This is a genomic window from Pantoea ananatis PA13 (genome assembly GCF_000233595.1).
GTDB lineage: Bacteria > Pseudomonadota > Gammaproteobacteria > Enterobacterales > Enterobacteriaceae > Pantoea > Pantoea ananatis.
On the sequence record NC_017554.1, the window covers coordinates 3443448 to 3500327 of the forward strand.

At 54.2% G+C, this 56880-nt stretch carries 56 protein-coding genes and 1 other RNA gene (2 of these 57 running past the window's edge); 25 read left to right on the plus strand and 32 right to left on the minus strand.

Going from position 1 to position 56880, the window contains the following annotated elements; genetic code table 11:
* A protein-coding gene (locus PAGR_RS16355) for a metal ABC transporter ATP-binding protein (RefSeq protein WP_014606429.1) crosses the window boundary here: on the minus strand, nucleotides 1–439 show its 5' portion. It extends 230 nt beyond the left edge of the window; only the first 439 of its 669 coding nucleotides appear in the window; it begins with the start codon at nucleotides 437–439; its stop codon lies off the left edge, out of view.
* Nucleotides 440–793: 354 nt separating this feature from the next.
* On the opposite strand from PAGR_RS16355, the gene PAGR_RS16360 reads away from it, so the two are divergent.
* The 3 genes from PAGR_RS16360 (at nucleotide 794) to hha (ending at nucleotide 1911) form a co-directional block, all read left to right on the plus strand.
* The gene (locus tag PAGR_RS16360) at nucleotides 794–1147 is read left to right on the plus strand and encodes a hypothetical protein (protein WP_014606430.1); all 354 of its coding nucleotides are present in this window, start codon (nucleotides 794–796) and stop codon (nucleotides 1145–1147) included.
* A gap of 146 nt (nucleotides 1148–1293) precedes the next feature.
* On the plus strand, nucleotides 1294–1671 hold the full coding sequence (tomB, locus tag PAGR_RS16365) for an Hha toxicity modulator TomB (RefSeq protein ID WP_014606431.1): 378 nt from the start codon (nucleotides 1294–1296) through the stop codon (nucleotides 1669–1671).
* Between the two features lie 24 nt (nucleotides 1672–1695).
* Nucleotides 1696–1911 carry a hemolysin expression-modulating protein Hha gene (gene hha / locus PAGR_RS16370; protein WP_013024903.1) on the plus strand — a complete coding sequence of 72 codons (216 nt, stop codon included), beginning with the start codon at nucleotides 1696–1698 and terminating at the stop codon, nucleotides 1909–1911.
* Nucleotides 1912–2049: 138 nt separating this feature from the next.
* On the opposite strand, the gene ffs is transcribed toward hha, so the two are convergent.
* Nucleotides 2050–2146, minus strand: an RNA gene (gene ffs, locus PAGR_RS23290) — signal recognition particle sRNA small type.
* 162 nt (nucleotides 2147–2308) lie between these two features.
* On the opposite strand from ffs, the gene PAGR_RS16375 reads away from it, so the two are divergent.
* The gene (locus PAGR_RS16375) at nucleotides 2309–2620 is read left to right on the plus strand and encodes an MGMT family protein (RefSeq protein WP_014606432.1); all 312 of its coding nucleotides are present in this window, start codon (nucleotides 2309–2311) and stop codon (nucleotides 2618–2620) included.
* Between the two features lie 48 nt (nucleotides 2621–2668).
* On the opposite strand, the gene PAGR_RS16380 is transcribed toward PAGR_RS16375, so the two are convergent.
* Nucleotides 2669–3226, minus strand: coding sequence for a YbaY family lipoprotein (locus PAGR_RS16380; protein WP_014606433.1), 558 nt, complete (start codon nucleotides 3224–3226; stop codon nucleotides 2669–2671).
* Between the two features lie 192 nt (nucleotides 3227–3418).
* Between PAGR_RS16380 and tesB the strand changes: the two genes are divergently transcribed.
* The gene (gene tesB / locus PAGR_RS16385; protein ID WP_014606434.1) at nucleotides 3419–4282 is read left to right on the plus strand and encodes an acyl-CoA thioesterase II; all 864 of its coding nucleotides are present in this window, start codon (nucleotides 3419–3421) and stop codon (nucleotides 4280–4282) included.
* A 46-nt stretch (nucleotides 4283–4328) separates the two neighbouring features.
* Here the strand turns inward: tesB and amtB are convergent, their stop codons facing one another.
* From amtB to PAGR_RS16410, 5 genes are all read right to left on the minus strand, one after another.
* Nucleotides 4329–5618 carry an ammonium transporter AmtB gene (gene amtB / locus PAGR_RS16390; protein WP_014606435.1) on the minus strand — a complete coding sequence of 430 codons (1290 nt, stop codon included), beginning with the start codon at nucleotides 5616–5618 and terminating at the stop codon, nucleotides 4329–4331.
* A gap of 34 nt (nucleotides 5619–5652) precedes the next feature.
* Nucleotides 5653–5991: a P-II family nitrogen regulator gene (gene glnK, locus PAGR_RS16395; RefSeq protein WP_013024898.1), complete on the minus strand. Its 339-nt coding sequence runs from the start codon at nucleotides 5989–5991 to the stop codon at nucleotides 5653–5655.
* A gap of 257 nt (nucleotides 5992–6248) precedes the next feature.
* Nucleotides 6249–8024, minus strand: coding sequence for a SmdB family multidrug efflux ABC transporter permease/ATP-binding protein (locus tag PAGR_RS16400; RefSeq protein WP_014606436.1), 1776 nt, complete (start codon nucleotides 8022–8024; stop codon nucleotides 6249–6251).
* Nucleotides 8017–9786, minus strand: coding sequence for a SmdA family multidrug ABC transporter permease/ATP-binding protein (locus PAGR_RS16405; protein ID WP_013024896.1), 1770 nt, complete (start codon nucleotides 9784–9786; stop codon nucleotides 8017–8019). Before PAGR_RS16405 ends, PAGR_RS16400 begins: the two co-directional genes overlap by 8 nt.
* 24 nt (nucleotides 9787–9810) lie before the next feature.
* A complete protein-coding gene (locus PAGR_RS16410) occupies nucleotides 9811–10272 on the minus strand; it encodes an Lrp/AsnC family transcriptional regulator (RefSeq protein ID WP_026021085.1) in 462 nt (153 codons plus the stop codon).
* A 117-nt stretch (nucleotides 10273–10389) separates the two neighbouring features.
* Between PAGR_RS16410 and PAGR_RS16415 the strand changes: the two genes are divergently transcribed.
* Together PAGR_RS16415 and queC are read left to right on the plus strand one after the other, a co-directional pair.
* Entirely contained in the window at nucleotides 10390–11424 is a 1035-nt protein-coding gene (locus PAGR_RS16415; RefSeq protein WP_014606437.1) for a PLP-dependent cysteine synthase family protein, read from the plus strand.
* Between the two features lie 126 nt (nucleotides 11425–11550).
* Complete coding sequence (gene queC / locus PAGR_RS16420; RefSeq protein WP_014593081.1) at nucleotides 11551–12246, plus strand: 7-cyano-7-deazaguanine synthase QueC; 696 nt, start codon at nucleotides 11551–11553, stop codon at nucleotides 12244–12246.
* Nucleotides 12247–12304: 58 nt separating this feature from the next.
* On the opposite strand, the gene PAGR_RS16425 is transcribed toward queC, so the two are convergent.
* From PAGR_RS16425 to bolA, 9 genes are all read right to left on the minus strand, one after another.
* Nucleotides 12305–12703: an acyl-CoA thioesterase gene (locus PAGR_RS16425; protein ID WP_014606439.1), complete on the minus strand. Its 399-nt coding sequence runs from the start codon at nucleotides 12701–12703 to the stop codon at nucleotides 12305–12307.
* Between the two features lie 98 nt (nucleotides 12704–12801).
* On the minus strand, nucleotides 12802–13125 hold the full coding sequence (locus tag PAGR_RS16430) for a helix-hairpin-helix domain-containing protein (protein ID WP_013024891.1): 324 nt from the start codon (nucleotides 13123–13125) through the stop codon (nucleotides 12802–12804).
* 139 nt (nucleotides 13126–13264) lie between these two features.
* Entirely contained in the window at nucleotides 13265–15136 is a 1872-nt protein-coding gene (gene ppiD, locus PAGR_RS16435; protein WP_014606440.1) for a peptidylprolyl isomerase, read from the minus strand.
* Nucleotides 15137–15386: 250 nt separating this feature from the next.
* Complete coding sequence (gene hupB, locus PAGR_RS16440) at nucleotides 15387–15659, minus strand: nucleoid-associated protein HU-beta (RefSeq protein WP_014606441.1); 273 nt, start codon at nucleotides 15657–15659, stop codon at nucleotides 15387–15389.
* A 215-nt stretch (nucleotides 15660–15874) separates the two neighbouring features.
* Nucleotides 15875–18229, minus strand: a complete 2355-nt coding sequence (gene lon / locus PAGR_RS16445; RefSeq protein ID WP_013024888.1) for an endopeptidase La — start codon at nucleotides 18227–18229, stop codon at nucleotides 15875–15877.
* A gap of 185 nt (nucleotides 18230–18414) precedes the next feature.
* Nucleotides 18415–19686, minus strand: coding sequence for an ATP-dependent protease ATP-binding subunit ClpX (clpX, locus tag PAGR_RS16450; RefSeq protein WP_013024887.1), 1272 nt, complete (start codon nucleotides 19684–19686; stop codon nucleotides 18415–18417).
* 132 nt (nucleotides 19687–19818) lie between these two features.
* The gene (gene clpP, locus PAGR_RS16455; RefSeq protein ID WP_006117959.1) at nucleotides 19819–20442 is read right to left on the minus strand and encodes an ATP-dependent Clp endopeptidase proteolytic subunit ClpP; all 624 of its coding nucleotides are present in this window, start codon (nucleotides 20440–20442) and stop codon (nucleotides 19819–19821) included.
* Nucleotides 20443–20776: 334 nt separating this feature from the next.
* Nucleotides 20777–22081, minus strand: coding sequence for a trigger factor (gene tig, locus PAGR_RS16460; protein WP_014593078.1), 1305 nt, complete (start codon nucleotides 22079–22081; stop codon nucleotides 20777–20779).
* Nucleotides 22082–22375: 294 nt separating this feature from the next.
* Nucleotides 22376–22690: a transcriptional regulator BolA gene (gene bolA, locus PAGR_RS16465; RefSeq protein WP_013024884.1), complete on the minus strand. Its 315-nt coding sequence runs from the start codon at nucleotides 22688–22690 to the stop codon at nucleotides 22376–22378.
* A 263-nt stretch (nucleotides 22691–22953) separates the two neighbouring features.
* Between bolA and PAGR_RS16470 the strand changes: the two genes are divergently transcribed.
* From PAGR_RS16470 to PAGR_RS16505, 8 genes are all read left to right on the plus strand, one after another.
* Nucleotides 22954–23532 carry a lipoprotein gene (locus PAGR_RS16470; protein ID WP_014606442.1) on the plus strand — a complete coding sequence of 193 codons (579 nt, stop codon included), beginning with the start codon at nucleotides 22954–22956 and terminating at the stop codon, nucleotides 23530–23532.
* Between the two features lie 46 nt (nucleotides 23533–23578).
* Nucleotides 23579–25066, plus strand: coding sequence for a muropeptide MFS transporter AmpG (gene ampG, locus PAGR_RS16475; protein WP_014606443.1), 1488 nt, complete (start codon nucleotides 23579–23581; stop codon nucleotides 25064–25066).
* A 433-nt stretch (nucleotides 25067–25499) separates the two neighbouring features.
* Nucleotides 25500–26426 carry a cytochrome o ubiquinol oxidase subunit II gene (gene cyoA, locus PAGR_RS16480; RefSeq protein ID WP_014606444.1) on the plus strand — a complete coding sequence of 309 codons (927 nt, stop codon included), beginning with the start codon at nucleotides 25500–25502 and terminating at the stop codon, nucleotides 26424–26426.
* 4 nt (nucleotides 26427–26430) lie between these two features.
* Nucleotides 26431–28413, plus strand: a complete 1983-nt coding sequence (gene cyoB / locus PAGR_RS16485) for a cytochrome o ubiquinol oxidase subunit I (RefSeq protein ID WP_013024880.1) — start codon at nucleotides 26431–26433, stop codon at nucleotides 28411–28413.
* Nucleotides 28413–29027, plus strand: a complete 615-nt coding sequence (locus PAGR_RS16490) for a cytochrome o ubiquinol oxidase subunit III (RefSeq protein ID WP_013024879.1) — start codon at nucleotides 28413–28415, stop codon at nucleotides 29025–29027. The genes cyoB and PAGR_RS16490 overlap by 1 nt, the downstream gene beginning before the upstream one ends.
* Nucleotides 29027–29356: a cytochrome o ubiquinol oxidase subunit IV gene (locus tag PAGR_RS16495; protein ID WP_013024878.1), complete on the plus strand. Its 330-nt coding sequence runs from the start codon at nucleotides 29027–29029 to the stop codon at nucleotides 29354–29356. The genes PAGR_RS16490 and PAGR_RS16495 overlap by 1 nt, the downstream gene beginning before the upstream one ends.
* Before the next feature lie 12 nt (nucleotides 29357–29368).
* Nucleotides 29369–30256, plus strand: coding sequence for a heme o synthase (gene cyoE, locus PAGR_RS16500; protein ID WP_013024877.1), 888 nt, complete (start codon nucleotides 29369–29371; stop codon nucleotides 30254–30256).
* A 132-nt stretch (nucleotides 30257–30388) separates the two neighbouring features.
* Nucleotides 30389–31753: an MFS transporter gene (locus tag PAGR_RS16505; protein ID WP_013024876.1), complete on the plus strand. Its 1365-nt coding sequence runs from the start codon at nucleotides 30389–30391 to the stop codon at nucleotides 31751–31753.
* A gap of 134 nt (nucleotides 31754–31887) precedes the next feature.
* On the opposite strand, the gene adhP is transcribed toward PAGR_RS16505, so the two are convergent.
* Nucleotides 31888–32904, minus strand: a complete 1017-nt coding sequence (gene adhP, locus PAGR_RS16510) for an alcohol dehydrogenase AdhP (protein ID WP_495669473.1) — start codon at nucleotides 32902–32904, stop codon at nucleotides 31888–31890.
* Between the two features lie 53 nt (nucleotides 32905–32957).
* Complete coding sequence (gene exaC, locus PAGR_RS16515; RefSeq protein ID WP_013024874.1) at nucleotides 32958–34478, minus strand: acetaldehyde dehydrogenase ExaC; 1521 nt, start codon at nucleotides 34476–34478, stop codon at nucleotides 32958–32960.
* 273 nt (nucleotides 34479–34751) lie between these two features.
* Between exaC and PAGR_RS16520 the strand changes: the two genes are divergently transcribed.
* Nucleotides 34752–36527 (plus strand): sigma-54-dependent Fis family transcriptional regulator, encoded by a 1776-nt coding sequence (locus tag PAGR_RS16520; protein ID WP_014606446.1) that lies wholly within the window; start codon nucleotides 34752–34754, stop codon nucleotides 36525–36527.
* A gap of 2 nt (nucleotides 36528–36529) precedes the next feature.
* Here PAGR_RS16520 and PAGR_RS16525 read toward each other — a convergent pair whose 3' ends face one another.
* Nucleotides 36530–37021 carry a YajQ family cyclic di-GMP-binding protein gene (locus PAGR_RS16525; protein ID WP_014606447.1) on the minus strand — a complete coding sequence of 164 codons (492 nt, stop codon included), beginning with the start codon at nucleotides 37019–37021 and terminating at the stop codon, nucleotides 36530–36532.
* A 133-nt stretch (nucleotides 37022–37154) separates the two neighbouring features.
* On the opposite strand from PAGR_RS16525, the gene panE reads away from it, so the two are divergent.
* Both panE and yajL read left to right on the plus strand, forming a co-directional pair.
* A complete protein-coding gene (gene panE / locus PAGR_RS16530; RefSeq protein WP_013024871.1) occupies nucleotides 37155–38075 on the plus strand; it encodes a 2-dehydropantoate 2-reductase in 921 nt (306 codons plus the stop codon).
* Entirely contained in the window at nucleotides 38029–38628 is a 600-nt protein-coding gene (gene yajL, locus PAGR_RS16535) for a protein deglycase YajL (RefSeq protein ID WP_013024870.1), read from the plus strand. The genes panE and yajL overlap by 47 nt, the downstream gene beginning before the upstream one ends.
* A 75-nt stretch (nucleotides 38629–38703) precedes the next feature.
* Here yajL and thiI read toward each other — a convergent pair whose 3' ends face one another.
* Nucleotides 38704–40152 carry a tRNA uracil 4-sulfurtransferase ThiI gene (gene thiI, locus PAGR_RS16540; protein ID WP_013024869.1) on the minus strand — a complete coding sequence of 483 codons (1449 nt, stop codon included), beginning with the start codon at nucleotides 40150–40152 and terminating at the stop codon, nucleotides 38704–38706.
* A gap of 232 nt (nucleotides 40153–40384) precedes the next feature.
* Between thiI and xseB the strand changes: the two genes are divergently transcribed.
* From xseB to PAGR_RS16560, 4 genes are all read left to right on the plus strand, one after another.
* Complete coding sequence (xseB, locus tag PAGR_RS16545) at nucleotides 40385–40627, plus strand: exodeoxyribonuclease VII small subunit (protein ID WP_013024868.1); 243 nt, start codon at nucleotides 40385–40387, stop codon at nucleotides 40625–40627.
* Nucleotides 40627–41526 (plus strand): (2E,6E)-farnesyl diphosphate synthase, encoded by a 900-nt coding sequence (ispA, locus tag PAGR_RS16550; RefSeq protein ID WP_014593071.1) that lies wholly within the window; start codon nucleotides 40627–40629, stop codon nucleotides 41524–41526. The genes xseB and ispA overlap by 1 nt, the downstream gene beginning before the upstream one ends.
* 19 nt (nucleotides 41527–41545) lie before the next feature.
* Nucleotides 41546–43411, plus strand: a complete 1866-nt coding sequence (dxs, locus tag PAGR_RS16555; RefSeq protein WP_026021088.1) for a 1-deoxy-D-xylulose-5-phosphate synthase — start codon at nucleotides 41546–41548, stop codon at nucleotides 43409–43411.
* 77 nt (nucleotides 43412–43488) lie between these two features.
* Entirely contained in the window at nucleotides 43489–44463 is a 975-nt protein-coding gene (locus PAGR_RS16560; RefSeq protein ID WP_014606448.1) for an aldo/keto reductase, read from the plus strand.
* 151 nt (nucleotides 44464–44614) lie between these two features.
* On the opposite strand, the gene pgpA is transcribed toward PAGR_RS16560, so the two are convergent.
* The 6 genes from pgpA to nrdR form a co-directional block, all read right to left on the minus strand.
* The gene (gene pgpA / locus PAGR_RS16565; RefSeq protein WP_013024863.1) at nucleotides 44615–45112 is read right to left on the minus strand and encodes a phosphatidylglycerophosphatase A; all 498 of its coding nucleotides are present in this window, start codon (nucleotides 45110–45112) and stop codon (nucleotides 44615–44617) included.
* Nucleotides 45099–46076: a thiamine-phosphate kinase gene (gene thiL / locus PAGR_RS16570; RefSeq protein ID WP_014606449.1), complete on the minus strand. Its 978-nt coding sequence runs from the start codon at nucleotides 46074–46076 to the stop codon at nucleotides 45099–45101. The genes pgpA and thiL overlap by 14 nt, the downstream gene beginning before the upstream one ends.
* 54 nt (nucleotides 46077–46130) lie before the next feature.
* A complete protein-coding gene (gene nusB / locus PAGR_RS16575) occupies nucleotides 46131–46550 on the minus strand; it encodes a transcription antitermination factor NusB (protein WP_013024861.1) in 420 nt (139 codons plus the stop codon).
* Nucleotides 46551–46569: 19 nt separating this feature from the next.
* Nucleotides 46570–47040, minus strand: a complete 471-nt coding sequence (ribH, locus tag PAGR_RS16580; protein ID WP_014593064.1) for a 6,7-dimethyl-8-ribityllumazine synthase — start codon at nucleotides 47038–47040, stop codon at nucleotides 46570–46572.
* A 90-nt stretch (nucleotides 47041–47130) separates the two neighbouring features.
* Nucleotides 47131–48234, minus strand: coding sequence for a bifunctional diaminohydroxyphosphoribosylaminopyrimidine deaminase/5-amino-6-(5-phosphoribosylamino)uracil reductase RibD (gene ribD, locus PAGR_RS16585; RefSeq protein ID WP_014593063.1), 1104 nt, complete (start codon nucleotides 48232–48234; stop codon nucleotides 47131–47133).
* Between the two features lie 3 nt (nucleotides 48235–48237).
* Nucleotides 48238–48687, minus strand: coding sequence for a transcriptional regulator NrdR (gene nrdR, locus PAGR_RS16590; protein WP_006117986.1), 450 nt, complete (start codon nucleotides 48685–48687; stop codon nucleotides 48238–48240).
* Between the two features lie 528 nt (nucleotides 48688–49215).
* Here nrdR and PAGR_RS16595 point away from each other — a divergent pair.
* On the plus strand, nucleotides 49216–49773 hold the full coding sequence (locus PAGR_RS16595; RefSeq protein ID WP_014606450.1) for a SadB/YajI family lipoprotein: 558 nt from the start codon (nucleotides 49216–49218) through the stop codon (nucleotides 49771–49773).
* A gap of 55 nt (nucleotides 49774–49828) precedes the next feature.
* Here the strand turns inward: PAGR_RS16595 and secF are convergent, their stop codons facing one another.
* From secF to queA, 5 genes are read right to left on the minus strand one after another with little or no spacing between them, the layout of a single operon-like run.
* On the minus strand, nucleotides 49829–50797 hold the full coding sequence (secF, locus tag PAGR_RS16600) for a protein translocase subunit SecF (RefSeq protein ID WP_014606451.1): 969 nt from the start codon (nucleotides 50795–50797) through the stop codon (nucleotides 49829–49831).
* Between the two features lie 10 nt (nucleotides 50798–50807).
* Nucleotides 50808–52655 carry a protein translocase subunit SecD gene (secD, locus tag PAGR_RS16605; RefSeq protein WP_013024855.1) on the minus strand — a complete coding sequence of 616 codons (1848 nt, stop codon included), beginning with the start codon at nucleotides 52653–52655 and terminating at the stop codon, nucleotides 50808–50810.
* 25 nt (nucleotides 52656–52680) lie between these two features.
* Nucleotides 52681–53013 (minus strand): preprotein translocase subunit YajC, encoded by a 333-nt coding sequence (gene yajC / locus PAGR_RS16610; protein WP_006117993.1) that lies wholly within the window; start codon nucleotides 53011–53013, stop codon nucleotides 52681–52683.
* The gene (gene tgt, locus PAGR_RS16615; RefSeq protein WP_013024854.1) at nucleotides 53013–54161 is read right to left on the minus strand and encodes a tRNA guanosine(34) transglycosylase Tgt; all 1149 of its coding nucleotides are present in this window, start codon (nucleotides 54159–54161) and stop codon (nucleotides 53013–53015) included. The genes yajC and tgt overlap by 1 nt, the downstream gene beginning before the upstream one ends.
* Before the next feature lie 44 nt (nucleotides 54162–54205).
* Nucleotides 54206–55276, minus strand: coding sequence for a tRNA preQ1(34) S-adenosylmethionine ribosyltransferase-isomerase QueA (gene queA / locus PAGR_RS16620; protein WP_014606452.1), 1071 nt, complete (start codon nucleotides 55274–55276; stop codon nucleotides 54206–54208).
* A 101-nt stretch (nucleotides 55277–55377) separates the two neighbouring features.
* Between queA and PAGR_RS16625 the strand changes: the two genes are divergently transcribed.
* Both PAGR_RS16625 and PAGR_RS16630 read left to right on the plus strand, forming a co-directional pair.
* On the plus strand, nucleotides 55378–55959 hold the full coding sequence (locus PAGR_RS16625; RefSeq protein ID WP_014606453.1) for an acyl carrier protein phosphodiesterase: 582 nt from the start codon (nucleotides 55378–55380) through the stop codon (nucleotides 55957–55959).
* Between the two features lie 220 nt (nucleotides 55960–56179).
* A protein-coding gene (locus tag PAGR_RS16630; protein WP_014606454.1) for an inositol monophosphatase family protein crosses the window boundary here: on the plus strand, nucleotides 56180–56880 show its 5' portion. It continues 112 nt past the right edge of the window; only the first 701 of its 813 coding nucleotides appear in the window; the start codon lies at nucleotides 56180–56182; the stop codon falls past the right edge of the window.

Below are 56880 nucleotides of genomic sequence, written 5' to 3' on the forward strand. Positions count from 1 at the left end.
GTTGCAGCATCAGCCGGGCAAACAGCACACGCTGCAGCTGTCCGCCGGATAAAGTGGCAGGTTGAGCATCGGCATAGTCGCTCATCTGCACCGCCTCCAGGGCCTCGCTAATTTCTTTACGCAAGCGCCGGTTGATTCCGCCAAACCAGCCACAGCGCGGCCAGCAACCTATTGAAACCAGCTCGTACACGGTTAAAGGAAAACGTGTTTCCAGCTCGCTTCGCTGAGGCAGCCAGCCAACTTCCCGGCGCGGAAGATGCAGTTCACACTGCCCCTGCACTGGCGGCAATAAGCCAGCGATGGTTTTAATCAGTGTGGATTTTCCGCTTCCGTTCGCACCAATCAGCGCGGTCATGCTGCCCTGGGGCAACTGGGTGGTCAGAACGGGTGAGACAGATTGCCCCTGATAACCCACCTGTAGATTTCTCAACGCTATCACGGCTGCATTCCCCACCACATCGCTGTTGCCAGAACAGCGATTAACAGGAGAGCCACCGCTAACCGTCCTCCGAGTGACATTAACAGTCCACTTTGATTCATCACCGCACCAAAAAAAATGTTATAACATAACAACTATGATATCCGATGTTGTCGCGTTATCACCACGGCAATGTGTTTCAAAAAATAAACCAGCGCACGATTTGCCATAAAAAGGGCTATAGAGAAGCAGCAACGAATCAACCACTTGCTTAAATTTGCCCTCAACGAGGCCTTATTATGTGTGGCGGACTACTTGCAAACCGCCACAAGAACATCAATGATGGGTTTATAAGTTGTTATTCATGAGCAGACTATGTCAGTAAGAATTGAATGCGATGTCGCGCAGGATGAAACGGATTGCGCAAAATTAGCCACAATTATAGAGCGGAATATTCTCAAAATAACAGATTCACTTGTTGGCGATTTACAATGGTATTCAGCCAATGCCATCTTAGTGCCAGGCAGTTTACGTGTTATTGCTGTTGAGATGACAGAGACGAATAGATTTAAGTTACTTTACGATTTTCAGTGGAATTTATTTAACCCGTGTCTCGATTTAAATGAAATCGTTACGCAAAATGAACAAGTCAGCTTCCGTATCCGCCCTGCCGCGCTTGTATTTGAGCCGATTGAGAATCAGCGCCCCTCACCTGGCGATGAATTGTAATATTTAGTAATGGAGGTGAGCAGAACTAATGATTTTACACTATTCTTAACTCAGTCCGTTATTTAAAAACCCGATAACCACTTCCTGGCCGCTTCACCTAATCGCGCCGCTTTGCGGTAACTTTGCTCGCTACGGAGGGGAAAAAGATGGACGAATACTCACCGAAACGGCATGATATTGCCCAGCTTAAATACTTGTGTGAGAGTCTGTTTGACGACAGCATGGCGACATTAACTGACAGTCATCATGGCTGGGTTAATGACCCCACTGCCGAAAGCAACTTACAGCTAAACGATTTGATTGAGCACATCGCCTCTTTCACCATGAATTACAAAATTAAGCACGTTGAAGACGAAGCACTGATTACCCAAATCGATGAATATCTTGATGATACCTTTATGCTGTTTAGCAACTACAGTGTAAATACTCAGGATCTTCAGCGCTGGCAACGCTCAGCGAAACGTTTATTTAATGTGTTTACTGAAGAGTGCGCTTTTCTTCAACAGCCAAGCCATTCATTATAGTACTGACGTGAGAACGGTTTATTTATGAACAAAACCCTAACTAAAACTGATTATTTGATGCGACTGAGGCGCTGTCGCTCTATTGACACGCTGGAACGCGTGATTGAAAAAAATAAGTACGAATTACCCGATGAAGAATTAGCAGTATTTTACTCAGCAGCCGATCACCGCCTGGCTGAACTGACGATGAACAAGCTCTATGACAAAGTCCCGGTGTCAGTCTGGAAATTTGTACGCTAACCTATTTTGTATTACGTTTGATCTGATTTCACCAGCCCGTTTTTGCACAACTCGCCTGCCGGCAATGGAACGGCCCAGGCGAGATTCGCCTGTTTATCATCTGGGAAGAGGGATGTTTACGAGATGAAATGGTGGAGGCCCCGCCAGCTACATCCCGGCACACACGTCACCTGCTGCGGCTGCTTCCTTCCGGACCTGACCGAGTTCACAAGCTAGCATTGCGGGAGAACCAACAGGGCCCCCATTGACTAGCCCTCATTTCGAGAGCGCAGGCATTATCGGGGATGCCCCCGGCAATTGCAAGCCTGGTCGGGATGACCGTTGGTTTCTTGTACGATCGCCGATAATTAACCCTCAATGTGATAAAATTATCGCCTTTTCTCGGGCAGGTAAGTTTATGGACAGCTCTGACAGCTTCAAACAGCGAATCTGGCAAATCGTTGCCGCAATTCCTCCCGGCCGCGTCACGACCTATGGTGACGTCGCCCTGCTGGCGGGCTCGCCAAGAGCAGCGCGCCAGGTCGGTGGCGTCTTGAGTCGCTTACCTGAGGGCAGTACGCTTCCCTGGCACCGGGTGATTAATCGCCACGGTACTATTTCGCTGCAGGGCGATCGGTTATTTCGTCAGCGAGATGCGCTGGAGGCGGAAGGCGTTGAGGTGAGTGACGCCGGTGAGATTGATTTAGACCAATATCGCTGGCGATTTTAAGGCGTCAGGGCGGCGGCAATGCCGCCCTGGTAAGGTTGCCCTGAGACCTTACATGGTCGTCGGTGCCGGGACAGCGGCTGACGGTGTAACCTGCGTCGGTGACGTTGCCGGTACGCTCGTGGCTGCGCCAGGCTGCGTTGGCATCGCCATAGAGGGGACCGGTACTAACACCAGATCGGTTTTTGTTCCGCCCTGATTGATCACCGGTTTAACCTCTTCGGTAATGAAGGCCATCTTGCCATCAACCGTAATGGCAGCGCTTAACAGGATGCGCGCATTGGGCTGAATGTCGGCCGGGTTGAAAGGCAGCACAAAATGGAATGGCGCCTGCTTCCCTTCCGTGCGCACGACGCGCTGGGACAGCACTTTCGACGGAGCATCCGCAACCGATGCATCTGACAGCGTCACGGTCAGTGCAGCATTCGGCGGCAGCGCAATGCGCTGACGAATATAGACGGATCCACTGACGTTAGGCTGAGCAATCGTTGCTGTTTGTCCTGCAACCGCTGACCCTAAAGTCGGGGTTGGAACCGGTTTGCCTTTGTGCGCACAACCCGCGAGAGCCATCGCCATCGTTACGCCACTTAACACATGCCAGAATTTCATTGATGTCGTCTCCTTTTGATCAAAATGATTTTTAGCAGTGAATCTTCATTACAGCGTTTCACTCGCCGTATGTCTTTAATGTTGGCACAAAATCAAAAGTTTGCCTGGTCGGATGAAAGACCGAAAGTCTGATTGACGGAAACTGGTCGGATCTTTCACACTTAGGCAAATACTTATTATCAGGAAAGCGTCATGAGTCAGGCACTCGAAAATCTGCTTAATTTAATCCATCTGGAAAAAATCGAAGAAGGCCTCTTTCGCGGCCAGAGCGAAGATCTTGGCCTTCGTCAGGTCTTTGGCGGTCAGGTAGTGGGACAGGCACTTTTTGCGGCCAAACAGACCGTGCCGGAAGATCGCGTCATTCACTCATTCCACAGCTATTTTCTCCGGCCCGGCGACAGCCAGAAACCGATTATTTACGACGTGGAAAGCCTGCGTGACGGTAAAAGTTTTAGCGCCCGCCGGGTCAGCGCCATTCAAAATGGTCAGCCTATTTTTTATATGACGGCCTCTTTCCAGTCGCCGGAAAGCGGCTTTGAACATCAGAAACCCATGCCGCAGGTGAAAGGGCCTGATAATCTCCCCAACGAGCAGCAGATGGCGCAAAAAATGGCCCATATGCTGCCAGAAAAGCTGCGCGAGAAATTTATCGCCGAGCGTCCGCTGGAAATCCGCCCGGTGCAGATCCACAACCCGTTACGAGGCCACGTTGATAAACCGCAGCGTCAGGTGTGGATTCGGGCTAACGGCACCCTGCCCGACGATTTACGCATCCATCAGTATCTACTGGGCTACGCTTCCGACCTTAACTTTTTGCCCGTGGCGCTGCAGCCCCATGGCAAAGGCTTTCTGGAATCCGATATGCAGGTGGCAACGATTGACCACTCTATGTGGTTTCACCGTGAGCTGAATTTTAACGACTGGCTGCTCTACAGCGTGGAGAGCACCTCTGCATCGGGCGCGCGGGGCTTTGTACGCGGTGAGTTTTACAACCAGCAAGGGGAACTGGTGGCGTCAACGGTTCAGGAAGGTGTGATGCGCCAGCGCAGCGAATAGTAAAAAGGGGCGAAATCGCCCCTTTTCTCTTATCGTTACAGATGCATTAATGGTTGTATGCGTTCTCGCCATGGCTGTTGACGTCCAGGCCTTCGCGCTCCTGCTCTTCCGGCACGCGCAGCCCTACAATCATATCCGCCAGTTTAAAGCCAATGAAGGCCACCACGGCAGACCAGACGATAGTCACCCCTACGCTGAACAGCTGAACGGCAACCTGATGCCCCATAGTGACGCCTGGTGCATAGCCTACGCCGCCCAGAGAAGAGGACGCGAACACGCCCGTCAGGATACAGCCGATGATGCCACAGACGCCGTGAACGCCGAATACGTCACAAGGATCGTCAACCCGCAGCCATCTTTTCAGCGTTGTTACGCCCCAGATGCCCGCCAGACCACCGGCTAAACCGATAATTAACGCGCCACCGACGCCGACATAACCACAGGCTGGCGTAATGGCAACCAGACCCGCAATAAAACCAGAACAGGCACCTAACAGAGAAGGTTTACCACGCAGCGCCCACTCGCCGAAGGTCCATGCCAGCACAGCAGCGGCAGTCGCCACAACGGTATTCAGGAAAGCCAGTGCGGCAATTTCGTTAGCTGCCGACGCCGAACCTGCGTTGAAGCCAAACCAGCCGACATACAGAATCGCGGTACCGGTAAAGACCATTGGCAGGTTGTGAGGTTTAAATGCCTCTTTGCCGAAGCCTGCACGTTTGCCCACCAGGTAAGCACCGACCAGTCCGGCAACCGCCGCGTTAATGTGCACAACCGTGCCGCCAGCAAAGTCCAGCGCGCCATCCTGAGCCAGTAAGCCGCCTGCCCAGACCATATGCGCGATAGGCAGATAAGCCAGCGTCAGCCATACCGCCACGAAAATCAGCACGGCTGAGAAACGAATACGTTCCGCAATGGCACCGACGATCAGCCCCACGGTAATACAGGCAAAGGACGCCTGGAAAGCCACATGGATGTATTGATAAAAGCTGCCCATTACCGCTGTCAGCGCAATGTTTTTCAGCATCACCCAGTTGAAGCTGCCAAAGAAAGCATTGCCTTCGCTAAAGGCCAGTGAGTAGCCATAAATCACCCACAGCACACATACCAGCGAAAAGGTGACCGCCACCTGAGTGAGCATAGAGAGCACGTTTTTACCGCGGATCAAGCCGCCGTAAAACAGCGCAATCCCGGGAATTGACATAAACAGCACCAGCGCAGTGCAAATCATCATAAAGGCGTTATCGGCTTTGTCTGCAACGGCAGGCGCAGCAGCCATTGCCAGCGACGGTAACAGTGCCAGGCTGGTGAGGCCCAACTTGGTCAGCATTTTATTCATTTTTTTTCCATCCCATCACATTACTGAGTCTTGTTTACAGTGCGGCTTCGTCGGTTTCGCCGGTACGTATGCGAATCACGCGCTGCAGTTCAGCAACGAAAATCTTGCCGTCGCCAATTTTTCCGGTGTAAGCCGATTTACTGATTACGTCCACCACTTCGTCCAGTTGGTCGTCTGCAATGGCGATATCAATTTTGACCTTGGGCAGAAAGTTCACGCTGTATTCCGCACCACGGTACAGTTCGGCGTGCCCTTTCTGACGTCCAAAACCTTTCACTTCGGAGACGGTCAGTCCCTGAATACCAATGGAGGATAATGCCTCTCGCACATCTTCCAGCTTGAACGGCTTAATTACGACGGTAACCAGCTTCATAGCCTCTCCTTAAGGAATTGAAATAAGTAAGTCTCATGGACACGCAGAGACTTAAGCAAAGGCTGTGCCAGATGTAAGTATTGTGCGAAATCCGTTATCAGGCCGCGACGGAATAAGGCTCAGGAAATGCTGAATATCGGTCTGGGAAAAACTGGGGGATTAATAAACGAAGCGGATGCACTCCTTTGGTGCTGTTACGCTCAAAGGCGTGCATCCTGACGGAACAATGGAGAAAAAGATGCGCAAAAAAGGTGCAATCACCCTGCACTGACTAACGGTGCTGCCGATTCCAGTTCATCGCCAACCTGTTGCAACTGATACATTTGCCAGTAGCGCCCTTCCTCTGCCAGCAGCTGCTGGTGCGTGCCCTGCTCGACAACATGACCACGGTGCAGCACCAGTATGTTGTCTGCTTCGGTAATGGTGGAAAGACGGTGGGCGATAACCACCAGCGTCGTATGCTGACGCAGGGTGCGCAGCGTGTGCTGGATGGCCTGCTCTGTACCGGAATCGATATTTGCGGTGGCTTCATCAAGGATGAGAATCTGCGGCAGTTGTACCAGTACGCGTGCCAGCGCGAGTAATTGCTTTTGCCCCACCGACAGGTTATTCCCCTGTTCGCCCAGTCGGGTATGAATACCAGCAGGCAATGCCCGGGCCAGCGGCGCCAGCTGTACCTGCTCCAGCGCCGTCCACACGGCTTCTTCGCTGATATCCCGACCCAGCCGCACGTTGGCCAGCAGCGTGTCGGCCAGTACGACCGGATCCTGCTGTACCATCGCGATGCTGCGTCGTAGCGCCTGGTGGGAATATTGCCCCAACGGACGATCGTCCAGACGGACTTCACCGCGCGTCACCGGATAGTAGCCCATTAACAGGTTTGCCAGCGTGCTCTTGCCGCTGCCGGTATGACCGACCAGAGCGACAAAGCCGCGTGAAGGCACATCCAGCGAGATGTTGCTTAGCACGTCACGATCATCGCGATAGGCAAAGCTCAGGTTATCCAGCGTAATGCGTCCGGACGCCATGGGTCGATCGCTGTCACCATAGTGCTGCTGGGGCGCATCCATCAGTTCAAAAATACGCTCGCCCGCGACAACCGCCTGCTGCAACATCGACTGCTGCGTAGTGAGTTCGATTAAGGGCTCGTTAAGCCGGCCCAGATAGGTGATAAACGCGTACAGCACCCCGACTTCGAAAACGCCGGGCATTGAGAAACTGAATAACAGCAGCAGCCCGCACAGCACCAGCGCCGAAAACAGGCTTAAAAGCGGCCGTAACAGGAAGCCATCGAGCCGCAGGGTTTCCATGCGCGCCAGATAGTGAGAGCGGCTGGCTTCCCCCATGCGTTCGCCAAAACGTGCCTGCTGGCGGAACTGCTGAATCACGCTCATCCCGCTAATCACTTCGTTAAAACCGTTGTTGATATCGGCCAGATAGCTGCGAACGCGACGCGCTATCGGTGTACTGAAGCGCTGATAAATCAGCATGACGATGAGCACCATAGGGAAAATCAACATCGCCACCAGCGCCATGCGCCAGTCCAGGCTGAACATGGCCACCATCATTGCGCCCACCAGCGCGGCGCTGCGCAGGACCGTCGCGACAACGGTCACATACAGATCCCGGACGACTTCCGTGTCGTTGGTGACCCGGGAAATCAACTGACCCACCGGCTGGGTATCAAACGCAGCGAGCGGCTGACGCAGCGCCGCGTTCATGGCATCGGTGCGTAAACGCTGCACCACGCCAATCGCAGCCTGGTTAAACAGTAACGCCTGCCCGTAATGCAGAGCGGCGGCCAGCAGCTGCAGCAGAATAAAACTCACGACCAGTCCTGCCACGATGCCCCAGGGCATTTGATGCTTCGCCACCAGATTATCGATGAAATAACTCACCAGAACCGGGCCGGTGACTTCGGCGGCGGCGGCAATCCAGAGCATCAACACGGCCAGCGACAGCGATTTGCGCCACGGTTTACCGTAGCTCAGCAGGCGTTTAAGTGTTGGCCACATACGTTGTGACTTAGCCATGCGGCACTCCTTTTTCCGTTTCATCATCATCCAGTGCGGCTTCCAGTTGCTGATAGCGATACATATCCCGATACCAGCCCGCCGCGTTCGTCAGGGCAGCGTGGTCGCCTCGCTGCGCCACGGTGCCCTGATGCAGCACCAGAATCTCACTGGCTTCCGTGAGTGCCGACAGGCGGTGGGCGCTGATGATCAACGTGCGCCCTTTGCCCCACAGGCGCAGATTATGCAAAATTTCGTGTTCTGTGCGTCCGTCCACGGCCGACAGCGCATCGTCCAGAACCAGGATCTCCGCATCAAGCAGCAGGGCACGGGCGATTGAAATACGCTGTTTCTGACCGCCAGACAGCATGACTCCGCGCTCCCCGACTTCGGTTTCGTAGCCTTGCGGCAGGCGTAAGATATCGTCATGGACGCAGGCCATTTTTGCCGCCTGCTCAATATCCTCCTGACTGGCATCCGGCCTGCCCAGCGCAATGTTATTGGCCACGCTGTCGGAAAACAGAAACGGCGTCTGACTGACGACGGCGAGACGGCTGCGCCAGCTGTCCAGCCGCAGCTGTGGCAGCGGGATGGAATGGTAGCGGATATCCCCCTGCTGAATATCGAAGTGACGCTGAATCAAACTCAGCAAGGTCGTTTTACCACTGCCGGTCGGGCCGCACAGGCCCAGCATATCGCCTGGCTTGAGTTGAAATTCAACCTGGCTCAGTATCGCACCTGAACTGGCGGGATAGCTGAATTCGCGAATCGAGACCTGTAACGTTCCGGCCCTGTCAGGCAAGGTTTTATCACCGTCTTCAACGACCGGTGCCTCAGAAAGCAGCGCACGAATTCGGCTCCAGGCAGCACTGCCACGCTCAACAATGTTAAACATCCATGCCAGCGCCAGCATCGGCCAGATCATCAATCCCAGGTACATGACAAAGCTGGTGAGCTGCCCCAGCGTCATTTGATCATGCCACACCAGCCAGCTTCCGCCGCCAATCGCCAGCAGGTTGGCAAAGCCAATCGCGATATAAATGGTGGGATCAAAACGCGCATCCACTCGCGCAACGCGCAGGTTTTTCTCTCCGGTATCACGTGCAATATCGGCGAACTGCGCCGACTGATGTTGCTCCAGCCCAAATGCCTTAATCATTCGGATGCTGGTAAGGCTCTCTTGCGTCTGATCGTTCAGGCTGGAAAAGGCCGCCTGCGCCAGTTTGAAACGGTTATGTAGCTGCTCGCCATAGCGGTGAATGACCAACGCCATGAATGGCATCGGTATTAGCGATATCAGCGTCAGCTGCCAGCTGATTTGTGTACTCATGGCAATTAACACAACGCATCCCATGACCAGAGAATCCACCAGCGTCAGCACGCCTTCACCGGCAGCAAAAACCACCCGATCGACGTCGTTGGTGGCGCGGGCAATGAGATCGCCGGTTCGGTGACGCAGGTAAAACGCCGGCTGCTGACGGCTGAGCTGACGATAAAAATCCTCTCGCAGCTCAACGGCCAGTTGGTAGGATGCGCCAAACAGCAGCACGCGCCAGACATAGCGCAGCAGATAAACCACCACGGCGGTCAGCAGCATAATGCCAATCCACATCAGGATGCGCCGGGCATCCATGTTTTGGTGGGTCACGCCGTCCACAATCACCCCGACAATCCACGGCGGCAGCAACTGCAGAACGGCAATAACGATCAGTAAGGTGACGGCGCCCAGATAACGCCGCCACTCACGGATAAAATACCAACTTAACTGGCTGAATAATCGCACAAGGCTGCTCTCAATCTCAGATACTCAGGGGCCAACAGGCAGGGCTGTCGTGTATTTAATCTCTTCCATCGCGAAGCTGGAGGTCACATCGATCAGGCCTGTTACACCATTAACTAAACGCTTATAAAAGGCATCATAACTTTTCATGTCGGCAACCTGAATACGCAGTAAATAATCGTACTCACCGGCCATACGGTAAAAGCCCATCACTTCCGGCATGCTCTGCACCACCGAGACGAACTCCTGATACCAGGCTTTGCTGTGCTGGGTGGTTTTGACAAACATAAAGGCCGTGAGACAGAGGCCAAGCTTTTCATTATCCAGCAGAGCGACCCGTCCGCGAATAATGCCGTCTTCTTCCAGCTTTTTAAGGCGCTTCCAACAGGGCGTCGTGGTGAGATTAACCGCATCTGCCAGTACCTGGAGTGAAGTGGTGCAGTCCTGCTGCAGCATAGCCAACAGTTTAAGGTCAATTTTATCTGGCATACGGCCCTCCGGTAGAAATATTTTCTCCATTACCGCCATTTTAACGCAAAACCAGCAAGCTCTTTTTCCTACACGTGCCTTAAAATAATGACTTTCATCCGACCGGAAATGAACGCCATGTCAACATGCTGGGTACGCCACGCGATTAACGAAATTAACGCTGATTTTCAACGCTCAGCGGACACACACTTAATTCGCTTCAGTTTGCCGGATTTTCCGGGCATCAGGTTCTATCTCAAAGATGAAAGCACGCATCCCAGCGGAAGTCTGAAACATCGTCTGGCGCGCTCTCTGTTTCTGTACGCGTTGGCCAACGGTTGGATCAAACAAGATACGCCGGTTATTGAGGCATCTTCGGGCAGTACGGCCGTGTCTGAAGCCTATTTTGCCCGCCTGCTGGGCTTGCCTTTTATTGCCGTCATGCCCGCCAGCACCGCGAAGCGTAAAATTGAGCAGATCACCTTTTACGGCGGTCAGTGTCACTTTGTCAGCGATCCCTGTCAGCTCTATGCAGAATCCGAGCGCCTCGCCCGGGAACTGAACGGCCATTTTATGGATCAGTTTACCTACGCGGAACGGGCCACCGACTGGCGCGGCAACAACAACATTGCTGAAAGCATCTTCCGTCAGATGGCACACGAACCCTTTCCCGTTCCTCACACCCTGATTATGAGTGCCGGCACTGGCGGTACCTCGGCCACGCTGGGACGCTATATTCGCTATCAGGGATGCGATACGCGATTACTGGTCGTTGATCCGCAGCATTCCGTTTTTTATGACTACTGGCACAACCGTGACGCCACCCTGACCAGCAATCGTGGCAGCATGATTGAAGGCATTGGTCGTCCACGCGTCGAGCCTTCCTTTATGCCCGATGTGATTGACGAAATGCTTCGCGTACCGGATGGCGCATCAATTGCCGCCATGCTGAAGCTGGAAACGCTGCTGGGACGCAAACCGGGCCCGTCTACCGGCACCAACTTCTGGGGCATGATGCAGGTGGCAAAACGCTTACGCGATAACCACGAGCAGGGCTCGCTGGTGACACTGCTGTGCGACAGCGGAGAACGTTATCCTGATACTTACTATCAACCTGAGTGGGTTGCCGAGCACATTGGCGATATTACGCCCTGGCAGCGCGAACTGGGCTAGTGCGCTATCAGACCTTGACTAACGGGGTTAAGAAGCGCCAGATCGGGCCAGTTATTGCCCCTGCAGCTGTTCAGCCGCGCGTTCAGGTATTACCATAAGCACCAATTTTTATTATTGGGACGTGCCATGAAACGCGCCGTTGTCGTATTTAGCGGTGGACAAGACTCCACCACCTGCCTGGTTCAGGCCCTACAGCATTACGATGAAGTGCACTGTGTGACCTTCGACTATGGTCAGCGTCATCGTGAAGAGATTGACGTGGCCCGGGACCTTTCCTTAAAACTGGGCGCCCGAGCGCACAAGGTACTCGATGTGACCATGCTGAATGAACTGGCCGTCAGCAGCCTGACGCGCGACAGCATTCCGGTTCCCGCTTATGATCCCGAGGCTAGCGGCCTGCCGAGCACTTTTGTACCGGGCCGCAATATTCTGTTTCTGACCCTGGCCTCGGTTTACGCGTATCAGGTTGAAGCGGAAGCCGTCATCACCGGCGTTTGCGAAACCGACTTCTCCGGTTATCCCGACTGTCGCGACGAGTTCGTCAAAGCGCTTAACCACGCGATCGGCCTTGGCATGGCGCGCGATGTTCGTTTTGAAACCCCGTTGATGTGGCTCAATAAAGCCGAAACCTGGGCGCTGGCCGATTACTGGCAGCAGCTTACGTTGATCCGCGAAGAGACGCTCACCTGTTATAACGGCATCAAAGGTGACGGCTGTGGCGAATGTGCCGCCTGTCATCTGCGCTCAAACGGCCTGAATGCTTATCTGCAGGATCGCCCCGGTATTATGGCAGCCATGAAGGCAAAAACCGGTTTGCCGTAACCTCGGGCGCGGCGGCGACAGATAGCCGCCGCCTTGATGACATGAGTTAAGACATCAGTTAAGACATCAGTCTTTCCAGTCGCTGCCGCAGTTCGCCTTCCAGCGGGACGGCTTTCTGGGAACGCAGGTCGATGCACACGAAGGTCAGTGCCGCATCTGCAACAACGGTCTCACCACCCGCTAAAAGAACCCGCTGAGAAATGATGCCGCTTTTTCCATTAAGCTGCGTGATGTCGCTGCTGATCTCCAGTACATCGCCCAGCACCGCCGGGCGACGATAATTGATGTTGATGTTTACCACCACAAAGGCCAGTTTCTGCTCAAGCAACCAATTAAAGGCGTCCGCTTCTTCCAGCCATTGCCAGCGCGCTTCTTCTAAAAACTCCAGATAACGAGCATTGTTAACATGCTGATAGACATCCAGATGATAGCCGCGCACTTTTATCGTGGTCTGCATTCCTGTTCTCCTGCTGCTATAGATTAACTGGTTGGACCTGTTCACTTTAGCAGAGTCCGCCCGTAACAGCAGGTTAAGCATCAGAGTTGCGCATCACTTCACAATTTCAGACGCGACAGGTTTCTTTCAACCAGGGCATTGCCAAAGCCGGGCACCTCTTTCAGCTGATCGATAGCCGTAAACGGCCCGTACTCTTCACGATAGCTGACGATAGACTGCGCCTTCTTGAGGCCCACCCCGTTCATCGCCTTTGATAGCTGCTCTGCCGTCGCGTCGTTGATGCTGACCAGCTCCTGCTGCGGCATGGAAACCTGCGCGGCCTGGGTTTCACTTGGGGTTTCTGCCGCTGAAAGAGGCATTTGATACAGCGCGCCACACAGGGCGAGGGAAAGATAAAAGGCGTGTAAGTTGGGTTTAGCCATGCTGTGTTTCTCCTTGTGTTAAACAGCAGGCTCAGGTTGTCACGACAATAACCTGCCCTCAAACGGCAAAGGTTAAAAATGGAAAAGGCCGCATAAGCGGCCTTGGGTTGTTTCAGTCATTATCTGAAATTTGCGAGGATCACTGCATCTGCTGGGCAGCGGCACCGTATTTGATTTTGGCCTCTTTACGCAGATTTTGCAGCAATGCTTCAAAGGCAAGCTGCGCGTTGTTCTGCGTGACGCCTTTGACCATTTCATTAATCTGCGCCTGTGGCATCGTACCGGTGCTGACCTTATCCACCGCCACCAGAACCACATTGCCCTGCATATCTTCGCTGACGCCCCAGGAGGGTTTGTTATCCTCAGGCTGTGGCAGGTTAAAGGCAGCCTGTGCCACCGGATCCTGCGTATTTCGATCAACCGTTTTACTGGCGCTCAGGGTCAGGCCTGCCGCTTTAAGCACATCTTGTTTTCCGGCTTTGAGGTCGGCTAACAGTTTATCGGCCTGGGCTTTAGCCTGCTGCGTCGCTTTGTCGTGTTTCAACGTGTCGATAATCTGTGCATTAACCTTTTCCAGCGGTTCAACCGCTTCAGGTTTGTGCTCACTGATACGCAACACGAAGGCACGATCGCCATCCACACTGATGATGTCAGAGTTATTGCCTGGCGCGCCATTTTGTCCAACAAGCCCGCCGTTGAAAATTGCCTGCTTCACCGCGTCAAAATCGAGATCTTTCGGTACGTCGTCACGGCTAAACCAGCCCGTTTCTGTGGCTTTCATGCCCGACGCCTGCTCCGCGCCCGCAAGAGACTCATTATCATTGCTGGCCGCTTCACTCACCTTCTGCTGCAGCTTATAGAAGGCATCCACTGCTTTTTCCTGCTTGACCTCATCCGCCACCTCACTGCGCACGTCGGCCAGCGGCTTGACCTGCTCAGGGATGATATCGTCGAGGCGCGCGATCAGGAAGCCAACGGAAGACTTGATCACGCCTGACAGCTGGCCTTTCTCTTTCAGTCCGGCATTTTTCAGCTCATCCGGCGTGGTAGAAGGTTCCAGCCAGCCCATATCGCCGCCTTTGCGGGCAGAAATCGGGTCAATGGATTTGGTTTTCGCCAGTTCGGCAAAATCAGCACCGCTTTTCAGCTGAGCCAGAATGGCGTTGGCATCGGCTTCCGTTTTGGTCTGAATGACGCTGTAGCGATCGCGCTGTGGCTGGGTGTAATCCGCTTTATGCTGATCGTACCAGGCCTGAATATCCGCATCGCTGGCGTTTTCCTGCATGCCTGCCGCATCCAGTTTGATATAGCTGACCCGGAACTGTTCAGGCGCCATAAAGCTGTTTTTATGCTGCTGATAATACTGGTTGATCTCGTCATCGTTGACGGTCTGCTTCGCCGCAAGTGCATTCACGTCCAGGGTTGCGGTCTGAATATCGCGCTTCTGCGCCACCAAATCCACCAGCTTGCTGGTTTCATTTTTCAGCATAAAGTCGGTGTTGGCGATGGCGTTGATGAGCTGCTGTGTCGCCAGCTGCTTGCGCAGCGCTTCCGCATACTGGTCGGCAGTAAAGCCCATGTTGCCGATCATCGCGTTATATTTGGCGTTATCAAACTTACCGTTCGTCTGGAAAGCAGCCTGATTGAAAATCGCCTGCTTAACCTGATCGTCACTGATGGCAATGTGCAGATCTTTGATGTAGCTGTCCAGTAAGGCCTGATCGATCAGCTGCGACAGCGCCTGCTGGCGCATCTGCTGCATGTAACCATCGTTACCTGCAAGCTGCGAGAACTGGTCGCCCAGCATCTGCTGCTGGCGGTTACGTTCGCTGTTAAATGCCTGATCTAACTGCGCCCGGCTGATCTCCTGACCGTTCACTTTGGCCGCATAATCATTGTTGCCGCCAATCAGATAGTTGCCAACGCCGGTCAGCACAAAGGAGAGAATGATCAACCCCAAAATAATCTTGAGCACGACATGGTTCGACGCCGCGCGTAAATTGTCCATCATGGTATGACAACACTCCGCTGTAGTGTGAATGTAAAGCCCTGTCGCAATAACGCCCTCTTCCCGGCGCATTACTCAGCTGCAAATCTTGCTGGCAGCAATAATCCTGTTGAGACAAGCCTTGCGACCTTTACTGCCTCTCTGGATATAAAAAAAGGCACATCTTATCGATGTGCCCGTATGTTACATGAGAACGCGTTAACCGTCCTCTAATCCACTCAAGAAAATGTGTTAATGAGTGGTGGCGTTGTCATTAGTTGACAGCGTCTTTCAGTGCTTTACCTGCACGGAAACCCGGTACTTTACCTGCCGGGATAGTGATCTCTTTACCGGTTTGTGGGTTACGGCCTGTGCGCGCTGCGCGCTCACGTACTGAGAAAGTGCCGAATCCCACCAGCGCCACTTCATCTCCGCCTTTCAGCGCATCAGAAACAGAGCCCATAAATGCATCTAACACACGTCCTGCTGCTGCTTTAGAAATGTCGGCATCGGCAGCAATTTTATCGATCAGTTGTGACTTATTCACTCTATTCATCCCCTCTTTATTATTTCACATCGTACCCACGCTTCCTGTCGGGTACGAACGCGCAGCAAGTTATATCAAGCCTTATAAGCTGAAACAACGGTAATCCTCTTATAACGATGGTTCAGCAGCCACCTAAATTAGCGGCACAAAAAAAAGCTGGCAAGCACCAATTGGTGTTGCCAGCTCTGCTTTTTAACGGTTTATGCCATTAATCACTATTTTGCGGTAGCGACCTGCATGCCGTAAGGCGCGTTTTCCAGTGCAAGGTTCAATACTTCTTCGATGCGCTTAACCGGATGGATTTCCAAATCGGCAATCACGTTCTGTGGAATTTCTTCCAGATCGCGCTTGTTCTCGTCCGGAATCAGGACCACTTTAATGCCACCACGGTGCGCTGCCAGCAGCTTCTCTTTCAGTCCACCAATCGGCAGCACCTGACCACGCAGCGTGATCTCGCCGGTCATCGCCACATTTGACCGCACCGGGTTACCCGTCAGACAGGACACCAGCGCCGTACACATCGCAATACCGGCACTCGGGCCATCCTTCGGTGTTGCCCCTTCTGGTACGTGCACGTGGATATCACGTTTTTCGTAAAAGTCACCGTTGATACCCAGTTTCTCTGCACGTGCGCGCACGACGGTCAGGGCGGCCTGAATCGACTCCTGCATCACTTCACCCAGTGAACCGGTATAGGTCAGTTTCCCTTTACCCGGTACACAGGCGGTTTCGATTGTCAGCAAATCCCCGCCCACTTCTGTCCAGGCAAGACCGGTTACCTGGCCTACACGGTTTTCGCTGTCCGCACGACCATAGTCAAAACGCTGAACGCCAAGGAAATCCTTGAGGTTCTCACCATTGATGGTGATGTGCTTTTTGGTTTTATCCATCAGCAGCGTCTTCACGGCTTTACGGCACAGTTTGGACAGTTCACGTTCCAGGCTACGTACGCCGGCTTCACGCGTGTAATAACGAATGATGCCCACAATCGCGCTGTCTTCAACGCTGATCTCAGCGGCTTTCAAGGCATTGCGCTCAATCTGCTTCGGCAGCAAATGCTGTTTCGCGATGTTGAGCTTTTCGTCTTCGGTATAACCCGACAGGCGAATCACCTCCATACGATCCAGCAGCGGTGCCGGAATATTCATGGAGTTTGACGTTGCCACGAACATCACATCGGAGAGATCGTAATCCACTTCCAGATAGTGATCGTTAAACGCGATATTCTGTTCCGGATCCAGCACTTCCAGCAGAGCGGATGCCGGATCGCCGCGCATATCCGAGGACATTTTGTCGATTTCATCCAACAGGAACAGCGGGTTTTTTACCCCCACTTTCGCCATTTTCTGGATCAACTTGCCCGGCATTGAGCCAATATAGGTGCGGCGGTGACCACGGATTTCCGCTTCATCGCGCACGCCGCCCAACGCCATACGAACGTATTTACGGCCAGTCGCTTTTGCGATGGACTGTCCCAGCGAGGTTTTACCCACGCCCGGCGGTCCGACCAGGCAAAGAATCGGCCCTTTGATTTTGCTGACGCGACTTTGCACCGCAAGGTACTCAAGGATACGGTCTTTCACGCGTTCCAGACCATAGTGGTCCGTGTCCAGCGTTTCCTGGGCTTTGCGCAGGTCTTTCTTCACTTTGCTGCGCGCGTTCCAAGGAACCTGCACCATCCAGTCGATGTAGCCGCGCACCACTGTTGCCTCTGCAGACATAGGCGACATCATTTTCAGCTTCTGCAGTTCGGCTTCGGCTTTTTCACGCGCTTCCTGCGGCATTTTAGCCGCATCGATTTTGCGTTTTAACGCTTCGTACTCGTCAGGCGTATCATCCATCTCGCCTAACTCTTTCTGAATGGCCTTCATCTGCTCATTCAGGTAGTACTCACGCTGGCTCTTTTCCATCTGCTTTTTCACGCGGTTGCGTATGCGTTTTTCAACCTGCAGCAGATCGATCTCAGACTCCATCATCGCCATTAGATATTCCAGACGCTCGTTAACGTCTGACATCTCCAGCACGGACTGTTTGTCTGCGAGTTTCAGTGGCATATGCGCCGCAACCGTATCCGCCAGGCGCGCCGCATCGTCAATATTGTTCAGGGAGGTTAAGACCTCAGGCGGGATCTTTTTATTCAGCTTGATGTAACCTTCAAACTGATTGATCGCCGTGCGCACCAGCACTTCCTGCTCACGCTCTTCGATCTCTGGTGAAACCAGATATTCAGCCTGGGCTACAAAGTGATCGCCGTTGTCGGCAAGCGTCGTGATGTTGGCACGCTGCAAGCCTTCAACCAGCACTTTCACCGTACCGTCTGGCAGCTTTAGCATCTGCAAAACGGAGGCGATGGTACCCACTGAAAAAAGATCGTTTATGCCAGGTTCATCCGTTGAAGCCTCTTTCTGTGCGACCAGCATGATCTTTTTATCATGATCCATTGCGGCTTCGAGGCACCGAATTGATTTTTCCCGGCCAACAAACAACGGAATTACCATGTGCGGATAAACTACCACGTCGCGCAAAGGCAAGACGGGGATTTCAATGCGTTCAGAACGCTCAGGATTCATAGAGCTCTCTCTTAGTTTCGTGTCCGCCAGGTGATGGGTACCGCAAAGGCAGGTATGCGGTTAAACCCACAGGTGTCTGAGTATATGGGGATGATTGTCAGACATTCAATGTCACAACGGTGAGAAATGCAAAAGGGGAAAGATTTTCCCCTTTATAGATGGCACAATGTGGACGATTTGTTTACTTATTCGCCAGAAGCCTGAGCTTCATGCTTGCCATAAATCAGCATGGGTTCGGACTGACCCTCAATGACTGACTCATCAATCACGACTTTCTCGACGTCGTCCATCGAAGGCAGATCGTACATCGTTTCCAGTAGTGCACCTTCCACGATAGAACGCAGACCGCGCGCGCCAGTTTTACGTGACATCGCCTTTTTCGCAATCGCCGTCAGGGCTTCATCACGGAATTCCAGATCAACGCCTTCCAGGTTAAACAACGCCTGGTACTGCTTGGTAAGCGCATTTTTTGGCTCGCGCAGAATCTGAATCAGCGCCTCTTCACTCAGCTCATTAAGCGTCGCGACGACAGGAAGACGGCCAATGAATTCCGGGATCAGACCAAACTTGATCAAATCTTCCGGCTCACACTGTGACAGCAGCTCGCCTTCCGTTGCTTTCTGCGATTTGCCTTTTACAGTGGCGCCAAAGCCAATGCCTGAACCGGTTTCAACGCGTTGTGAGATGACCTTATCCAGCCCGGCAAACGCACCGCCACAGATAAACAGAATTTTCGAGGTATCAACCTGCAAAAATTCCTGCTGCGGGTGCTTACGGCCGCCCTGCGGAGGAACCGCAGCCACCGTACCTTCAATCAGTTTCAACAACGCCTGCTGCACACCTTCACCTGACACGTCACGGGTGATTGATGGGTTGTCTGACTTACGTGAAATTTTGTCAATCTCATCGATGTAGACAATACCACGCTGCGCTTTTTGCACATCGTAGTCACATTTTTGCAGCAGTTTCTGAATGATGTTTTCAACGTCTTCCCCCACATAACCGGCTTCGGTCAGGGTGGTGGCGTCCGCCATGGTGAAAGGCACATCCAGTAAACGGGCAAGGGTTTCTGCCAGCAGCGTTTTACCGCTCCCGGTAGGACCAATGAGCAGGATATTACTTTTACCCAGCTCGATACCGTTGCTGGTATCACCGTTGCGTAAACGTTTGTAGTGGTTGTACACCGCCACGGCCAGCACTTTCTTGGCCCTTTCCTGACCAATAACGTAATCGTCGAGGTGATGGCGGATCTCATGCGGCGTAGGCAGGGCGCTACGTTCGCGATGCGGGGCAACCTCTTTTATCTCTTCGCGAATAATGTCGTTACACAGATCAACGCACTCATCGCAGATATACACTGACGGCCCGGCAATCAGCTTACGCACTTCATGCTGGCTTTTGCCGCAAAAAGAGCAGTACAGCAACTTTCCTGAACCGTCTTTGCGCTTATCTGTCATCAGTTAACCTCTTCTTATTCTCAGGCCGTACCAGAAGTACAGCACTGGCCGTGGGTACACGGCCGATGTTCATTCAACCCATTATCACCTTGTCCTGTTAACTATAGACCAGAGACAAGGCGAAGTTAGGGCTTATTGGCGATGCGTCAGGATGGAATCGACCAATCCATACTCTACCGCTTCGCTGGCGGAGAGGAAACGGTCACGCTCGGTGTCACGCTCAATTTCTTCCAGTGACTTGCCGGTGTGCTCCGCCATCAGTTCGTTCATGCGCTGCTTCACCTTCAGGATTTCGCGCGCGTGGATCTCAATGTCAGTTGCCTGTCCCTGATAGCCACCCAGCGGTTGGTGAATCATCACGCGTGAGTTTGGCAGGCAGAAACGCTTGCCCTTCGTCCCGGCAGTCAACAGGAAAGCCCCCATTGAACAGGCCTGGCCCATACAAATGGTACTGACGTCCGGCTTGATAAACTTCATGGTGTCATAAATTGACATCCCGGCAGTAATCACGCCACCCGGTGAGTTGATATAAAGGTAAATATCTTTTTCCGGATTCTCTGCTTCCAGAAACAGCATCTGGGCCACAATCAGGTTAGCCATGTGATCTTCCACCTGACCGGTAAGGAAGATTACGCGTTCTTTAAGCAGACGGGAATAGATGTCGTATGAACGCTCGCCGCGCGAGGTTTGCTCGACCACCATTGGCACCAACGCATTGTGCGGTGCAGTAAACTCACGATCGCCACTGTATGACATTACCGTCTCCTGGATAAATTTCGTTGGCAACATTCTGTACCGATTTTACGTAAGACGAGCGACAAAAACTATGCTCTGCCTCTTACCGACAACTTCAGGACGGTTAATCAGTCAGCCGAACTGTTTTTGCATACTCCCTGTATCTTGGGATGCTGCTCAGTTGTTTCAAGCATAACAACCTTTTCATCAATCGCTAACCAGGAAAAAGCGATGCGTGAACAATTTGCCTAAAAATTAGCCAAATAGCGACAAACCAACTGGCAGCAAGCGTAATACAGAAAAAAGCCCGCGACTTTTCAGGCGCGGGCTTTAGCACAACCGGTTAAAAAGATGATTAGGCCTGAGCGGTCTGATTCATCAGTTCCTGGAAGTTAGTTTCTTTCTCAGAAACCTTCGCTTTCGCCAGCACGGCTTCAACAGCCTGCTCTTCCAGCGCAACGTTGCGCATGTTGTTCATCAGCTCGTTATTCTTGCTGTAGAACTCGATCACTTCCTGCGGATCTTCGTAGGCAGAAGCCATCTCTTCGATCAGCACTTTCACGCGGTCTTCGTCAGCTTTCAGCTCATGGGTGCGGATCACTTCGCCCAGCAGCAGACCGACAACAACGCGACGTTTTGCCTGCTCTTCGAACAGCTCACGTGGCAGTTCCAGCGCCTGCTTCTCGTCACCACCAAAGCGCTGTGCAGCCTGACGACGCAGAACGTCGATTTCGCTGTCGATCAGCGCAGCTGGCACGTCAATTGGGTTTGCGTCAACCAGACCGTCGATAGCCTGGGTTTTCACGCGGTTACGAATAGCGCCTTTCAGCTCACGTTCCATGTTCTTGCGCACTTCGGCACGCAGACCGTCAACTGAACCCTCTTCCACGCCGAAACGTTTAATGAATTCTTCAGTCAGTTCTGGCAGTTCACGCGTTTCAACTTTCTTCAACACGATCTCGAACTTCGCGTCTTTCCCTTTCAGGTTTTCCGCATGGTAGTCATCAGGGAATTTCACGTCGATAGTGAAGGTTTCGCCTGCTTTATGACCGACAACGCCCTCTTCAAAACCTGGGATCATGCGGCCCTGGCCCATCGCCAGAACGAAATCAGAGGCTTTGCCGCCTTCGAATTCTTCACCGTCAACAGAACCGGTGAAATCGATAGTCGCGCGGTCTTCTGCGCCGGCTGCTGCATCGGTTTCAATCCAGTTAGCCTGCTGCTTACGCAGGGTTTCCAGCATGGTATCCACATCCGCGTCAGTCACCTGAACCTGTGGCTTCTCGACTTCGATGTTTTCCAGGCCTTTCAGCTCAACTTCTGGATACACTTCGAATTCTACCGCATAGGTAAAGTCCTGACCTTCGGTGTATTCGCCTGGCACGTAGTTCGGTGCGCCAGCCGGATTAATTTTCTCTTTAATGATGGCGTCAACAAAGTTACGCGTCATCAGATCGCCCAGCACGTCCTGGCGCACAGAAGCACCATAGCGCTGTGCCACGATGTTCATTGGCACTTTGCCTTTACGGAAACCATCGATACGGACTTTCTTCGCCACATCCACCAGTTCTTTTTTAACGGCGCTCTCGATGCTGTCAGAAGCGACAGTAATCGTAATGCGACGGCCCAGGCCCTGAGTGGTTTCTACAGAAACTTGCATCTTGTTACCTCAAAAAATCACGTGCTCGGTCAACTTCAGACACCACACATTGGTTAATGCGCCGTATCCAACAACCGGGACGGCTTCCGTGAAGAGAACCTGATCCCTGTTACCAGAAGCGTCCCGAAGACATTCCGGAAAAATAGACGCAGCATTATAGCGGCATCGCTGAGATGAGTCGAGGATGCTAAGTCACCACTTTTCAGGGAGTTTGCTGTTTTTTTGAGCCACAGATCGCGTTTAGCCACCCTTAAACGCAAAAAACGGCCCGAAGGCCGTTTAAAACGCGGGCAATCAGGCTAGCGTTCCGGCGCCCCGGCAGTGAGGTGAAGCCAGTACCGTATCCTGCAATCCTTCCCACTCTTTCAAGGTGTAAGTGTGCAACGCAAGGGCATGGACGCTTCCCGCCAGCTCCGCGCTGAGTTCGCTGTAAATTGCGCGATGGCGCGCCAGGAAACGCTGGCCGGTAAAACGGTCACTGACGATCACGACTTTAAAGTGACTTTCCGAACCGGCAGGCACGTTGTGTCGGTAGCTTTCATCGTGGACCTCCAGATGAGCCGGCTCAAAAGCCAGGCGCAGCTTCTCTTCTATCTGTTCTCGAATCATGGTTTTACCCTCAATGGCGAGCGCTGTGCCCCATCTGTTTAAATATTAGTTGGTTTTCAGCCACTCTACGCGGTGACGGGCGGAATATTATCATTCCGCTGGGCGTATCGCGCGCCTTATCAGCCTGCTGTTTATGCCAGAAAGCGGGGGCGAAAAGCCGCAGCGCTCACTTTACCTCTTGCAGGGGGCTTTAATCACTGCACCGCTTTGCTATGATGGCCGCAGTTTTTGCACACCAACCCATGACACTAACGAGAAAGCGTATGTTGAAAAAACTGTTATTCCCACTGCTGGCTGCCTTTATTCTGGCCGGCTGTGCTTCCAGCAACAACACACTGACAATCCAACCCAAGATTCAGCTGCCGCAGCGCGATCCCAGCCTGATGGGCATCACCGTCAGCATTAACGGCGCAGACCAGCGCCGCGATCAGGCGCTGGCAAAAGTGAACCGTGATGGCCAACTGGTCAGTCTGACCCCTTCACGCGACCTGCGTTTCTTACTGCAGGAAGTGCTGGAAAAACAGATGACCGCACGCGGCTATATGGTAGGGCCTAATGGCGCAGTGGATCTGCAAATCATTGTTAATAATCTGTATGCCGACGTCACCCAGGGCGACGTGCGTTACAGCATTACGACCAAGGCGGACATTTCTATTATTGCTACCGCGAAAAACGGCAATAAGCAGATCAAAAACTACCGTCAGACCTACAGCGTAGAAGGTGCATTCAGCGCAAGTAACCAGAAAATCACCAATGCGGTTAACTCAACGCTGAGTGACGTGATTGCGGATATGGCGCAGGACACCAGCGTCAACGAATTTATCAAGCAGAACGCCCGCTAATTTTGTCCCCTGCCCGGCATGACGCCGGGCCCTTCTCAAGGTCAGTATGAATCACTACTTCCGCGTCTTCCGTCAAAAAAATGCCGCTGTTTTACTCCTGCTGGGATTTGCATCCGGATTGCCACTGGCATTAACGGGTGGAACGTTACAGGCGTGGATGACCGTGGATAATATCGATCTGAAAACCATTGGTTTCTTTTCGCTGGTTGGCCAGGCCTACGTATTTAAGTTTCTCTGGTCACCCATGATGGATCGCTACACGCCACCTTTTCTTGGTCGCCGCAAAGGATGGTTGCTGATCACCCAACTGGCGCTAGTGGCCAGCATCATCACGATGGGGTTCATGCAGCCCAGCCGGGATTTGACCCTGATGGCGGCGCTGGCGGTGTTAATCGCGTTCTGTTCTGCGTCACAGGATATTGTATTTGATGCGTGGAAGACGGACGTGTTGCCGCCGGAAGAGCGCGGAAGCGGCGCGGCCATTACGGTTCTCGGTTATCGGCTGGCCATGCTGATATCGGGAGGTCTGGCGTTATGGCTGGCCGATCGCTACCTCGGCTGGCGAGCCACTTACTGGCTGATGGCGCTGTTACTGGTGCCCTGCATCGTAGCAACGTTTATGGCTGACGAGCCGGATGACCGCCAGTCCGCGCCCCGCTCATTACGTCAGGCGGTGGTTGATCCGCTGCGGGACTTTTTTAACCGCAACAACGCCTGGCTGCTGATTACCCTGATCATTCTTTACAAGCTGGGCGATGCGTTTGCCGCCTCGCTCACCACCACGTTTTTAATCCGTGGCGTGGGCTTCAATCCGGGCGATGTTGGCCTGGTGAATAAGACGCTTGGCCTGCTGGCCACTATTATCGGGGCGCTCTATGGTGGCGTGCTGATGCAGCGCCTGAGCCTGTTTCGCGCCCTGATGATTTTTGGCCTGTTACAGGCGGTGTCCAATTTTGGCTACTGGCTGCTGGCCGTCACCGACAAACATCTGTGGAGCATGGCGAGCGCGGTGTTTATCGAAAACCTGTGTGGCGGGATGGGCACGGCGGCTTTCGTCGCGCTACTGATGACGCTGTGTAATAAATCCTTTTCCGCCACGCAGTTCGCGCTGCTGTCCGCGTTGTCAGCGGTCGGCCGCGTTTACGTCGGCCCTGTGGCGGGTTTTTTAGTGGAATGGTGGGGCTGGCCAACCTTTTATGCCTTTACCATACTGGCTGGCCTACCCGGCCTGGCGCTGTTAGCATTTTGTCGCAGCACGCTGGATTTCACACAAAAAACCGGGCAGTTTTTGCCGCGTACCCGCTTTGCATCGGGCTACCGCTGGACAAACCGCCTGTTTGCCGGCGGCTGTGGATTGCTGGCTTTATGGCTGCTGGCGCTGGCGCTGGACGCCGCGGGCCTGACTCGCCTGTCGGCCGTGCTGATTCCCTTGTTTGAGGCTGGTATGACGCTGGCGCTTTGTGGTGTACTATTCGGTGTGGTGCTGGATTATCGTGCGCTGCAGAAAGCAGAGGACTCCGCCGTTATCCGATAACGGCTCGTGATTTCGCCGCAATTTCGTACAGTCGATTAAGCGCGCCTAATTTGTCTTTGCGTGTCAATTTACAAAAAATTATTTCACTCACCGGGGGGATTACCCCCTGATATTTAAAACCGGTGCGCAATTAATTTGGTTAAAAATAATCGAATAAATGATGCAACATTGTTAAATAATTGGGTGATTAAAGTCAGGGTTATTCCTTTACCACTTTTGTTTAACCCTATATCCATCTCTTTTTGTTATATTGCCGCCAACTGCTTGTCCACGTTAATAATTTGTCACCGAGAACAACATCTGTGACACCCTTAGCAAAAGGTGTCAACATGGTTCTGACACATCCTTAAGCTGGTTTACACTGCATAAACCTTCCCGTAAAATGCGCGCACACTTAAACGACAATAGAGCCCTTTGTCATTGAGGTCGTTAAATGAGACTCAGTAAATACAATAAAAGTTTGGGGATTTTGTCATTAATCGCAGGCACTTTATTAATGAGTGGCTGCGATAATGCATTGTTAAATCCCAAAGGACAGATTGCGCTGGAGCAACGTTCGCTGATCCTGACCGCTTTTGGTCTGATGATGATCGTCGTGATACCTGCAGTCTTGATGGCCATCGTGTTTGCCTGGAAATATCGGGCTTCAAACACGAATGCCAAATACAGCCCTAACTGGTCACACTCTAACAAAGTGGAAGCCGTGGTCTGGACCATTCCGATCCTGATCATTGTTTTCCTTGGTGTGCTGACCTGGAAATCAACCCACGCCCTGGAGCCGAGCAAACCGCTGGTGTCAGACGTGAAACCGGTTGAAATTGATGTGATTGCCCTGGACTGGAAATGGCTGTTCATTTATCCAGAACAAGGTATTGCGACCGTTAACCAGATCGCTTTCCCGGCGAATACACCGGTTAACTTCAAAATCACCTCTAATTCCGTTATGAACTCCTTCTTTATTCCTACGCTCGGTAGCCAGATCTACGCGATGGCAGGCATGCAGACTAAACTGCATCTGATTGCCAACGAGCCAGGAACTTTCGACGGTATTTCCGCCAACTTCAGTGGTCGCGGTTTCTCTGGTATGAAGTTTAAAGCCATTGCCACCAAAGACGACGCGGAGTTCCAGCAGTGGGTTGCCAAAGTTAAAGCGGCACCTAACACGCTGACAACGATGGATGATTTCGAAAAAGTAGCGGTACCAAGCGAAAATCACCCGGTGGAATATTTCTCTTCTGCTAATCCTGAACTGTTCTTGCAGGTCATCAACAAGTTCATGCATAGCCACGGGAAGATGGACATGCCTGAGCATAAAGGCATGGACATGAGTCACACCGCTACCGCGGGAGCCGAGGAATAATACGATGTTCGGAAAATTAACACTGGATGCTATACCGTTCCATGAGCCGATTGTCATGGTCACGGTCGCCGGTATCATCATCGCAGGTCTGGCGCTTGTCGCCGCCATCACTTATTTCGGTAAGTGGAAATATCTGTGGTCAGAATGGTTCACCTCCATCGACCACAAAAAACTGGGTATCATGTATATCATCATGGCCTTCGTCATGCTGCTGCGCGGCTTTGCCGATGCGGTAATGATGCGTACCCAGCAGGTTCTGGCTTCGGCCGGGGAAGCAGGCATACTGCCGCCGCATCACTACGACCAGATCTTCACCGCGCACGGCGTGATCATGATCTTCTTCGTGGCGATGCCGTTCGTTGTGGGCCTGATGAACATCGCGGTACCTTTGCAAATTGGTGCACGTGACGTTGCCTTCCCGTTCCTGAACAACCTGAGCTTCTGGTTTACCGCGATTGGTGTAATCCTGGTTAACCTGTCTCTGGGTGTCGGTGAATTCGCACAAACAGGCTGGCTGGCCTATCCACCGCTGTCGGGGGCAGAGTACAGTCCTGGCGTGGGGGTTGATTACTGGATCTGGAGTCTCCAGCTTTCCGGTATTGGTACCACGCTGACCGGTATTAACTTCTTCGTTACCATTCTGAAGATGCGTGCACCGGGCATGGACCTGTTCAAAATGCCAGTATTTACCTGGGCATCACTGTGCACCAACGTCCTGATCATCGCTGCGTTCCCGGTTCTGACCGTTACGCTGGCACTGTTGACACTTGATCGTTACCTCGGCTTCCATTTCTTTACCAATGATATGGGCGGTAACATGATGATGTACGTCAACCTGATCTGGGTTTGGGGTCATCCAGAGGTGTACATTCTTGTTCTGCCGGTCTTTGGTGTCTTCTCTGAAGTCACTGCGACCTTCTCGAAAAAGCGTCTGTTCGGTTACACCTCGCTGGTATGGGCAACCATCGCCATCACCGTGTTGTCGTTCATCGTTTGGCTGCACCACTTCTTCACCATGGGTGCGGGCGCGAACGTCAACGCCTTCTTCGGTATCATGACGATGATTATCGCCATTCCTACCGGGGTTAAAATCTTTAACTGGCTGTTCACCATGTACCAGGGCCGCATTCAAATGCACTCTGCTATGCTGTGGACCGTAGGCTTCCTGGTCACCTTCTCTGTCGGTGGTATGACCGGTGTTCTGCTGGCGGTGCCAGGTGCGGACTTCGTCCTGCACAACAGTCTGTTCCTGATTGCTCACTTCCATAACGTGATTATCGGTGGTGTGGTGTTCGGTTGTATGGCCGGTGTGACTTACTGGTTCCCGAAAGCGTTCGGCTTTACGCTGAACGAAACCTGGGGCAAGCGCGCCTTCTGGTTCTGGATTATCGGTTTCTTCGTTGCCTTTATGCCGCTGTACGTACTGGGCTTTATGGGCATGACCCGTCGTCTGAGCCAGGACATCGACCCGCAGTTCCACTCGCTGTTAGTGGTAGCGGCAGGCGGTGCGGCACTGATTGCCTGCGGTATCCTTTGCCAGATCATTATGTTCTACGTTTCTGTGCGTGACCGCGACCAGAACCGCGATCTGACCGGTGACCCATGGGGCGCGCGTACGCTGGAGTGGGCAACCTCTTCACCACCGCCGTTCTATAACTTTGCTGTTATCCCGCATGTGCATGAGCGTGACGCTTTCTGGGAAATGAAAGAGAAAGGCGAAGCGTACAAGCAACCGGCTAAATATGAAGAAATTCATATGCCGAAAAACAGCGGTGCTGCGATTGTTATTGCCGCGTTTGCGACCATCTTCGGTTTTGCGATGATCTGGCATATCTGGTGGCTGGCTGGTCTTTCTTTCCTCGGCATGATCGTAAGCTGGATCGTGAAGAGCTTCGACGAAGACGTGGATTACTACGTTCCGGTTGCCGAAGTAGAGAAGATTGAAAAGCAGCACTTTGACGAAATCAGCAAAGCAGGTCTGAAATAATGTCAACTGAAACCGTAAAACACCACCACGACGCCCATGCGGAGCATGGGCATCACGATGCAGGAGCCAATAAAGTCTTTGGCTTCTGGATCTACCTGATGAGTGACTGCATTATCTTCGCAACCCTGTTTGCGACCTATGCAGTTATGGTTAACAGCACCGCCGGTGGTCCGGCAGGCAAAGATATCTTTGAACTGCCGTTCGTGCTGGTTGAAACCGCGCTGCTGTTATTGAGCTCTATCACCTACGGCATGGCCGTTATCGCCATGAACAAGGAAAACAAAGGCGCCGTTATCGGCTGGCTGGCGTTGACCTTCCTGTTTGGTGCTGGATTCATCGGGATGGAAATCTATGAATTCCATCATCTGATTGTTGAGGGCTTCGGTCCTGACCGCAGCGGCTTCCTGTCTGGCTTCTTCACGCTGGTCGGTACTCACGGTCTGCACGTTACCTCTGGTTTAATCTGGATGGCCGTGCTGATGTTCCAGATCGCTAAACGCGGTCTGAACGCCACCAACCGTACGCGTATCATGTGTCTGAGCCTGTTCTGGCACTTCCTGGACGTGGTCTGGATTTGCGTGTTTACCGTAGTTTATCTGATGGGAGCCATGTAATGAGTCATTCTGTTAACGAACATGGTGCATCACACGGTAGCGTGAAGTCTTACATGATCGGCTTCATCCTTTCTATCATCCTGACGGGAATCCCGTTCTGGATGGTAATGGATGGTAGCGCTTCTCATGGAACCATCCTCGGCGTTGTGCTGGTCTGTGCAGTAGTTCAGGTGCTGGTTCACCTGGTTTACTTCCTGCACCTGGACAGCAAGTCTGAAGGTGGCTGGAACATGGTGGCCATTGTCTTCTCAGCAATCATTATCCTGATTGTTGTCGTTGGCTCACTGTGGATCATGTGGAACCTCAACTACAACATGATGCCCCACTAAAGAGTCTGTGTAATGTTTAAGCAATACCTGCAAGTTACAAAGCCAGGAATTATTTTCGGGAATTTAATTTCTGTGATTGGCGGATTTTTGCTGGCCTCTAAGGGCAGCATTGATTACGCCCTGTTTCTCACCTCGCTGGTTGGTGTGTCACTGGTGGTTGCCTCAGGTTGTGTTTTCAACAACGTGATCGACCGCGACATCGATATCAAGATGGAGAGAACCAGGAATCGGGTGCTGGTTAAAGGCCTTATCTCCGCGAAAGTTAGCCTGGTTTACGCCACTGTGCTGGGTATTGCTGGCTTTGCACTGCTGTATTTTGGTGCTAATCCGCTGGCCATGTGGCTGGCGGTGATGGGCTTCGTGGTATACGTTGGCGTTTACAGCCTGTATATGAAGCGTCACTCTGTCTACGGTACGCTGATTGGCAGCCTGTCCGGTGCTGCGCCGCCGGTCATTGGCTACTGCGCCGTGACCAACGAGTTTGATGCCGGTGCCTTAATCCTGCTGGCTATCTTTAGCCTGTGGCAGATGCCGCACTCCTATGCGATTGCCATCTTCCGCTTTAAAGATTACCAGGCAGCCAACATCCCGGTGTTACCGGTGGTGAAAGGTATCTCGGTGGCGAAGAATCATATTACGCTCTATATCCTGGCGTTTATGATTGCCACGCTGATGCTGACGCTGGGTGGCTACGCAGGCTACAAATATCTGGTCGTTGCGTCTGCCGTTAGCGTGTGGTGGCTGGGAATGGCGCTGTCAGGCTACAAAACCTCAAACGATCGGGTTTGGGCGCGTAAGCTGTTCGTTTTCTCGATTGTGGCTATCACGGCCCTGAGCGTCATGATGTCGGTTGACTTTATGACGCCAGCATCGAAAGACCTGCTGACCTACGTGCGCTAATGTGTACTGCAACAGCATGAAACGGGCGCGATTTTCGCGCCCTTTCTTTTTGTTACGACTGCTTAAGAACTATTGTTTTACCCGCCCGCTCTCCCTACCTAAAATAAATGCAGCACATCAACAGAGGTTGGAATGAACGATAACAAAATGACTCCGGTGGAGCTGCGCGCCACATGGGGCCTTGGCACGGTCTTTTCCCTGCGCATGCTGGGAATGTTTATGGTCCTGCCGGTGTTGACCACCTATGGCATGGCACTTCAGGGAGCGAGTGAAACCTTAATCGGCGTGGCAATCGGCATCTACGGTCTGGCTCAGGCTATTTTCCAGATCCCCTTTGGCCTGCTTTCCGATCGCATCGGACGCAAGCCGCTGATCGTCGGCGGCCTGCTGGTCTTCGTCCTTGGCAGCGTCATTGCGGCCAGCACCGATTCAATCTGGGGCATTATTCTGGGGCGTGCGCTGCAGGGCTCCGGTGCAATTGCTGCCGCGGTCATGGCGCTGCTGTCCGATTTAACCCGTGAACAAAACCGCACTAAAGCGATGGCGTTTATCGGTATCAGCTTTGGCGTGACCTTTGCTATCGCAATGGTCTTAGGCCCGATCGTCACCCACAAGCTGGGCCTGAACGCGCTGTTCTGGATGATCGCGATGCTTGCTTCACTGGGCATAGCGATTACGTTATGGGTTGTCCCCTCCTCTTCTCATCACGTGCTAAATCGTGAATCAGGGATGGTACGCGGCAGCTTCAGTAAAGTGCTGGCCAATCCCCGATTGATCAAACTGAACCTGGGCATCTTCTTTTTACATATCTTGCTGATGTCCAGCTTTATCGCCCTGCCCGACCAGTTTGAACAGGCTGGCCTGCCGCCGTCAGAACACTGGAAGGTCTATCTGATCACCATGCTGATTGCGTTTGCCGGTGTGGTGCCCTTTATCATCTACGCCGAAGTGAAGCGAAAGATGAAGCGGGTCTTTGTCGGCTGCGTAGGCATGATGGTCATCGCCGAAATCGTCTTATGGGGCGCCCAGGGGCATTTCTGGACGCTGGTTGTCGGCGTACAGCTGTTCTTCCTGGCCTTTAACCTGATGGAAGCGATTCTGCCATCGCTGGTAAGTAAGGAGTCACCCGCTGGCTATAAAGGCACCGCTATGGGACTTTATTCCACCAGTCAGTTTCTGGGCGTCGCCATTGGAGGAAGCCTGGGCGGCTGGCTGTTTGGTCATTTCGATGCACAAACCGTGTTTATGGTCGGGGCGATTGTGGCCGCAGCCTGGCTGTTTGTCAGCATGACCATGCAGGAACCGCCTTATGTAAGCAGCCTGCGTCTGGTGCTGAGCGATGCCGCGCTGGCCGTGCCCACTCTGGAAAAACGCCTGAAAGCACAGCCCGGCGTCTCATCGGTGCTGATTGTGCCGGAAGAGAAAAGCGCCTACATCAAGATAGACAGTAAGGTCACCAGCCGGCCTGAGCTGGAAGCGCTGATCGGCAGCTGCTAGTCGCGAGCGGCGCTTAACTGCGCGCGATCGTGGCGAAAGGTTAAGTCAGTTCGTGTCAGACATGTCGCCACAAACCACGTGAAAAAGGTGCCCTGCTTCAGGCACCTTTTTTTCATCCGGCGATTGAGGGTGGTTTACAACGACATATCCACCACAATACGGCCTTCAATCTTGCCTGCATGCATCCGGGCAAAGATATCGTTAATATTGCTGAGCGGTTCCACCGCCACGCTGGCTTTCACTTTATGACGGCTGGCAAAATCCAGCGCCTCCTGTAAATCCTTACGCGTTCCGACGATAGAACCCCGCACCGTAATGCCGTCCAGCACCATATCGAAAATAGACAGATCGAATTTGCCAGGCGGCAAGCCGTTTAGCACCATGGTGCCCCCACGACGTAACGTGCCGATCGCCTGCTCAAAGGCTTTAGGCGACACCGCCGTGACCAGCACGCCGTGCGCGCCGCCAAAGTGCTCATGAAACACCCTGGCCGGATCGACGTTTCTGGCATTCGCCACCACGCTGGCGCCCAGGCGCTGGGCAAAGGCCAGCTTATCGTCATCGATATCGACAGCCGCCACGTTCAGCCCCATCGCGACGGCATACTGTATAGCCATGTGCCCTAACCCACCTATGCCGGAAATCACCACCCAGTCACCGGGTTTGGTGTCGGTCATTTTTAACCCTTTGTAGACCGTCACGCCCGCACAGAGCACCGGTGCCACCTCGTTGAACGCCAGGTTTTCGGGGATGATGCCGACATAGTTGGCGTCCGCCACGCAGTATTCGGCAAAACTGCCGTTAACCGAATAGCCGGTATTTTGCTGGCTGTGGCACAGCGTTTCCCAGTTATCGAGACAGTGCTCGCAGTGACCGCAGGCGGAGTAGAGCCAGGGCACGCCGACCCGATCGCCCACCTTCAGGTGATGTACGTTATCCCCCACCGCGACCACCTGCCCGACGCCCTCATGTCCCGGGATAAAAGGCGGAACCGGCTTCACCGGCCAGTCGCCCTCTGCCGCATGCAGATCGGTGTGACACACGCCGGTTGCCGCGATTTTTACCAGAATCTGCCCCGACCCAGGCTGGGGTACGGGCACCTGCTCAATCACCAAGGGTTCGCCGAACGCTTTAACAACTGCTGCCTTCATCATCGTGTTGATTGTCATCGTCATGATTTACGCTCCAGGGATAGGTTACGGACTTAAAACAGCCCCAGCGGTGCCGTGTCATAGCTGACTAACAGGTTTTTGGTCTGCTGGTACTGGTTGAGTGCCATTTTGTGTGTTTCGCGACCCACGCCGGACTGTTTGTAACCCCCAAAGGCAGCATGGGCCGGGTAGATGTGGTAACAGTTGGTCCAGACGCGCCCGGCTTTGATGGCCCGCCCCATGCGATAGGCTAAATTGCTGTCCCGCGTCCAGACGCCCGCCCCCAATCCAAACTGGGTTTCATTGGCAATACGCAAGGCTTCAGCCTCATCTTTGAAGGTGGTGATGCCGATAACCGGGCCAAAGATTTCCTCCTGAAAGCAGCGCATGCTGTTGCTGCCTTTAATCAGCGTGGGCTGAATATAGAAACCGTTATCCAGTTCGGACGATATCAAGGCCCGCTCACCCCCGGTCAGGATCTCGCCCCCTTCGTTGCGGGCAATCTCAATATACGACAAAATTTTATCGAACTGCTGACGCGAAGCCTGGGCGCCAATCATCGTGTCGGTATCGAGCGGATCGCCGCGACGAATGGTGGCGACTTTGGCCATCACCCGCTCCATGAAAGGCGCGTAAACGGACTCATGGATTAGCGCACGTGACGGACAGGTACACACCTCGCCCTGATTAAAGAAGCCCAGCACCAGCCCTTCCACCGCCTTGTCAATAAAGTCCGGCTCGCCATTCATGATGTCGGCGAAGTAGATGTTCGGCGATTTCCCGCCCAGCTCCACGGTACAGGGAATAATATTTTCTGCGGCACAGGCCATGATATGACGTCCCACCGGCGTAGAACCGGTGAAGGCGATTTTGGCAATGCGTTTACTGGTTGCCAACGCTTCGCCCGCCTCGCGGCCGAAACCCTGTACCACGTTTAGCACGCCTGCAGGAAACAGGTCGCCGATCATCTCCATCAGCAGCGTAATGCCCAGCGGAGTTTGCTCCGCAGGCTTAAGCACCACGCAGTTACCGGCAGCCAGGGCCGGCGCCAGCTTCCATGCGGCCATCAGCAACGGAAAATTCCAGGGAATAATTTGCCCCACCACGCCCAGCGGCTCATGAAAATGGTAGGCCACGGTTTTTTCATCGATCTCGCCCGTGCTGCCCTCCTGCGCGCGCAGGCATCCTGCGAAGTAACGAAAATGGTCGGCCGCCAGCGGCAGATCGGCATTGAGCGTTTCCCGAATCGGTTTGCCGTTGTCCCAGCTTTCCGCCACGGCCAGGGTTTCGAGATTGGCATCAATGCGATCAGCCACCTGGAGCAGCAGATTAGATCGGGTTTGTACGGAGGTTTTTCCCCAGGCTTCTGCAGCCCGGTGCGCGGCATCCAGCGCTAAATCAATATCGCGCGCATCGGAACGAGGAAACCGGGCAATGTCACTGCCGTTGACGGGTGAGGTATTCATGAAGTACTCACCACTCAGCGGCTCGATAAATTTGCCATCAATGTAGTTGCCGTAGGCAGATTTAAACGTCACTAACGCACCAGGTGTGCCGGGATGGGCATAACGCATCGCAAACTCCTTCTGTAGGGTAGACAGGCAGCGGCATGTTGATTTTTAACGGATAGCGCGCTGTCACCTGATGTTTGCAGGGCCTGTGCCAACTTCCCTTACGCGCTGAAAATCCAGATAAAAATAATAAAAATCAATCACCTGAATAGTAATCTCACAGGCATGCGTTGAGGACTAACCGGCTTTGATCCCGCTTTGTGTTGCAAATCGCAACACCGCTAAAACCAAAACGCTACAATCCCGCTACACTTTTCCGAGCCCACGAGGTCATTCATGCAGCACAAGGTTTCCGATGCTCTATTGCCCGCTATCGATAACAACCCCCTGCTGAGTGATTCCTGGCTACGCAGCCAGCTCTACGGACTGGATCGTTCGGCCGATGATTTTCCTCGCGTACGTCAGGCCGAGCTGACAGAGCTGGTGGCCAGTAATACTGACCTCCAGCAGTTTGCTCAGCCCATCATGCACAAGCTGGCCCAGAAGGTGACGCAGATGCAGTCGGTGGTCATTCTGTCTGACGCGGCAGGCCGGGTGCTGCACACCTTTGGCGAGATGCAGGCGATGCAAAAAGCACAGCGTTTCGCCCTTGCCCCCGGCAACATCTGGAGCGAATGTGGCCGTGGCACCAACGCCATTGGTACGGCGCTGGCGATAGACGACGGTTGTGAAATCGAGGGTAATCAACACTTCCTGACCCGCAACCAGGGGCTTTACTGTGCCGCCATGCCGCTGCAAATGCCTAACGGGCAGATTGCGGGGGTACTGGATGTCTCCGGCCCTGCGCATTTTTCCCATGCCCATACGTTTGCCTGGGTCAAACAGGCGGCACGGCACATTGAGTATCTGTGGGTTAAGCAGAGCCTGCATCCCCAACAATGGCTGATGAGCCTGCACAGCAACGCACACCGGCTAGACAGCCCGGATGAGCTGCTGCTGGTGTTTTCAGACAACGTGCTGACTGCCGCAAATCGGCTGGCCCTGCGTGGGCTTGGCCTGCACGCCGAACAGCTTGGCGTCATCACATTTCAGCAGCTGTTTCCTCACGGCGATCTGCGGGCCACCGCACTGCCAACGCCGGTGATGATCGGACCCCAGCCTTATTATTTTCGTCTGCGTGCGCCCACCCGAACCCGCTTCAGCGTAGCAGCAGGCCCTGCGCGTCCGCTGCCTTTCTCACTGCAACATGAGGGAGATAAAATGGTGCGGCTGCTGAATGCCGGCGTTTCATTGTGCATTCGCGGGGAAACCGGCAGCGGAAAAGAGTACGTCAGCCGCGCGTTACATCAGCAAAGCCGCTGGCGGGAAGGAAAGTTTGTGGCGATTAACTGCGCCGCGATTCCGGAATCCTTGATCGAATCTGAACTCTTTGGCTACCAGCCGGGGGCATTTACCGGTGCCAGCAAAAATGGCTACATCGGTAAAATCCGTGAGGCCGATGGCGGCGTCCTGTTTCTGGATGAGATCGGCGATATGCCACTGGCGCTGCAAACCCGGCTCTTACGCGTGCTACAGGAAAAAGAGGTCGCGCCGCTGGGATCCAGTCAGAGCTGGCCGGTTAACCTGGCCGTGATCAGCGCGACACATCGGGATCTGGCGCAACGCGTCTCACAGGGCGACTTCCGCGAGGATCTCCTGTACCGGCTGCAGGAATTTTCATTCACGATCCCGCCGCTGCGTGACTGGTCTTCTCTTCCGGCGTTTATCACGCAACTCTGGGACGCGCTGGGCGGCGGCGCGCGTCAGATCGGCTTGTCTTCCGAAGTGCTGGCGACATTAACGCGCTATTCCTGGCCGGGCAACGTGCGCCAGCTACGCAGCCTGATGAAAGTCTTGCTGGCGCTGGCGGAAGATGGCGATAGCGTGGAGATCACGCATTTACCTGAGGAGTACCGCAGCGGCAACGCCGCGGCATCACCCGCGCGCCAGCAGCATGACGATCGTCTGATAAAAGCGACGTTGCAGCAGTTTAACGGCAACATCAGCAAAACGGCGCAGGCGCTCGGCGTTGCGCGCAGCACGCTGTATCGCCGCGCTGCACGCGAGAAGTGAGCTTAATCGCGGAAGTTTTTAAACTGGAATGGCTGGCCCAGATTTCCCCCGCGCACCAGCGCCATCGCCCCCTGCAGATCGTCACGTGACTTACCAGTGACGCGCAGGGATTCACCCTGAATCTGGGTCTGCACTTTCAGCTTGCTGTCTTTGATCAACTTCACCAGCTTCTTCGCCACATCGGCTTCAATGCCTTTTTTCATTTTGGCATCCAGGCTCCAGCTCTTGCCGCTGTGCTCAATTTCTTCCGGCACGTCCAGGGCCGCGCCTTCAATGCCGCGCTTAAGCATTTTTTCACGCAGAATATCGACCAGTTGCTTTACCTGAAAGTCAGATTCACTGATGACTTTAATGGTTTCATTTTTTTCATTGAGTTCGTAACTGGCGGTGACGTTACGAAAATCGAAACGGGTGGACAGTTCGCGGTTAGCGTTATCTACCGCATTGCGAACTTCCTGCATGTCGACTTCTGAAACGATATCGAAAGATGGCATCTCTTCTTCTCCTGAGGCTAAACTGGCATGCATAATACGCGTCTTAGGCCACTAAATAAAATCACGCTGTGCAGCGCTATACTTAACCCATTGTCACAGCGCATAAATAATACGCCCGCGAGCGGGAGGCAGCATGAAAATAACCGTATTAGGATGCGGCGCGCTAGGCCAGGTCTGGCTTACCGCCCTTGCCCATTCTGGACATGATGTACAGGGATGGCTGCGTGTTCCCCAGCCCTACTGTTCAGCCAACGTGATTGATCCTCTGGGTCGCGTGTCGAACCGGACCTTTATTGCCAACGATCCGCTGTTTCTGGCCCAGAGTCAGCTGCTGCTGGTCACGCTGAAAGCCCCCCAGGTTTCGACAGCCGTTAAAAATCTGGAGAGCGTGATGGCGGAAAACTGTCCCGTGCTGCTGCTGCATAACGGAATGGGGACGCTGGGGGAATTAAAGGGCCTGCGACAGCCGCTGTTGCGCGGCATTACCACGCACGCCGCCATGCGGGACGGAACGGTGATTAAACATGTCGCCAGCGGCGTCACGCATATTGGCCCCGGCAACCGTAAAAGCGAAGGCTGGAGCGCGATTGCCGACGTTCTACATGATGCACTGCCCGACGTCGCCTGGCATGACAATATCCGGGCCGCCTGCTGGCGCAAACTGGCGGTTAACTGCGTAATAAACCCGCTGAGCGTGGAGCACGATTGTCAAAACGGCGCGCTCCGCCAGTACAGCCGTGAAATACAAACCCTGTGCGATGAAATCAGTTGGGTGATGGAACGAGAAGGCCAGTCCGTTGACAGCCAGAGTCTGCAGGATCAGGTATTCGATGTGATAGAAACGACGGCGGCGAATACGTCGTCAATGCTGCAGGATATTCGCGCACAGCGGCTGACGGAGATTGAATACATCACCGGTTTCCTGCTGCGCCGGGCACGCACCCACGGCTTCGTGTTGACAGAAAACACGCGCCTGTATGACATGATTAAACGCAAGGAGTCTTTTTATGGGCGCGAACGCCTCAGTACTGGTCTGTCTGGCTCATGGCAGTGAAGAAATCGAAGCGGTCACCACGCTGGATCTGCTGGTACGTGGCGGGATAAAAACGGTTACCGCCAGCGTGGAAAGCGACGGCAGCCGTGAAATCCTCTGCTCGCGCGGGGTCCGCCTGCTGGCCGATGTCCCGCTGGTCGAGGTCGCGGATAACGCCTACGATGCCATTGTACTGCCCGGCGGATTGAAAGGCGCCGAGACGTTTCGCGACAGTCCGCTGCTGGTGGAAACCGTGCGGCAGTTTCATCTGACCGGGCGTATTGTTGCCGCCATCTGCGCCGCGCCTGGCACGGTGCTGGTGCCGCATAACCTGTTTCCCGTGGGAAACATGACGGGTTTCCCCGGTTTGAAATCCACCATACCGGATGATAAATGGATGGAGCGGCGCGTGGTGTGGGATCCGCGCGTCAATCTGTTAACCAGCCAGGGGCCGGGCACCGCGATGGATTTTGCGCTGAAGTTAATCGATCTGTTAGTCGGCAGTGATAAAGCGCGGGAGGTTGCCGCTCAACTGGTAATGGCACCCGGCATTTACGATTACCAGGCCAGTTAAGATTTGGCGTCTGAAAAGCGGTACAGGTAGCACTGTGCCCGCTTCCCGGTCGGGTGCGCGGGCACAGCGCGCGTTTTAAGGGCGGTAAACTTTGACGTTTTTAAAGCCCTGCTCATGCAGATACAGCGCCTGAAGTTTACTCATCACGCCGCGATCGCAGTACAACAGCCAGGTTTTATTCTGATCGAGGTCGCCAAACTGGGTGCTGAGTTTGTAGAAAGGCATCGACTTCACCTCTGTTCCCACCAACTCAAGCGGTTTGTCTTCCTGCTCATCCACCGAACGGATATCCAGTACGCTGTCGTTTTCGTTCAGCAAGCCGACCGTTTCAACCTCGACCACTTCGTCCTGCGTTTGCTCGGCAATTTCGCGGATATCCACGTTGGTCGCTTCGGCCACCATGCGTTCCAGAATCGAGAAGTCAAAATGGCTTTCTTCAGCGTCGATTTTGCCCTTCACCGCTTTGACGGTTGGGCTTTTGGATATCACACCGCAATATTCCGGCATGGTACTGGCAAAATCTTCGGTGCCGATCTCACGCGCAACCTTGATGATGTGCTCTTTATCATGGGAGATCAGCGGACGCAGAATCAGCGTATCCGATGCATTGTCGATCAAACGCAGGTTGGTCAGGGTCTGACTGGAAACCTGTCCCAGAGCTTCACCGGTCACCAGCGCCTGAACGCCATAGCGTTCAGCGACCATCGACGCGGCGCGAACCATCATGCGCTTCAGTACCACGCCCATTTGGCCATCGTCGACTTTTTCTAAAATTTCGCCCACGACCGGTTCGAAGTTTATCGCGACAAAACGGACCCGATGTGAACGACCGAAACGGTTCCAGATATAATGCGCCACCTGACGCACGCCGATTTCGTGTGCGGCACCGCCAAGATTAAAGAAGCAGTAATGCACCCGGCAGCCGCGACGCATCAGCATGTAGCTCGACACGCCAGAGTCAAAGCCGCCCGAGATTAGCGACAGCACATCTTCCTGCGTGCCAATCGGGAAACCGCCCAGCCCCTCATAGCGTGCGGTCACCAGCGTTAAGCGGTTCTCTTCCACTTCGAGATTGACCGTCACCTCTGGCTTTTTAAGCTGCACCGTGGCGCTCTCGATGTGCTGATTCAGGCCACCGCCGACGTAGCGTTCCACATCCTGCGAACTAAAGCTGTGTTTGCCCCGGCGTTTAACACGCACGCAAAACGTTTTGTTTTCAAGAGCATCGCGGTACTGCGCCAGCGTCTGCTCAAAAATATGATGAATATCGGTATATTCACGCTCTTCCACCGCAAGGACATGGTGGATACCGGGAATGCGCATGAGCTCATCAGGAATAACCGTGCGCATGGCTTCATCTTTGCAGCGCACTTCAATATGATCCCAGTAACGGACGACCGCGATCTCGTCGCTGACGGTTTTAAGCACGTTGCGAATATTGCTGGCAAGAATCTTAATAAAGCGCAGGCGCACCGACTGACTCTTGATGGTGATTTCGGGAAATAACTTGACGATAAACTTCATGGCGATACAGCTTCGTTGGGCAAATAAGTGCTAAAACAGGCTGCACTTAGCTGGTAAGATCATAAAATTGCGGGCTGCCAGGCGCATCCGCATCCGAGGCGCGGAAGTATATCACCTTTACCTGGTGACTGCTTCTGCAACAGCATGCACATTGATTATTTTGCTAATCATTCTCTCTCAGCTACCATGACCGATTGCATGATAACGTTCCAACCGTGAGTCGATCCTAACTATGCCGAAAAAAGCCGAACAGCCAGCCAGCTTTGAAACGTCATTGCAGCAGCTGGAACAGATTGTCAGTCGTCTGGAAAGTGGTGAACTGCCGTTGGAAGAGGCCCTCAATGAATTTGAGCGCGGCGTGCAGCTGGCACGCAATGGCCAACAGACGCTGCAACAGGCCGAGCAGCGCGTTCGTATTTTACTCAGCGATGATAAAGACGCCGACCTCTCCTCTTTTACGCCGGAAAACAACTAATGGATTTTCCTGAACTGCTCGACGCTTATCACAGGCAGGTGAATCGTGCGTTGACGGGCTTATTAGACGCCCTGCCTTTTCAGAGTTCTCCTCTGGTGAATGCCATGCAGTATGGGGCATTATTAGGCGGAAAACGCCTGCGCCCGTTTCTGGTCTACGCCACCGGCGAGATGCTTCACGCCGACAAAGCGAGTCTGGATGCGCCCGCTGCAGCAGTTGAGTGTATTCATGCCTATTCACTGATTCATGACGATCTTCCTGCCATGGACGATGACGCTCTGCGTCGTGGGCAACCGACCTGCCATATTAAATATGGTGAAGATACCGCCATCCTTGCAGGCGATGCGCTGCAAACGCTGGCATTTTCTATCCTTGCCGACCAGCCCATGCCGGGCGTGAGCGCGGAATATCGGCTGGCCATGTTGTCAGAACTGGCAAAAGCCAGCGGCGTCGCGGGGATGTGCGGCGGTCAGGCACTGGATCTGGCGGCGGAGGGTCAGTCGGTGGGGCTTGCTCAACTTGAACAAATTCATCGTCATAAAACCGGTGCGTTGATCCGCGCGGCCGTTCGGCTTGGCGCGTTTGCCGCTGGCGAAAAAGGCCGCGAGGCGCTTCCGTATCTTGATCGCTATGCAGACGCTATCGGTCTGGCTTTTCAGGTGCAGGATGACATCCTGGATGTGACGGGTGACACAGCTGTCATCGGAAAACGCCAGGGTGCCGATCAAGATCTTGGAAAAAGCACCTATCCTTCACTGATGGGTCTGGATGATGCCCGCACTAAGGCACTGGATTTATATCAGGAAGCCGTCGATGCTTTGCACATGCTCTCTGCCAAATCCTATAACACCACAGCCTTGAAGGCGCTGGCGAGCTTCGTAATTGAACGCGATAAATAACTTCCATGATGAGTCACTGATGAGTTTTGATATTACAAAATACCCGACACTGGCGCAGGCAGAAACGGTTCAGGCGCTGCGAGCCCTGCCAAAAGAGAAATTGCCTGCGCTCTGCAACGAGCTGCGCCAGTATTTATTAGACAGCGTGAGCCGCTCAAGCGGCCATTTTGCGTCGGGCCTGGGCGTGGTCGAGCTGACTGTGGCGCTGCATTACGTCTATAACACGCCGTTCGATCACCTGGTGTGGGACGTCGGTCATCAGGCTTATCCGCACAAAATTTTAACGGGACGCCGCGATCGCATTGGCTCTATTCGCCAAAAGAACGGCGTGCATCCGTTTCCCTGGCGCGGCGAGAGTGAGTACGATGTGCTGAGCGTGGGCCACTCTTCGACCTCCATCAGTGCCGGACTGGGCATGGCTGCGGCTGCCGAACGTGAAGGCAAAGGCCGCCGCACGGCCTGCGTTATCGGTGATGGTGCCATTACTGCGGGCATGGCGTTTGAAGCCATGAACCATGCAGGCGATATCAAATCGGATATGCTCGTGATTCTGAATGACAATGAAATGTCGATTTCAGAGAACGTCGGGGCGCTGAACAACCGGCTGGCGCAGATCCTCTCGGGCAAAACCTATGCGCGTCTGCGTGAAGGCGGCAAGCGTGTTCTGACCGGCCTGCCGCCGATTAAAGAATTAGTGAAGCGTACCGAAGAGCATCTGAAAGGCATGGTCGTGCCCGGAACCCTGTTTGAAGAGCTGGGTTTTAACTATATCGGCCCGGTGGACGGCCATGATGTGCTGACGCTGGTAAATACGCTGAGTAATATGCGTAGCCTGAAAGGGCCACAGTTCCTGCATATTATGACCAAAAAGGGCAAAGGCTACGCGCCGGCAGAACAGGATCCTATTACCTGGCATGCTGTGCCGAAATTTGACGTCGCCAGCGGTGAGCTGCCAAAAAGCGCCGAAGGTTTGCCGAGCTATTCCAAAATTTTCGGCAACTGGCTGTGTGAGATGGCCGCTCACGATACGAAGCTGATGGCGATTACGCCTGCCATGCGTGAAGGTTCAGGTATGGTCGGTTTCTCTCGCAAATACCCCAACCAGTATTTTGACGTTGCCATTGCCGAACAGCACGCGGTGACCTTCGCCGCTGGCCTGGCGATTGGGGGCTACAAACCGGTGGTGGCCATCTACTCCACCTTCCTGCAGCGCGCCTACGATCAGGTCATCCACGACGTGGCAATTCAGAAACTGCCGGTGTTGTTTGCCATCGATCGCGGCGGCATCGTCGGCGCTGACGGGCAGACGCACCAGGGCGCGTTCGATCTCGCCTATCTGCGCTGCGTGCCGGACATGGTGATTATGACGCCAAGCGACGAGAATGAATGTCGCCAGATGCTGTATACCGGTTATCACTATCAGGATGGCCCGGCCGCGGTACGTTATCCGCGCGGTACCGGTACCGGTGCTGCGCTGACACCGCTGCAAAGCCTGCCGCTGGGTAAAGGCGTGGTAAAACGTCAGGGCGAAAAACTGGCCATCCTCAACTTCGGTACGCTGTTGCCGGAAGCGAGCAAGGTGGCGGAAGCGCTGAACGCAACGCTTGTGGACATGCGCTTCGTGAAACCGCTGGATACGTCACTGATCGCCGAACTGGCAGCCAGTCATGAGTCCCTGATTACGCTGGAAGAAGGCGCGATTAAAGGCGGCGCAGGCAGCGGCGTGAATGAGTTTGTCATGGCTAAACGCCTGGGCGTGCCCGTGCTGAATATCGGCCTGCCTGATGAGTTTATTCCGCCTGGTACTCAGGAAGAAATGCGCCACGACTACCAACTGGACATTGACGGTATTCAACAGCAGATCAGCCGCTGGCTGGCGCAGTAGGTCCCCTGCCCGCGCACTGTGGAGCGCGTCATTCCTGCTATGCTTAATCCCCTGGGTTAGACATAGCAGGAGTCTTCATGAAAACCATTCAATTAGCGAACACTGACTTAACGGTTTCCCGGCTTTGCCTGGGTTGTATGACCTTTGGGGAACCCGATCGCGGCAAGCACGCCTGGACACTTCCGGAAGAGAGCAGCCGTCCGCTCATCCAGCAGGCGCTGGAAGCAGGGATCAATTTTTTTGATACCGCGAACAGCTATTCTGACGGCAGTAGCGAGGAGATTGTGGGCCGGGCGCTCAAAGATTTTGCCCGACGTGATGAGGTGGTCGTTGCCACCAAAGTTTTCTTTCCCATGAGCAATCTCTCGCAGGGCTTATCTCGCCAGAACATTCTGCAATCTATCGACGACAGCCTGCAACGGCTGGATATGGAGTATGTCGATCTCCTGCAAATTCATCGCTGGGACTATGACACCCCGCTGGAAGAGACGCTGGAAGCCCTTGACGCAGTGGTGAAGTCTGGTAAAGCGCGCTACATTGGTGCCTCCTCAATGCATAGCCACCAGTTTGCTCAGGCCTTGGCCCTGCAGGACCAACAGGGCTGGGCACGCTTTGTCAGCATGCAGGATCAGTACAACCTGATCCAACGTGAAGAAGAGCGGGAGATGCACCCTTTGTGTCTGCGGGAAAACATTGCGGTATTGCCCTGGAGCCCCCTGGCACGCGGCAAACTGACCCGCCCCTGGGGAGAAACCACCGCACGATCCGTATCGGATGACGTCATTCCCTCGCTCTATGCCACAACCGAGGAGAACGACGCGATGATAGCCGAGCGCCTTGCAGAGGTTGCGGCGGACAAAGACGTGACGCGTGCGCAGGTGGCGCTGGCATGGTTACTCAGCAAACCCGCCGTCACCGCCCCGATCATCGGTGCTTCACGCGCCGGGCAGTTCGCCGAGTTGGCTAACGCCGTCAACGTGGAACTGACCGGGGACGAGATCGCCCATCTGGAAGAGGCCTATCAACCGCACCCGGCAACAGGTTATCAGTAAGCGGGTTGTGAAGCGCTTTGCATGCTGCGCTATGCGCTGTCCGACAGGCAAAGCGGCAGACCGTTCCCGCAGGGGAACGGCCATCATGCTGAACGACGAAATGAGGGAGAACAGGCGGGGTTTTTCGCTGTACAGGCCCGGTGTGGCAAGCTTAAGCGGCCAAAAAGACGCCCGTCGCGTACAGCATCGCCGCCGCGATAATACCGGCGATAATATCATCTACCATGATGCCCATACCGCCATGCACGTTACGATCGAACCAGCGAATCGGCCAGGGTTTCCAGATATCCAGCACGCGGAACAGAACAAAACCACTCACCACCCATTGCCAGCTGTTGACCGGAATCGCCATCAGGGTAATCCACATCCCGATAAACTCATCCCAGACAATGCTGCCGTGGTCATGCACGCCCATGTCCTTGGCGGTGCGATGGCAAAGGTAAACGCCCACACTAATGCCCAGCAAGACCACCAGCGAGTAGAGATCATGGGGGAGCAAGGTCATGAGCCACCAAAACGGAATGGCGGCCAGCGATCCTACCGTTCCGGGCATAAACGGGCTCAGGCCGCTGCCGAAGCCGGTCGCCAGCAAATGCCAGGGATTGCGCAGGCGCAGGCGGCTTTTCGCGAGGGTTTTATCTGAGGTCAAAATGGTCGAATCCTTTATGGCGGAATTCCGTGGGTTTACCGTTTTCCAGCAGTGACAGCCCTTCTGACTCCGGTGCCATCTGGCCAATGCAGGTATAAGGCACGCCAAGATGCCCCAGCGCCACATCCAGCGCGCCACGATTGACTTCCGGCACGCTAAAGCACAGCTCGTAATCTTCTCCGCCGCTGAGCGCCCAGCGCAGCACCTGTTCGGCATCAAAGTTTTCACGCAGTGCAGAAGAGAGCGGCAGCGCATCCAGATTCAACCGTGCACCACAGCCGCTGGCTTTCAGTACATGGCCAAGATCGGAGATGAGTCCATCCGATAAATCAATGGCGGACGACGCCAGGGAACGCAGCGACTGTCCCTGTAAAATGCGCGGCATTGGGCGCAGGTGGCGCTTGATCAGGGCTTCGTGTATCGCCGGATCGTCAATGCGGCAGTGATGCTGTAATAACGCCAGCCCGGCAGCGCTGTCGCCCAGCGTACCGGTCACGTAGATCCAGTCACCCGGCCTGGCGCCCGAGCGTTTCAGCGCCTTGCCGTGGGGAATCAAGCCATGAATCCCCAACGTGAGGCTGAGGGGGCCACGCGTGGTATCGCCGCCCACCAGCTGCATGTCGTAGTATTCCAGCAGGTCAAACAGGCTTTCGCTAAAGCTGCTGAGCCAGGTTTCATTCACGTCAGGCAAGGTCATGGCCAGCGTCAGCCAGGCAGGATCGGCTCCCATCGCGGCCAAATCGCTCAGGTTTACCGCCAGAGATTTATACGCTAAATCCGCAGGATGGATGGAAGACAGGAAATGGACGCCGGAAACCAGCGTATCGGTGCTGACCGCCAGCGTCTGTTTTTCGGGCACGCTAAGCAACGCGCAATCGTCGCCAATGCCGAGTTCGACATCACGGCGGCTACGCGTTCTGCGATTGAAGTAGCGTGCGATGAGTTCAAATTCACCACATGACATAATTGCGTTCCGCTTAACCATTAATGAAAAAGGCCGGCAAGCCGGCCTTATTGATTATTTGCGTTGGGGTCTGATTTGTGGACCGGCTTTATCCAGTACGCCGTTGACAAATTTATGGCTGTCTTCGGCACCAAACACTTTCGCCAGCTCAATACCTTCGTTGATGGCCACTTTATAGGGCACATCAGAACGCTTGCTCAATTCATACAGCGAAACACGCAGAATGGCTTTTTCAACCTGTCCCAGCTCTTCGAGCTGACGCGACAGATACGGCTTCATCAGGCCATCCAGGTACGCGCTGTTGGTCGCCACACCGGACAGCAGTTCGCGGAAATAGGTAATGTCGACGTCTTTGACGTCTTGTTCCGCCAGAAACTGGTATTCCACATCGGCAATGTCGTTGTTGGACAACTGCCAGGAGTAAAGCGCCTGGACAGCGCACTCACGGGCGCGACGACGAGCAGCAGGTTTCACAAAATTCCCCTTACAAAAATCAGGCTTTAATGGCTTTCAATACGTTGATCATTTCAAGCGCGGTCAGGGCCGCTTCGGCACCTTTATTACCCGCTTTCGTTCCAGCACGCTCAATGGCCTGCTCGATATTTTCAGTCGTCAGTACGCCGAATGCCACCGGAATATCACTGTCCATGGCAACGCTGGCAATACCGGAGCTGGCTTCACCTGCGACATATTCGAAGTGAGCAGTGCCACCACGAATTACGGTACCCAGCGCGATCACGGCGTCGTACTTGCCGGTTTTGGTCAGCGCACGGGCTGCCAGCGGCAGTTCATAAGCGCCTGGAACCCAGACAACGGTGATATTGTCATCGCTGACCTGGCCAATGCGCTTCAGGGCATCAACCGCGCCGTCTAACAGGCTGTCATTGATAAAGTTGTTAAAACGCGCGATAACGATGGCAATGTTTGCCTCAGGCGTTGCAACGGCAGCTTCGATAACTTTCATACATATCCTTTCAGGGGTTTGTTTGGCCCCGCGCAGGGGGGCGGATTCTAACATACTCTTTGGCGGCGTGCTCTCGCTTTTCCGCCTCCGTTATTGCGGTGTCAGCGTCAGGCGCACATCATCGCCGACCTGACGGATATCGCGAAAGGCAAAGACCGGTGCATCGGCCAACTGCGTTAACCCCGCAAGCTGGCACAGGCCACGCGCGTCATTGCCCAGTAATTTCGGCGCAACATACACAATCAGCTCATCCACCAGCCCGGCCTGAATGAGCGCGCCCGCTAGCGTCGCACCGGCTTCCACCCAGACGCTGTTAATCTGCCGCTGGCCCAGCACCATCATCAGCGCCACTAAATCCAGCTGGCTGTCGCGCAGTGGAACAGGAATCTGCGTCACCGTTTCCGGCCAGTGCCGATCGTCGACCTGCTGGCGCATCAGCCAGGTTTCGCCTAATTGTTCAATAAGTTTGTGGTCCGGCGTTACGCGATTCTGGCTATCGACGATCACTCTTACCGGCTGACGTAGCTCGGCTTCATCCACCAGGCGCTGACTTTCGCTGTCCAGTTCTGACCAGCGCACCGTTAACGAGGGATTATCCGCCAGTACGGTTGCACTGCTGCTGAGGATGGCGGAACTCTGGGCGCGCAGCCGCTGCACGTCGCGCCGGGCCGCCGGCGAGGTGATCCACTGGCTTTCCCCACTGGCCATGGCGGTGCGGCCGTCCAGCGAGGCACCCAGTTTTAACTGTATCCAGGGAAAGCCGGTACGCATGCGTTTCAGAAAACCACGGTTCAGGGCTTCCGCTTCCTGCATCATCAGCCCGTGGCTGACCTCAATGCCCGCCTGATGCAGGCGGTGTAATCCCCGTCCGGCTACCTGCGGATTGGGATCCTGCATGGCCGCCACCACGCGGGTTACACCTGCGGCAATTAATGCATCACAACAGGGCGGCGTGCGCCCGTGGTGACTGCAGGGTTCCAGCGTCACATAGGCGGTTGCGCCACGTGCGCGATCCCCCGCCATACGTAACGCGTGCACTTCCGCATGCGGTTCCCCGGCGCGCTGATGCCAGCCTTCCCCAACAATCTGACCGTCACGCACAATGACGCAGCCTACATTGGGATTGGGTGTGGTGGTAAAACGGCCGCGGCGCGCCAACTCCAGCGCGCGCGCCATATAGCGTTCATCGGTCATGATTTAATCCTGTAATCTGGCAATCTCTTCGCCAAAATCACGCACGTCCTCAAAGCTGCGGTAAACAGAAGCAAAGCGGATATAGGCTACCTTATCGAGCTTCTTCAGCTCGTCCATCACCAGGTTGCCAATCAGCTTGCTGGGGATTTCACGTTCTCCTGTCGCCCGCAGTTGGGTTTTAATATGGCTTACCGCACTCTCAACGGCATCCGCACTGACCGGACGCTTCTCCAGCGCTTTCATCATGCCGCTGGCCAGCTTGTCTTCATTGAAAGGCTCACGCACGTCGTTGCTTTTCACCACGCGCGGCATCACCAGTTCAGCCACTTCAAACGTAGTGAAACGCTCATGGCACACCAGACATTGACGACGGCGCCGCACTGACGAACCCTCACTAACCAGACGAGAATCAATCACTTTAGTGTCTACAGCGGAGCAGAATGGGCAATGCATGACGTTTCCTGACACGAGATAAATGGGTTATACAGTGTAGCGCGAACTGCAGGTCAACAAAATCGATTCCCGTGCTTTCCCCTGCCTGCCTCACAGCCTGAGCGGGCAACAGGCCAGCGACGTTAAACAGTACGACACTTACAGAGCCGCAGGCGGGATGTGGTGAGCAGACCGCCAGCCTCCCTCACCGGAGACACCGGCACACACGCAGGAACGCGTGAACGGGCCGTAACAGCTTCAGCGCATTACGGCAGCAGCCTTTGCCTGAGCGGGACAACGGGAGAAGGCTGACTCGGCTCCCCTGCCGTTCAGACGATTCCGTTAACGAACAAACCGCCGTCTGGCCGCTCAGGACAGGCTTGACGACATCGCTAACCTGGAAGATAACGTGCTGTTGGCCCTTTCAGGTTACCCAGGCGAAACCGGACAGAGCCATGCCATGAATATTAATGAAACACAGAAGCCACACCGGATAACCTTCACCCGGACAGTTTCTGGCCATTTCTTTATAACGGATAAGGATAAATAATGATCAGGATGGTTTGGGCCCCCGCCGCCCTCTCACTGATGCTGTTGAGCGGTTGCAGCACAACGGCCGGGCAGCCACAGGTTAAACAACTTCATCAGGAAGTTAGTCAGTTGAACCAGCAGATGCAGCGGCTTACCAGCCAGGCAAGCGCGGTGGAGATTCAGGGGCAGCTTAACGGACATTCGCAGCAGGGTGCCTGGTTATTACCTCAGGCCAATACGCCCGTTGAATTACAAACCCAGGCCGGCACGCTTCGCTTGTCTTTATCGCGTGTTGAGGCAGAAGCCAACGGCTCACGCGCTAACCTGACCCTACAGACGCGGGATAATACGCCGCTGCCGGGGCTGGAGGCTACCGTAGTCTGGGGCCAGCTCGATCCCGCGACCGGTAAACCGCTTGAGGCCGACAGTCTGACGCAAACCATCCGGGTTCCCGCCTTGCTGACGCCACGCAGTTCGGTCATTGTGCCGTTGCGCCTGGGCGGTATTACGCCGGACCAGCTTGGCTATGTGCGGATTCATCAGGTACTGGCCAAAACGGCTGTACCCACACCATAAAGACAAAAAAAAGCCGCCAGTTGTCTGAACTGGCGGCTTTTTTATCATGCAACGATTACGGCAGGATTGAAGGCTGATCTGCGCCCTCTTTCTCCACTTTTTGTACCAGCATGTGTTCGCGTTTCATGCCCAGCTTCAACGCCAGCGCTGAAGAGACGTAGATCGACGAAATCGTACCAATGGTGACACCGATCAGCATGGTCAGCGAGAAGCCTTTCAGCAGCGCACCACCAAAGATGAACAGGATCAGGATCATCGCCAGCGTCGTCAGCGAGGTGATCAAGGTACGGCTCAACGTCTGGGTCAGGGACACGTTGGTAATGTCGTAAGAAGAGCCGCGACGAATTTTACGGAAGTTCTCACGAATACGGTCCGAAACCACGATTTTATCGTTAAGCGAGTAACCGATAACCGACATCAGCGAGGCCACGATGGTGAGGTCGACTTCAACCCGGAACAGCGACAGCAGTCCACAGGTGATGATCACGTCGTGCGCCAGCGCCAGCACCGTACCCAGCGCCAGGCGCCACTCAAAGCGAATACCGATGTAGATCAGGATCGCAATCAGTGCCGACAGCAGAGCCAACGCTCCGGCCTGCGCCAGATCGCTACCCACGCTCGGTCCAACAAACTCGATACGTTTTACCGTGGCGTTTTGCTGGGTGGTCTGGTTAATCACCGTGACTACTTTGTTGCCTAACTCTGTGCCTGCAGGCCCCGTGACAGGCGGCATACGCACCATCACGTCGCGGCTGCTACCAAAGTTCTGGATCAGCGGCTCCTGAAAGCCCGCCTTGACCAGCTCGGCACGGATCGTGTCAAGGTCAGCGGGTTTTTCCAGGTTGATCTCAATCACCGTACCGCCGGTGAAATCGAGACCCCAGTTAAAACCACGTACGCCAACAATGGCAATCGAGATGATGATTAACAGTCCCGAAATGATAAATGCCAGCGTATCCCAGCGCATAAAGTCGACGACTTTACGGCCATGGTTTAACTGCTCAATGTTATATTCCTGTGCCACAACGCACTCCTCAGATAGACAGCTTTTTGATGCGCTTGCCACCGTACATCAGGTTAATGATGGCGCGGGTACCGACAATCGATGTGAACATTGAGGTCGCAATACCAATAGCCGTTGTAATCGCAAAGCCCTTAATGGAACCCGTACCGATCGCATACAGAATCACCACTTTGATCAGGGTGGTGACGTTAGCATCGACAATACTGGAGAAGGCGCCTTTGTAGCCCTCATGAATTGCCTGCTGCACGCTACGCCCGTTACGCAGTTCTTCTTTAATACGCTCGTTGATCAGTACGTTGGCATCGACCGCCACCGCCAGCGTCAGCACGATACCGGCAATGCCAGGCATCGTCAGCGTGGCGCCCGGCAGCAGTGACATGATACCGACAATCAGTACCAGGTTTGCCAGCAGTGCGCTGGTGGCAATCAGGCCAACTTTCTTGTAGTACAGCACCATAAACAGGATAGAGGCGACCAGGCCCCACAGGCAGGCTTCCAGACCCTGAGTAATGTTCTGCTGCCCCATCGTTGGACCAATAGTCCGCTCTTCCACAATCTGGATAGGCGCAATCAGCGCACCGGCACGCAGCAGCAGCGACAGCTGACGTGCTTCGTTCGGGTTACTGATACCGGTGATGCGGAAGCTGTTACCCAGGCGAGACTGAATATTGGCGACGTTGATCACCTCTTCCTGTTTCACCAGAATGGCACGACCGTTAGCATCTTTCTTGCCGCTGTCTTTGTACTCCACAAACAGGGTCGCCATCGGCTTACCGATGTTGTCCTTGGTGAAGTTAGACATGATATTACCGCCCGCGCCGTCCAGTGAAATGTTCACCTGAGGCTGGTTGTACTCATCCATGCTGGATGTGGAATCGGTAATGTGGTCACCGGTCAGGATCACGCGTTTATAGAGCACCACAGGGCGTCCATCACGCATGTCTTTCACTTCAGAATCACCCGGTACACGGCCGCTGGCGGCGGCGGTAGGATCCACGCTGGTGTTAACCAGACGGAATTCCAGCGTCGCCGTCGCACCTAAAATTTCTTTGGCGCGCGCGGTGTCCTGAATACCTGGCAGTTCAACCACGATGCGGTCAGAACCCTGACGCTGTACCAGCGGTTCTGCAACACCCAGTTGGTTTACACGGTTACGCAGGATAGTAATGTTCTGCTGAACCGCATATTCACGTGCTTCGCTGAGGCGGGCATCGGTCATGGTGGCGCGCAGTGCATCATCGCCACTGCTGTTAATGACGAGATCCTGATGACGCGAGGATAGCCACTTAACCGCAGCATCGCGGCTGGCTGCGTCACGGAAACGAATTTCCACGCCGTAGTTAGCAATCTTGTTGACGTTGGTATAAGGGATATTCTTTTCGCGCAGGTCGCTGCGCAGGCTGTCAGCATTCTGCTCTTGCAGTTTGCTCAGGGCAGTGTCCATATCCACTTCCATCAGGAAGTGCACACCACCACGCAGATCGAGGCCAAGCTTCATGGGCTGTGCCGCCAGCAGCGTCAGCCAGCGCGGCGTGGCCGGTGCAAGGTTAAGCGCGACCACATAGTTTTCGCCCAGCGCTTTCATGATCGCTTCGCGGGCACGCAGTTGCACATCCGTATTGGCAAAACGCGCGGTAATCGCGCCATTTTCCAGCGCAACAGACTTACTTTGAATATTGTCTTGTTTTAATACGTTCTGAATTTGATCCAACGTTTGCTCACTGGCGGCGCTTCCGCGCGCGCCAGTGATCTGAACAGCCGGATCCTCACCATAAAGGTTGGGAAGTGCATACACCAGGCCAATGACAAGCACCACGACCAGCATTATGTACTTCCACAAAGGATAACGATTTAACACGGCAGTTCCCTTAGGGAAGTAAAAATTACAGCGCCTTCATAGAACCTTTCGGCAGGACGGCAGCCACGAAATCACGTTTAATAACCACTTCAGTAGTGTCGTTCAGCGCAATCGCAATGTAGCCGGTTTCTGCCACTTTGGTTACGCGACCCACCAGGCCACCATTCGTCAGGACTTCATCACCTTTGGAGATAGAATCCATCAGCTTCTTATGCTCTTTTGCACGCTTCTGCTGCGGGCGCAGGATCATGAAGTAAAAGATCAGGCCGAAGACGACCAGCATGATCACCAGAGAATACGGACTTCCCTGAGACGGTGCGCCTGCTGCAGCCACAGCGTCAGAAATGAAAAAGCTCATTAAATTTCCCTCATTGATGAATTATCAGACGTTAAAGGCGGAACCGCTTTGCCCGTCCGTTGGTAGAACTCGCTAACAAAGCGCTCTAATTTACCCTCTTCGATAGCCTGGCGTAAACCCGCCATCAGACGCTGGTAGTAGCGCAGGTTATGAATCGTGTTGAGACGCGCGCCCAGTATTTCGTTACAGCGATCAAGATGATGCAAGTACGCGCGGCTGTAATTGCGACAGGTGTAACAATCGCACTCTGCATCCAGCGGCGAAACATCATCTTTATGCTTGGCATTGCGAATTTTTACCACGCCATCGGTCACAAATAAGTGGCCATTGCGCGCATTGCGCGTTGGCATGACGCAGTCAAACATATCCACGCCGCGACGTACGCCCTCGACCAGATCCTCAGGTTTACCCACGCCCATCAGGTAACGCGGTTTATCCGCTGGGATCTGCGGGCAAACATGCTCAAGAATACGGTGCATATCCTCTTTCGGTTCACCGACCGCCAGGCCGCCCACAGCGTACCCATCAAAGCCGATCTCTACCAGACCTTTCACAGAGACATCACGTAAATCTTCGTAAACCGAACCCTGAATAATGCCAAACAGCGCATTTTTGTTACCCAGGCTGTCAAAACGGTCGCGACTGCGTTGTGCCCAGCGCAGAGACATCTCCATGGAGCGCTTGGCATAATCCCAGTCCGCCGGGTACGGCGTGCACTCATCAAAGATCATCACGATGTCCGATCCCAGGTCGTACTGGATCTCCATCGATTTTTCCGGATCGAGGAAGATAGAATCGCCGTTGATCGGGTTGCGGAAATGGACGCCGGCTTCGGTGATCTTACGAATATCGCCCAGGCTGAAGACCTGGAAGCCGCCGGAATCGGTCAGAATAGGGCCTTTCCACTGCATAAAATCATGCAAATCGCCGTGCAGCTTCATGATTTCCTGGCCGGGACGCAGCCAGAGGTGGAAGGTGTTGCCCAAAATAATTTGCGCGCCGGTTTCCTGCACTTCTTCCGGCGTCATGCCCTTCACAGTGCCATAGGTGCCCACGGGCATAAAGGCCGGGGTTTCCACCACGCCACGATCGAAAATCAGACGACCGCGACGCGCGCGACCGTCTGTGGTATCAAGCTCAAATTTCACAAGACCTCCATCGGAGAAACAGTCCGATGTTCAAAGTAAACAGATCAGGCGCCCACTTTTTCCAGCAGCGCCTGGGGGTTTTTGCTGATAAACATCGCGTCGCCGTAGCTGAAGAAACGGTATTCTTCCGCCACCGCCGCACGATAAGCAGCCATCGTGTGCTGATAACCGGCAAAGGCCGAGACCAGCATGATCAACGTCGATTCGGGCAAGTGGAAATTGGTGATCAGCGCATCAATTACCTGATACTCATAGCCCGGATAGATAAAGATTTGGGTGTCATCAAAGAATGGCGCAATCAGCGCATCCTGACTGGCTTTGGCTGCGCTTTCCAGCGAGCGTACCGAGGTGGTGCCTACCGCCACCACCTTGTTGCCGCGCGCTTTGCAGGCCAGCACCGCATCCACCACCTCCTGCGGCACTTCCGCATATTCGGCGTGCATATGGTGCTCTTCAATCGTCTCTACGCGTACCGGCTGGAACGTCCCTGCCCCAACGTGCAAGGTGACAAAAGCCATCTCAACGCCTTTGTCTTTTAGCGCCTGAATTAAGGGTTCGTCAAAGTGCAGGCCGGCGGTCGGTGCCGCCACGGCGCCAGGGCGCGCGCTGTAGACCGTCTGGTAAAGCTCGCGATCCGCTTCTTCATCCGGGCGGTCAATGTACGGCGGCAGCGGCATATGGCCTACGCTGTTGAGAATGTCCAGCACGGCACGATCGTCTTCGAATGCAATCTCGAACAGCGCATCGTGACGCGCGACCATCGTGGCTTTCACGCTCTCATCGTCGCCCAGCAGCAATTCTGCGCCTGGCTTCGGCGCTTTGGACGCCCGAACGTGTGCCAGCACGCGCTTGTCATCAAGCATGCGCTCTACCAGCATTTCAATTTTGCCGCCGCTTGCTTTACGCCCGAACACCCGGGCCGGGATCACGCGCGTGTTGTTAAACACCAGCAGATCGCCAGGCTGAAGCTTGTCCAGTACATCGGTAAAAACGCCATGGGCCAGCGCCCCGCTCGGGCCGTCCAGCGACAGCAAGCGACAACCGCTACGCTGCGCCTGAGGGTAATGGGCGATAAGGGATTCGGGCAATTCAAAAGCAAAATCGGCGACACGCATGAAAGACTTCTTACTCAGAAAAACAGGCGGCACAGTTTAGCGGAAAATCGAACAATTCTGAACAACTGGCTGCGCAAAGCGAGTTGCGCTTATAATAGCGCATGAATTTTCTTGCTCATCTTCACTTAGCCCATCTTGCAGACAGCTCACTCCTCGGCAATCTGATGGCGGATTTTGTTCGCGGTGCGCCGCATCAACACTGGCCCAAACCGGTGGCCGACGGCATTCTGATGCATCGCCGGCTTGATGTCATGACCGATGCCCTGCCGGAAGTGCGTGAGGCACGCCAGCTTTTTCGGGCAGAAACCTACCGCGTTGCGCCCATTACGCTGGATGTCGTTTGGGACCATTTTCTGGCGCGTCACTGGGATCGCTTCCATCAGGCGCACTCGCTAAAACAATTTTCGGCCAACGCCGAAAGCGAAATTGTTCCGCAGCTGGCTGCCACACCCGACGAATTTAAAGCGCTCAATGCCGTAATGTGGCGTGAACGCTGGTTCGAACATTACGCCGACCCGGAACGTCTCGAACGGGTACTGAATGGCATGGCGAGCCGTCGCCCCAGGCTGGCCGCCCTGCGCGACTCTTATCACGATTTTACGGCGCATTACTCCGCGTTTGAGGCCTGCTTTTTTCAGTTTTATCCGCGTCTGATGCAGCTGGCAGCCGATCAACAGTTGTAACCTTCCCCTGACGGCGTCAGGTTTGTGAGCGCATTTCATCGCACCACAAACCTGTAACGCTGAAAAAGCGCGCAGTCAGTAGCACGGCCGTATTGCCATTGGTTCCGGTCTGCGGCTTAATAAGTCTTGCTTAACTATGATTCACGATGCTCTCACTGTCAGACCGCCTGTTCAGGCGCTTCCTTTATCCGATATGTTTTAAAAATCATAAGAGGGAAACATGTCATCCGCTTCGCATTCTGAGATTGACGCGCGCTATCATTACGCCTGCGAAATCGCCCGTGCGGCCGCAAGCCGCGCCTGGTCATGGTATCAACAGCGTCAAAAACTGGTGGTGGAACATAAGAGGGACCTTCAGGATGTGGTCAGTGACGCTGACCGCAACGTTGAAGAATTAATTAAGTCACTGATTTCGGAGCGCTATCCTGATGATGCCGTTCTGGGAGAAGAGAGCGGCGGTGACACTCAGGGTGCCCGTATTGTATGGGTGATCGATCCCATCGATGGCACCGCCTGTTTTGTGAACGGGTTGCATAACTGGTGCGTATCGCTGGCAATTGTTTGCGACTGTGAGCCCGTCGTGGGCGTGATTTGCGATCCCAATCATCACGAACTGTTTCATGCCCGCAAAGGCAGTGGTGCCTGGCTCAACGATACCCGACTTGAGGTGCATAAAGCCCAACAGCTTAATGAGGGCCTGCTGGGAATCAGTAATTCCAGTCGGATTCCCGGAGAGCACGTGACGCAGCTCATCGATGCCCTGCTCAGGCAAGGCGGGATGTTTATTCGCATCGGCTCCGGCGCGTTAACCAGTGCCTGGGCCGCTGCAGGTCGCTTGATTGGCTATTATGAAGCGCATATGCATCCGTGGGACGGCCTGCCGGGCATCGTATTGATGCGCGAGGCCGGTGGGGTGACTAA

Bases quoted from the DNA above. Each gene is read 5' to 3' on its own strand.
- PAGR_RS16360 (WP_014606430.1), top strand. From the start codon at position 794: ATGTCAGTAAGAATTGAATGCGATGTCGCGCAGGATGAAACGGATTGC.
- glnK (WP_013024898.1), bottom strand. From the start codon at position 5,991: ATGAAGCTGGTTACCGTCGTAATTAAGCCGTTCAAGCTGGAAGATGTG.
- amtB (WP_014606435.1), bottom strand. From the start codon at position 5,618: ATGAATAAAATGCTGACCAAGTTGGGCCTCACCAGCCTGGCACTGTTA.
- xseB (WP_013024868.1), top strand. From the start codon at position 40,385: ATGCCGAAAAAAGCCGAACAGCCAGCCAGCTTTGAAACGTCATTGCAG.
- thiL (WP_014606449.1), bottom strand. From the start codon at position 46,076: ATGTCATGTGGTGAATTTGAACTCATCGCACGCTACTTCAATCGCAGA.
- PAGR_RS16375 (WP_014606432.1), top strand. From the start codon at position 2,309: ATGGACAGCTCTGACAGCTTCAAACAGCGAATCTGGCAAATCGTTGCC.
- tesB (WP_014606434.1), top strand. From the start codon at position 3,419: ATGAGTCAGGCACTCGAAAATCTGCTTAATTTAATCCATCTGGAAAAA.
- hha (WP_013024903.1), top strand. From the start codon at position 1,696: ATGAACAAAACCCTAACTAAAACTGATTATTTGATGCGACTGAGGCGC.
- PAGR_RS16495 (WP_013024878.1), top strand. From the start codon at position 29,027: ATGAGTCATTCTGTTAACGAACATGGTGCATCACACGGTAGCGTGAAG.
- cyoA (WP_014606444.1), top strand. From the start codon at position 25,500: ATGAGACTCAGTAAATACAATAAAAGTTTGGGGATTTTGTCATTAATC.
- PAGR_RS16470 (WP_014606442.1), top strand. From the start codon at position 22,954: ATGTTGAAAAAACTGTTATTCCCACTGCTGGCTGCCTTTATTCTGGCC.
- yajL (WP_013024870.1), top strand. From the start codon at position 38,029: ATGGGCGCGAACGCCTCAGTACTGGTCTGTCTGGCTCATGGCAGTGAA.
- queC (WP_014593081.1), top strand. From the start codon at position 11,551: ATGAAACGCGCCGTTGTCGTATTTAGCGGTGGACAAGACTCCACCACC.
- bolA (WP_013024884.1), bottom strand. From the start codon at position 22,690: ATGATTCGAGAACAGATAGAAGAGAAGCTGCGCCTGGCTTTTGAGCCG.
- PAGR_RS16525 (WP_014606447.1), bottom strand. From the start codon at position 37,021: ATGCCATCTTTCGATATCGTTTCAGAAGTCGACATGCAGGAAGTTCGC.
- ampG (WP_014606443.1), top strand. From the start codon at position 23,579: ATGAATCACTACTTCCGCGTCTTCCGTCAAAAAAATGCCGCTGTTTTA.
- PAGR_RS16505 (WP_013024876.1), top strand. From the start codon at position 30,389: ATGAACGATAACAAAATGACTCCGGTGGAGCTGCGCGCCACATGGGGC.
- ribD (WP_014593063.1), bottom strand. From the start codon at position 48,234: ATGACCGATGAACGCTATATGGCGCGCGCGCTGGAGTTGGCGCGCCGC.
- adhP (WP_495669473.1), bottom strand. From the start codon at position 32,904: ATGAAGGCAGCAGTTGTTAAAGCGTTCGGCGAACCCTTGGTGATTGAG.
- queA (WP_014606452.1), bottom strand. From the start codon at position 55,276: ATGCGTGTCGCCGATTTTGCTTTTGAATTGCCCGAATCCCTTATCGCC.
- dxs (WP_026021088.1), top strand. From the start codon at position 41,546: ATGAGTTTTGATATTACAAAATACCCGACACTGGCGCAGGCAGAAACG.
- PAGR_RS16595 (WP_014606450.1), top strand. From the start codon at position 49,216: ATGATCAGGATGGTTTGGGCCCCCGCCGCCCTCTCACTGATGCTGTTG.
- PAGR_RS16415 (WP_014606437.1), top strand. From the start codon at position 10,390: ATGTCAACATGCTGGGTACGCCACGCGATTAACGAAATTAACGCTGAT.
- clpX (WP_013024887.1), bottom strand. From the start codon at position 19,686: ATGACAGATAAGCGCAAAGACGGTTCAGGAAAGTTGCTGTACTGCTCT.
- PAGR_RS16430 (WP_013024891.1), bottom strand. From the start codon at position 13,125: ATGGCTAAACCCAACTTACACGCCTTTTATCTTTCCCTCGCCCTGTGT.
- PAGR_RS16490 (WP_013024879.1), top strand. From the start codon at position 28,413: ATGTCAACTGAAACCGTAAAACACCACCACGACGCCCATGCGGAGCAT.
- thiI (WP_013024869.1), bottom strand. From the start codon at position 40,152: ATGAAGTTTATCGTCAAGTTATTTCCCGAAATCACCATCAAGAGTCAG.
- cyoB (WP_013024880.1), top strand. From the start codon at position 26,431: ATGTTCGGAAAATTAACACTGGATGCTATACCGTTCCATGAGCCGATT.
- panE (WP_013024871.1), top strand. From the start codon at position 37,155: ATGAAAATAACCGTATTAGGATGCGGCGCGCTAGGCCAGGTCTGGCTT.
- lon (WP_013024888.1), bottom strand. From the start codon at position 18,229: ATGAATCCTGAGCGTTCTGAACGCATTGAAATCCCCGTCTTGCCTTTG.
- nrdR (WP_006117986.1), bottom strand. From the start codon at position 48,687: ATGCATTGCCCATTCTGCTCCGCTGTAGACACTAAAGTGATTGATTCT.
- yajC (WP_006117993.1), bottom strand. From the start codon at position 53,013: ATGAGCTTTTTCATTTCTGACGCTGTGGCTGCAGCAGGCGCACCGTCT.
- tig (WP_014593078.1), bottom strand. From the start codon at position 22,081: ATGCAAGTTTCTGTAGAAACCACTCAGGGCCTGGGCCGTCGCATTACG.
- PAGR_RS16425 (WP_014606439.1), bottom strand. From the start codon at position 12,703: ATGCAGACCACGATAAAAGTGCGCGGCTATCATCTGGATGTCTATCAG.
- PAGR_RS16380 (WP_014606433.1), bottom strand. From the start codon at position 3,226: ATGAAATTCTGGCATGTGTTAAGTGGCGTAACGATGGCGATGGCTCTC.
- PAGR_RS16400 (WP_014606436.1), bottom strand. From the start codon at position 8,024: ATGGCTAAGTCACAACGTATGTGGCCAACACTTAAACGCCTGCTGAGC.
- clpP (WP_006117959.1), bottom strand. From the start codon at position 20,442: ATGTCATACAGTGGCGATCGTGAGTTTACTGCACCGCACAATGCGTTG.
- PAGR_RS16520 (WP_014606446.1), top strand. From the start codon at position 34,752: ATGCAGCACAAGGTTTCCGATGCTCTATTGCCCGCTATCGATAACAAC.
- PAGR_RS16560 (WP_014606448.1), top strand. From the start codon at position 43,489: ATGAAAACCATTCAATTAGCGAACACTGACTTAACGGTTTCCCGGCTT.
- ispA (WP_014593071.1), top strand. From the start codon at position 40,627: ATGGATTTTCCTGAACTGCTCGACGCTTATCACAGGCAGGTGAATCGT.
- ppiD (WP_014606440.1), bottom strand. From the start codon at position 15,136: ATGATGGACAATTTACGCGCGGCGTCGAACCATGTCGTGCTCAAGATT.
- cyoE (WP_013024877.1), top strand. From the start codon at position 29,369: ATGTTTAAGCAATACCTGCAAGTTACAAAGCCAGGAATTATTTTCGGG.
- ribH (WP_014593064.1), bottom strand. From the start codon at position 47,040: ATGAAAGTTATCGAAGCTGCCGTTGCAACGCCTGAGGCAAACATTGCC.
- PAGR_RS16410 (WP_026021085.1), bottom strand. From the start codon at position 10,272: ATGCCAGATAAAATTGACCTTAAACTGTTGGCTATGCTGCAGCAGGAC.
- PAGR_RS16625 (WP_014606453.1), top strand. From the start codon at position 55,378: ATGAATTTTCTTGCTCATCTTCACTTAGCCCATCTTGCAGACAGCTCA.
- tomB (WP_014606431.1), top strand. From the start codon at position 1,294: ATGGACGAATACTCACCGAAACGGCATGATATTGCCCAGCTTAAATAC.
- exaC (WP_013024874.1), bottom strand. From the start codon at position 34,478: ATGCGTTATGCCCATCCCGGCACACCTGGTGCGTTAGTGACGTTTAAA.